This window comes from Gardnerella sp. DNF00747 (genome assembly GCF_049262675.1).
Lineage (GTDB): Bacteria > Actinomycetota > Actinomycetes > Actinomycetales > Bifidobacteriaceae > Bifidobacterium > Bifidobacterium swidsinskii.
On sequence record NZ_CP058394.1, the window covers coordinates 1326444 to 1384114 of the forward strand.

Annotated in this window: 48 protein-coding genes, 2 tRNA genes and 1 riboswitch (2 of these 51 cut by a window edge); of the genes, 12 read left to right on the top strand and 38 right to left on the bottom strand. The window is 44.0% G+C overall.

Annotated elements, in window-relative coordinates; translation table 11 throughout:
- Positions 1 to 1469: the 3' portion of an MDR family MFS transporter gene (locus tag HXT32_RS05175; protein WP_119522416.1), read on the top strand. The gene continues 160 nt to the left of window position 1, outside the view; the window shows 1469 of its 1629 coding nt (coding positions 161-1629); the start codon falls outside the window, past its left edge; it ends in the stop codon at positions 1467 to 1469.
- A 53-nt stretch (positions 1470 to 1522) separates the two neighbouring features.
- Here the strand turns inward: HXT32_RS05175 and HXT32_RS05180 are convergent, their stop codons facing one another.
- The 10 genes from HXT32_RS05180 to pgi all read right to left on the bottom strand — a co-directional run bounded on the left by HXT32_RS05180 (position 1523) and on the right by pgi (position 14348).
- Positions 1523 to 2233, bottom strand: coding sequence for an HNH endonuclease family protein (locus tag HXT32_RS05180; protein ID WP_116431905.1), 711 nt, complete (start codon positions 2231 to 2233; stop codon positions 1523 to 1525).
- Positions 2234 to 2284: 51 nt separating this feature from the next.
- Positions 2285 to 4840, bottom strand: a complete 2556-nt coding sequence (locus tag HXT32_RS05185; RefSeq protein ID WP_103013913.1) for an ABC transporter — start codon at positions 4838 to 4840, stop codon at positions 2285 to 2287.
- 270 nt (positions 4841 to 5110) lie between these two features.
- On the bottom strand, positions 5111 to 6214 hold the full coding sequence (locus tag HXT32_RS05190; protein ID WP_012913876.1) for a LacI family DNA-binding transcriptional regulator: 1104 nt from the start codon (positions 6212 to 6214) through the stop codon (positions 5111 to 5113).
- A 13-nt stretch (positions 6215 to 6227) separates the two neighbouring features.
- Positions 6228 to 6971 carry a ribonuclease HII gene (locus tag HXT32_RS05195; protein ID WP_004110301.1) on the bottom strand — a complete coding sequence of 248 codons (744 nt, stop codon included), beginning with the start codon at positions 6969 to 6971 and terminating at the stop codon, positions 6228 to 6230.
- Positions 6972 to 7037: 66 nt separating this feature from the next.
- A complete protein-coding gene (gene lepB / locus HXT32_RS05200) occupies positions 7038 to 7826 on the bottom strand; it encodes a signal peptidase I (protein WP_004110299.1) in 789 nt (262 codons plus the stop codon).
- Positions 7827 to 7854: 28 nt separating this feature from the next.
- A complete protein-coding gene (rplS, locus tag HXT32_RS05205; RefSeq protein ID WP_004105329.1) occupies positions 7855 to 8220 on the bottom strand; it encodes a 50S ribosomal protein L19 in 366 nt (121 codons plus the stop codon).
- Positions 8221 to 8467: 247 nt separating this feature from the next.
- The gene (locus tag HXT32_RS05210; RefSeq protein ID WP_116432044.1) at positions 8468 to 9982 is read right to left on the bottom strand and encodes an ATP-binding cassette domain-containing protein; all 1515 of its coding nucleotides are present in this window, start codon (positions 9980 to 9982) and stop codon (positions 8468 to 8470) included.
- Positions 9983 to 10062: 80 nt separating this feature from the next.
- Positions 10063 to 11811, bottom strand: coding sequence for an ABC transporter permease (locus HXT32_RS05215; RefSeq protein ID WP_422118939.1), 1749 nt, complete (start codon positions 11809 to 11811; stop codon positions 10063 to 10065).
- A 268-nt stretch (positions 11812 to 12079) separates the two neighbouring features.
- Positions 12080 to 12217: a hypothetical protein gene (locus HXT32_RS05220; RefSeq protein ID WP_162861117.1), complete on the bottom strand. Its 138-nt coding sequence runs from the start codon at positions 12215 to 12217 to the stop codon at positions 12080 to 12082.
- A 109-nt stretch (positions 12218 to 12326) separates the two neighbouring features.
- A riboswitch (M-box (ykoK) riboswitch) is annotated at positions 12327 to 12483 on the bottom strand.
- Between the two features lie 170 nt (positions 12484 to 12653).
- Complete coding sequence (gene pgi, locus HXT32_RS05225) at positions 12654 to 14348, bottom strand: glucose-6-phosphate isomerase (protein ID WP_116440361.1); 1695 nt, start codon at positions 14346 to 14348, stop codon at positions 12654 to 12656.
- 353 nt (positions 14349 to 14701) lie between these two features.
- Between pgi and HXT32_RS05230 the strand changes: the two genes are divergently transcribed.
- Both HXT32_RS05230 and HXT32_RS05235 read left to right on the top strand, forming a co-directional pair.
- Positions 14702 to 14774: transfer RNA gene (locus tag HXT32_RS05230), tRNA-Thr, on the top strand.
- 70 nt (positions 14775 to 14844) lie between these two features.
- A tRNA-Leu gene (locus HXT32_RS05235) sits at positions 14845 to 14925 on the top strand.
- Between the two features lie 13 nt (positions 14926 to 14938).
- On the opposite strand, the gene HXT32_RS05240 is transcribed toward HXT32_RS05235, so the two are convergent.
- The 3 genes from HXT32_RS05240 to HXT32_RS05250 all read right to left on the bottom strand — a co-directional run bounded on the left by HXT32_RS05240 (position 14939) and on the right by HXT32_RS05250 (position 18590).
- On the bottom strand, positions 14939 to 15625 hold the full coding sequence (locus HXT32_RS05240; RefSeq protein ID WP_119522414.1) for a non-canonical purine NTP pyrophosphatase: 687 nt from the start codon (positions 15623 to 15625) through the stop codon (positions 14939 to 14941).
- Between the two features lie 22 nt (positions 15626 to 15647).
- Positions 15648 to 16409, bottom strand: a complete 762-nt coding sequence (gene rph, locus HXT32_RS05245; protein WP_012913873.1) for a ribonuclease PH — start codon at positions 16407 to 16409, stop codon at positions 15648 to 15650.
- Between the two features lie 66 nt (positions 16410 to 16475).
- Positions 16476 to 18590, bottom strand: a complete 2115-nt coding sequence (locus HXT32_RS05250; protein ID WP_116994884.1) for an ABC-F family ATP-binding cassette domain-containing protein — start codon at positions 18588 to 18590, stop codon at positions 16476 to 16478.
- Between the two features lie 127 nt (positions 18591 to 18717).
- Between HXT32_RS05250 and rnc the strand changes: the two genes are divergently transcribed.
- The gene (rnc, locus tag HXT32_RS05255; RefSeq protein ID WP_116994885.1) at positions 18718 to 19548 is read left to right on the top strand and encodes a ribonuclease III; all 831 of its coding nucleotides are present in this window, start codon (positions 18718 to 18720) and stop codon (positions 19546 to 19548) included.
- 515 nt (positions 19549 to 20063) lie between these two features.
- Here the strand turns inward: rnc and rpmF are convergent.
- The 6 genes from rpmF to HXT32_RS05285 all read right to left on the bottom strand — a co-directional run bounded on the left by rpmF (position 20064) and on the right by HXT32_RS05285 (position 24761).
- The gene (gene rpmF / locus HXT32_RS05260) at positions 20064 to 20258 is read right to left on the bottom strand and encodes a 50S ribosomal protein L32 (RefSeq protein ID WP_004574042.1); all 195 of its coding nucleotides are present in this window, start codon (positions 20256 to 20258) and stop codon (positions 20064 to 20066) included.
- A gap of 184 nt (positions 20259 to 20442) precedes the next feature.
- Positions 20443 to 21129, bottom strand: coding sequence for a YceD family protein (locus tag HXT32_RS05265; protein ID WP_004110281.1), 687 nt, complete (start codon positions 21127 to 21129; stop codon positions 20443 to 20445).
- 2 nt (positions 21130 to 21131) lie between these two features.
- Positions 21132 to 22169, bottom strand: a complete 1038-nt coding sequence (locus tag HXT32_RS05270; RefSeq protein WP_102703370.1) for a hypothetical protein — start codon at positions 22167 to 22169, stop codon at positions 21132 to 21134.
- Between the two features lie 15 nt (positions 22170 to 22184).
- Positions 22185 to 22733 (bottom strand): pantetheine-phosphate adenylyltransferase, encoded by a 549-nt coding sequence (coaD, locus tag HXT32_RS05275; RefSeq protein ID WP_012913867.1) that lies wholly within the window; start codon positions 22731 to 22733, stop codon positions 22185 to 22187.
- 126 nt (positions 22734 to 22859) lie between these two features.
- Positions 22860 to 23189, bottom strand: a complete 330-nt coding sequence (locus HXT32_RS05280; RefSeq protein ID WP_012913866.1) for a DUF3039 domain-containing protein — start codon at positions 23187 to 23189, stop codon at positions 22860 to 22862.
- Positions 23190 to 23423: 234 nt separating this feature from the next.
- On the bottom strand, positions 23424 to 24761 hold the full coding sequence (locus HXT32_RS05285; RefSeq protein WP_012913865.1) for a nicotinate phosphoribosyltransferase: 1338 nt from the start codon (positions 24759 to 24761) through the stop codon (positions 23424 to 23426).
- Between the two features lie 524 nt (positions 24762 to 25285).
- Between HXT32_RS05285 and cysS the strand changes: the two genes are divergently transcribed.
- The 7 genes from cysS to trmD all read left to right on the top strand — a co-directional run bounded on the left by cysS (position 25286) and on the right by trmD (position 32204).
- Positions 25286 to 26923: a cysteine--tRNA ligase gene (gene cysS, locus HXT32_RS05290; RefSeq protein WP_033888634.1), complete on the top strand. Its 1638-nt coding sequence runs from the start codon at positions 25286 to 25288 to the stop codon at positions 26921 to 26923.
- Positions 26924 to 27029: 106 nt separating this feature from the next.
- Positions 27030 to 28700: a signal recognition particle protein gene (gene ffh, locus HXT32_RS05295; protein WP_422118940.1), complete on the top strand. Its 1671-nt coding sequence runs from the start codon at positions 27030 to 27032 to the stop codon at positions 28698 to 28700.
- Positions 28697 to 29872 carry an endonuclease/exonuclease/phosphatase family protein gene (locus HXT32_RS05300; protein WP_004110263.1) on the top strand — a complete coding sequence of 392 codons (1176 nt, stop codon included), beginning with the start codon at positions 28697 to 28699 and terminating at the stop codon, positions 29870 to 29872. The genes ffh and HXT32_RS05300 overlap by 4 nt, the downstream gene beginning before the upstream one ends.
- Before the next feature lie 116 nt (positions 29873 to 29988).
- A complete protein-coding gene (rpsP, locus tag HXT32_RS05305) occupies positions 29989 to 30459 on the top strand; it encodes a 30S ribosomal protein S16 (protein WP_033888579.1) in 471 nt (156 codons plus the stop codon).
- 2 nt (positions 30460 to 30461) lie between these two features.
- A complete protein-coding gene (locus HXT32_RS05310) occupies positions 30462 to 30695 on the top strand; it encodes an RNA-binding protein (RefSeq protein ID WP_004105376.1) in 234 nt (77 codons plus the stop codon).
- A gap of 1 nt (position 30696) precedes the next feature.
- Entirely contained in the window at positions 30697 to 31296 is a 600-nt protein-coding gene (rimM, locus tag HXT32_RS05315; RefSeq protein ID WP_033888578.1) for a ribosome maturation factor RimM, read from the top strand.
- 41 nt (positions 31297 to 31337) lie between these two features.
- The gene (trmD, locus tag HXT32_RS05320; protein WP_199172883.1) at positions 31338 to 32204 is read left to right on the top strand and encodes a tRNA (guanosine(37)-N1)-methyltransferase TrmD; all 867 of its coding nucleotides are present in this window, start codon (positions 31338 to 31340) and stop codon (positions 32202 to 32204) included.
- A 712-nt stretch (positions 32205 to 32916) separates the two neighbouring features.
- On the opposite strand, the gene rsmD is transcribed toward trmD, so the two are convergent.
- The 15 genes from rsmD to HXT32_RS05395 all read right to left on the bottom strand — a co-directional run bounded on the left by rsmD (position 32917) and on the right by HXT32_RS05395 (position 50269).
- Positions 32917 to 33501, bottom strand: coding sequence for a 16S rRNA (guanine(966)-N(2))-methyltransferase RsmD (gene rsmD, locus HXT32_RS05325; RefSeq protein ID WP_004110249.1), 585 nt, complete (start codon positions 33499 to 33501; stop codon positions 32917 to 32919).
- Between the two features lie 254 nt (positions 33502 to 33755).
- On the bottom strand, positions 33756 to 35180 hold the full coding sequence (locus tag HXT32_RS05330) for an MFS transporter (protein WP_004110247.1): 1425 nt from the start codon (positions 35178 to 35180) through the stop codon (positions 33756 to 33758).
- Between the two features lie 118 nt (positions 35181 to 35298).
- Positions 35299 to 36237 carry a nucleoside hydrolase gene (locus HXT32_RS05335; protein ID WP_033888576.1) on the bottom strand — a complete coding sequence of 313 codons (939 nt, stop codon included), beginning with the start codon at positions 36235 to 36237 and terminating at the stop codon, positions 35299 to 35301.
- Positions 36238 to 36557: 320 nt separating this feature from the next.
- On the bottom strand, positions 36558 to 37706 hold the full coding sequence (locus tag HXT32_RS05340) for a PfkB family carbohydrate kinase (RefSeq protein ID WP_033888575.1): 1149 nt from the start codon (positions 37704 to 37706) through the stop codon (positions 36558 to 36560).
- Positions 37707 to 37995: 289 nt separating this feature from the next.
- The gene (locus tag HXT32_RS05345) at positions 37996 to 40407 is read right to left on the bottom strand and encodes an ATP-dependent DNA helicase RecG (protein WP_103013809.1); all 2412 of its coding nucleotides are present in this window, start codon (positions 40405 to 40407) and stop codon (positions 37996 to 37998) included.
- A 103-nt stretch (positions 40408 to 40510) separates the two neighbouring features.
- Positions 40511 to 40705: a 50S ribosomal protein L28 gene (gene rpmB / locus HXT32_RS05350; RefSeq protein ID WP_012913853.1), complete on the bottom strand. Its 195-nt coding sequence runs from the start codon at positions 40703 to 40705 to the stop codon at positions 40511 to 40513.
- 128 nt (positions 40706 to 40833) lie between these two features.
- Positions 40834 to 43173, bottom strand: coding sequence for a type 2 isopentenyl-diphosphate Delta-isomerase (gene fni / locus HXT32_RS05355; RefSeq protein ID WP_415693577.1), 2340 nt, complete (start codon positions 43171 to 43173; stop codon positions 40834 to 40836).
- 9 nt (positions 43174 to 43182) lie between these two features.
- Positions 43183 to 44280 (bottom strand): diphosphomevalonate decarboxylase, encoded by a 1098-nt coding sequence (mvaD, locus tag HXT32_RS05360; protein ID WP_103013808.1) that lies wholly within the window; start codon positions 44278 to 44280, stop codon positions 43183 to 43185.
- A 135-nt stretch (positions 44281 to 44415) separates the two neighbouring features.
- Positions 44416 to 45672 (bottom strand): mevalonate kinase, encoded by a 1257-nt coding sequence (mvk, locus tag HXT32_RS05365; protein WP_174182668.1) that lies wholly within the window; start codon positions 45670 to 45672, stop codon positions 44416 to 44418.
- Between the two features lie 295 nt (positions 45673 to 45967).
- Positions 45968 to 46414: a 50S ribosomal protein L9 gene (gene rplI / locus HXT32_RS05370; protein WP_004110231.1), complete on the bottom strand. Its 447-nt coding sequence runs from the start codon at positions 46412 to 46414 to the stop codon at positions 45968 to 45970.
- A 16-nt stretch (positions 46415 to 46430) separates the two neighbouring features.
- Positions 46431 to 46679 carry a 30S ribosomal protein S18 gene (rpsR, locus tag HXT32_RS05375; RefSeq protein ID WP_004105399.1) on the bottom strand — a complete coding sequence of 83 codons (249 nt, stop codon included), beginning with the start codon at positions 46677 to 46679 and terminating at the stop codon, positions 46431 to 46433.
- Positions 46680 to 46814: 135 nt separating this feature from the next.
- Positions 46815 to 47396, bottom strand: coding sequence for a single-stranded DNA-binding protein (locus HXT32_RS05380; RefSeq protein ID WP_119504582.1), 582 nt, complete (start codon positions 47394 to 47396; stop codon positions 46815 to 46817).
- Positions 47397 to 47546: 150 nt separating this feature from the next.
- Positions 47547 to 47843 (bottom strand): 30S ribosomal protein S6, encoded by a 297-nt coding sequence (gene rpsF / locus HXT32_RS05385; RefSeq protein WP_004574062.1) that lies wholly within the window; start codon positions 47841 to 47843, stop codon positions 47547 to 47549.
- 412 nt (positions 47844 to 48255) lie between these two features.
- Positions 48256 to 48882, bottom strand: a complete 627-nt coding sequence (locus HXT32_RS05390) for a peptidase (RefSeq protein WP_422119859.1) — start codon at positions 48880 to 48882, stop codon at positions 48256 to 48258.
- A 529-nt stretch (positions 48883 to 49411) separates the two neighbouring features.
- Positions 49412 to 50269: a DeoR/GlpR family DNA-binding transcription regulator gene (locus HXT32_RS05395; protein ID WP_064621441.1), complete on the bottom strand. Its 858-nt coding sequence runs from the start codon at positions 50267 to 50269 to the stop codon at positions 49412 to 49414.
- 203 nt (positions 50270 to 50472) lie between these two features.
- Between HXT32_RS05395 and HXT32_RS05400 the strand changes: the two genes are divergently transcribed.
- Positions 50473 to 51627, top strand: a complete 1155-nt coding sequence (locus HXT32_RS05400) for a quinone-dependent dihydroorotate dehydrogenase (protein WP_103013805.1) — start codon at positions 50473 to 50475, stop codon at positions 51625 to 51627.
- 143 nt (positions 51628 to 51770) lie between these two features.
- On the opposite strand, the gene HXT32_RS05405 is transcribed toward HXT32_RS05400, so the two are convergent.
- The 4 genes from HXT32_RS05405 to HXT32_RS05420 form a co-directional block, all read right to left on the bottom strand.
- On the bottom strand, positions 51771 to 54092 hold the full coding sequence (locus HXT32_RS05405; RefSeq protein ID WP_421777231.1) for a transglycosylase domain-containing protein: 2322 nt from the start codon (positions 54090 to 54092) through the stop codon (positions 51771 to 51773).
- A gap of 58 nt (positions 54093 to 54150) precedes the next feature.
- Positions 54151 to 54861, bottom strand: a complete 711-nt coding sequence (locus tag HXT32_RS05410) for a Crp/Fnr family transcriptional regulator (protein ID WP_004110206.1) — start codon at positions 54859 to 54861, stop codon at positions 54151 to 54153.
- 169 nt (positions 54862 to 55030) lie between these two features.
- Complete coding sequence (locus tag HXT32_RS05415; protein WP_422118942.1) at positions 55031 to 57511, bottom strand: S9 family peptidase; 2481 nt, start codon at positions 57509 to 57511, stop codon at positions 55031 to 55033.
- A gap of 90 nt (positions 57512 to 57601) precedes the next feature.
- Positions 57602 to 57671, bottom strand: partial view of an App1 family protein gene (locus HXT32_RS05420; protein WP_415692895.1) — the final stretch only. The gene runs 1415 nt beyond the window's last position; 70 of the gene's 1485 nt are visible here — the last part of the coding sequence; its start codon lies off the right edge, out of view — the gene reads right to left on this strand; it ends in the stop codon at positions 57602 to 57604.

The following is a 57671-nucleotide window of genomic DNA, read 5'->3' on the forward strand; positions in this document are numbered from 1 at the left end:
CATTTATCGGCAATTTCGCACAATTACAACTTACTGCAGCATTGCCAACAATAGTTCAAGAATTTGGTATAAGCGTCACAACTGGTCAGTGGCTTACTTCTATTTTCCAGCTGATTATGGCAATTATGGTTCCACTTACAGCATTTTTAACAAGACGCTTTTCTACTCGCCAAATTGTTATTACTTCCATGTCGCTTTTTACTTTTGGATCCGTACTTGCATGGCTTAGTAACGACTTTATGATGGCACTGGTTGGTCGAACTCTTGAAGCTATTGGCACTGGCGTAATGTGGCCTGTTTTACAAATTACCGTATTCTCCGTCTACCCTGTTACTCGCAGAGGTATGGCAATGGGAAGCGTTGGCATGGCTATGAGTATTGCTCCAGCAATCGGTCCTACTATTGGCGGTTTGCAAACTGATATTAATGGATGGCGTTCTATTTTCTGCTCTCTTACTATTATCGGAGCAATATCCGTCGTTTTGGCAGTATTTTTCTTGCATAATTTTGGAGAACACGATCTTAACGCGCATGCTGATTTCTTCTCGGTTGGCCTTTCGGTTATTGGCTTCGGCGGGCTCATGTTTGGATTCACTAATATTGAAGGATGCGGAATTTCACACCCATTATCTTGGGCTCCTATGATTATTGGCACTTTTGGAATTGCTTGGTTTGTTATAAGGCAGTTGCGAGCGCAAAAACGCGGTCACACTCCTCTTCTTGGTCTTAATGTGCTTAAAAACCGCTACTTTATGGTAGGTACTATTTGCGCTTGCCTTACATTTTTTGCTTTCAGCTCAATTATGGTGCTTATTCCGCTTTATATTCAGTCTGATCGTGGTTTTTCAGCAACTATGAGCGGCTTAATTCTGCTTCCTGGAGCGTTCGGCATGGCTATTTCGCAGTATTTTGGCGGTCGTATGCTAGATTGCTTTGGAGTGCGCCCAGTTGCTATGGCAGGCTCTATTATTCTGTTTTTTGGCACTGTAATGATGAGTCTTATTGACATGGATACATGGATTTGGTGGATTTCCATTTGGCAGTTTACTCGCCAAATTGGCATGGGATTCTTGCTTATGCCAATAACTACGTGGTCGCTTAATTGTTTGCGTAAGGAAGAACTTGGCGATGGTTCGGCTGTAACTAATACTATGCGTCAGCTTTGGGGAGCTATTGGAGCACCTGTTTTAGTAGTTACAATGACAGTATTGACAACTCTTCACCATTCTGGCACAGGTCACGCTGCCGATGTTGCTGCTAGTATTTTCGGAGTTCAATGGACTTTGCGCATTAGTGCTATTATTACAGGAATTATGGCTCTTATCGTTATTTTTGGAGTCAAGGGCGAAGGCACGGGTTCTGCTCACAATCTTGCGCGTAGAGCTATTGATCGCATGCGCGTGTTGCATATTCCTCATTCAGCAGAGCATCACGACGTAATGCACGATCACACTCATAATCATTACTAAACGCTTATTAAACGCTTACTAAGTCGCTTTACGAATACCAAACTGAGAAATCCTTACTTTGGTAATTTTTGTGCAGAACAGTTATGCAATACGCTTTCCATACTCTGCTTTTCTTCGCGAGTTACAGTTAAACCATATTTATACTTAACAGCTATTTGCCTAGCAACATATTCGCACCTGAAGGTTTTGTTTGAAGGAAGCCAGTAAGCTGCGGACGCGGAACCTTTTTCTTGATTAGCAGCTCCCTCAACCGCGAGTAGGTTCATCATATCGTTGCCAAATTTTAATCGTTTTGCACGATTCCATTTCCACGCTCCAGATTCCCACGCATTTTGTAATGCAACAACATGATCTATTTGAACTAATGCACTGGTTTTTCGCCCACGCACGAAGTGAATATCTTTGCCAGTATACGGATCATGCAACAAGCCGAAACGCACTTGGCAGGATCCTGCGTACTTGTATTTCACATTTTGTAAATCACGCGCTAAAACGTCTTCCCTAACGTCACATCCGTTACCGTCATCGTCAGTAGTACGATATCCAAATACTTGACGCTCGTACCCGTAACGATAAGGCTTAGATATACGCAATTTTCCCAATGCTTGTGCAGCTTCTCCGCTTGCTTCATATTCTCCTGTAATCTTCCCAACGCTACTGTTTATTTTAGGAAGCAACAAGCCAATAACAATCCCACATAAAACAGCAAACAGCAGCATCCAGAACAGCGCAAGAAACTGCCTCTTGTTACAACGATTACGCATGCTCAGTCCCCCAACTCAACTTATGCATATTCAATATTTTTTAAATTAAAGTTAGTTACTGCTCTTAACTCTCATAACAGACGGTATTCTTTGTAAAACAACATCTACAACTTGCTGAATCATAATTACCAGCAAAACCATTGCCATAACAGCATAAACCGTACTCCATGCTGGAATATTAGCTGGCACCGGATGAATGGTGTGAGAAACCACTAGTGCGGCTACAGAAATGCTAATTAACGATATAGCAAGAACAAGTGCCGACATGCCTCCACTTTTACGAGCCAGACGCATTCTTTGTTGAGAAACTTTATGCATTGAAGTAACCATTCGATTAACGCAATGCTCACCTTGCCTAAATGCAAGTACTTCATCGATACCAAGCTCAATATCACTTACTTCATTCTCAACTTCATGTTGTTCAATGCGCACTTTATTTGCAATATGCTTGGAGCGTATAAGTAAGTATCGAGGAACAATAAACATAATAAACACGCATGAAACAATAGCTACATAAGACAAATTCGCATCGAAATAGTACAAAACAACCATAAGAGGTACAACTGCAAATATCATTCCAACATTCATGCTGATATGAGCTTTATGCCAATGTTCGTGATGCATATCTACACCTGCAAATGTTGTAACAAGAGTTAATGCACGAACTGCCATACAAGCAACAGCAACAAGCACGCACTGTTGCATTACAAAACCAAATATTGGACGTCCTGCAACAGCAAACATCGCTGAAACAATAGCAACAGGAATACATACTGCAGAAACAAGATTGAGAGCAGTACTAAACATTGATATAAAAGCAAAAATAGCACGTTTGAACTTTGAGATTGTTCTCACTTCATAAGTATAAGCAATACTTGCAATAGAAGAAATATGCTTGTTTTTATTAGGATCTTGCTGAGCTTGCTCAACATTATGCGAGTTTTGCGAGTTTTGAGATTCGTTTAATTGATTTAGTTGCGTAATATTTTTAGAACTATCATTAGCAACATGACGATACGATTCTACAGTTGCTATTTCGTCCGTTGAGCTAATGCCATCATCATTTGGCATTAATACTATTACATTTGCATAACGCGCTATGCGACGCAATATTTTAACAATTTCTTCAGCCTCATGATTGCTAATATCACATTGGGAATAATCAAAAACGTACACTTTAGTGTGTCTTAAAATTGCTCTAGCAAGAATAACGCGACGCTTTAAATCTTCAGAATTATAGGATGCTTCAGGATTATTAAAAAGTCTATCTATTGGCATATCTAGACCGTCGTAATCGGCATAAACAACACCATCTATTCGCACAGCTCGCAATGCATCCCACATCGCAGTAGTCGTAGCTGTTGGAGCAGCCAAAAGTAAGTTTTCTCGCAATGTTGTGGAAAATAGATGACTTCGCTCGCTAACTATAGTAACAATATCTGCTAAAGCTGCAGAACTTGCATCGTTCAACGACAAGTAAGATGCACTATCGTTTGCGTCAAATACTTCAGAAACTACAAATGGAGAAACGTCGTCTTCATGAATATCATAACGGTCGCTATAAGAAAGCAATATGTCAGCAGATTTATTAAAACCTGTTCCAGAAAGTATTTTCTCACGCATAACATGATGATATTTACTTGGAATAACTTGCAATTCACCAGATTTTGCAATTATCGATAAACGTTGAGCTTCATTAGTATTCGCATTATTTTCCGAAATATTGCATCGCATACGCAAAGCAATATTGGTTGAGCCATCAGGCAAAGATAATGTTGAACCGTCGTCACTAAATGCTATTGGAGCAGGAGAATCAGTAACCATTTGCAACAATGCTTCAACATGATTCAAACCATTAACAGCATGTTTAACTACATGCATATTCTTACCAACAATTCTCAGTGGCTGGACGCTTAACATTAACAAAGGCATTGTCAACAGAGCTGCAGCAAGACCTACACCTTTAACGGAAGATAACCAAACAGTTGCAACAATTGCGAGTCCAGCAATAACATAGGCAAATAATGCACTTACACAACGCCACGATACTGGGCTTAGTGCCAACGAGAATATAAGAGAAGCAACATTAAACAACGCAGCTAATGCGCAAATCCCAGCTATAGCAGGGTTAACTGTAAATAGTGCTGCAGAAACGACTACAGGAACAGGAATAGATGCAATAATTTGTGGAACTAAAGAAGCAACAAAACTTTGTATTGCAAAAATATCTTCATTTACGCGCAAAGAAGTAATGTCATGAGAATCTTCAATATCTACAGAGCGTAGAGATAACATTGCGCGCAACATTTTAGGGCGCAAACGCATAGCTATTCGCGACTCAATTTCTGCACAAACAGTACACGACCAGTAAAAAACTGCATATTTCAGCAAAATAATAGCAGCTAAAACAATAATGTAAGACGTAAATTCAACAGAACTCATTAAAGAAGTTCCAGTAGAACGAACAGGTCTTAATACTGGAGACAACATCCCAACGCAAACGTAGACAAAAGCTATGTTTACAAGATAAGAAATCGCAAGACACGCCGACCTTAAAACAACTAGATGCTTAATTCCTGGCACGAACGCAAAGCAGCGATTTATCATCTCCTGATCCTTTTTCTTTATTCCATATTTATTCAAAAACCACACACTCCCAACAGATGTTAAGATTACGCTTCACACACACCATCAACACGCCGACAGCCGCGTAATTATGCTGATTTTAAGCCATTTTGCCAGATATTAGCATTAAGAAAATAAAGTTGTTTCACAACTGTTTCACGCAATATTTAAATAATCAAAAAAATAATTAAAAATACCATTTTTAATTCTATTCTCAATAATTTTTTAATACAATTTTTGACGATCGCAAAATTATCTCAATACTGCACCAATAGAAGAACGCAATTTTAAGCTAGCAGGTATTTGTCCAACTCCATGAGACATATCTGGGAATGCTGGTTCAGGCCCATGATTCATTAATCTCAAAGCTTCACGCACTGCCAACGACCCTAATTGCTGCATATCGAGACTCACAGTTGTAAGAGGTGGGAAAAAATCACTTATTGCCGGAATATCGCCGAAACCAACAACACTAATATCACTCGGAATTTTCAAACCGTGCTCATACAAGGAACGCACAACTCCTACTGCCTGCTCATCGCTTGAAGCAACAATAACAGTCGGCAATGCAATGCCATCTATACCAAATTTCTCAATCATATGATTCATTCGCGCGTAACTTTCAGAAGACTTCCACGAAGTACATTGCACAATATGCGAATGAATACCTTGAGCAGTTGAAAGTGAACGCCATGCAATGAGTCGCGTTGCAGCACCTCTCCATTGTGAAGGACCTGCTATATAAATGGCATTTCGATGTCCATAATGCGCAATAAGTGACACAATATCGTTCATTGCGCGAGATTGATTAATCCCAATCATTGAATACTCAACGTTGCTATGAGAACGCAACATATTCATGCCTTCATGCGCGCTTATCGCACCATGAGTAGCAGTAACACATACGCACGGCTTAAGAATACGCGTACGACACAGTGACGTAAATATTGCGTCTGTTGGAGCGTCAATTATTAATCCGTCGACATTTTGCTCTTCAAAACTCTCGCATAAATCTTGAATATCACTTTGTTCACATAACGTTTCGTTGACCATGCTAATAGAAAGAAAAAGACCACGAGATTTTGCTTGCGCTTCTATAGGAGCAATAATGTTTCGAGATGTTCTATTTTCTGCACCAACGATAAGCCCTAAAGTACGCGACCTCTTAGTCGCTAATGCGCGCGCTGAATTGCTTGGATAATACCCAAGTTGCTCAATAACTCGCAGAACTTTAATTCGCGTGTTAGCAGAAACATCAGGAGAATTATTAATAACGCGAGAAACAGTTTGATGACTTACGCCAGCAGCATGCGCAACATCGATCATTGACACGCGTTTTGCTTCATTTTCTGCCATATATACCCCTCGCTTATAGATGCCAAGACAGTCTATGCAAATCGCTAGGTCCTACTTTTTTAATGGCATTGCGATGAGCTAAAGAGCCGTAACCCTTATTACTTGCCCAATCGTAGGCTGCATATTTCGGATTTTTAGCAAGAGATACCATAAGATTATCCCTAGTAACTTTTGCCAAAACTGCAGCTGCAGCTACGCTCGCACACTGTCTGTCTGCTTTTACTAAAGTATGGACTTTTACAGGCTCAGGAATGTAAGGAGCGTCAAAAGTATTTGCGACTTTGTCAATATAATCGCAAGGTCCATCCAATATTGCTGCAATACGAAAGTTTGAATTCTCACGCGTATTCTCACGCGTATTCGCATTTACGCTAAAACTTAGCTTTTTAATATCTTCCTCAACTTTAGAAATTGCTTTTAATGCAGCAACACCAAGAGCATAGCTAATACCCCACTCATCAATTTCTGTGTTAGTGCAAGACCCGACTGCCCAAGTTGTACACCATTTTTGCAACGGTTCATAAAGCTCTTCTCGACGCTTTTCACTCAGCAATTTAGAATCAGCTAAGCCTTCAGGCATATAGTTTTCTTTTACTTGTTTAATTCCAATAACTGCAGCTCCTACCATCACAGGACCTGCAAGAGAGCCTCTTCCTACTTCATCAAGACCAATAACCCAATCATAGCCTTCGCAAAGCAGATCTTGCTCATATTTAAATGATGGAACAAGCGGTATATTGGATGATTTATTTGACATAATTAAAATCAGTAGATACAAGTCGCGCTAACACAATTTCGTTAATACTCATTGCGTTAATACTTTTTATTTTGCAGGACGATCAGGCACATCTTTAAAATCATCATGGTGTTCGTCTAAAAGACCAATTCGATCAAGCGGCCACGATCTAAACACAGCAACGCCCTCGATTTTGGAAATCGGAACTAAGCCATCATCGCCATCATTGCGATGATATCGTGAATCCGCAGAATTAGAACGATTATCGCCCAAAACAAACACGTGACCAGCTTTAACTTTTACTTTAAACGGAAAAGCACTCGGGTCAACACCAGGACGAATATAGGAAGATTCTCGTATTGGAACACCGTTTACAACAATAGGCTGCCCAGCGCCTTTACACTCAACAGTATCCCCAGGCAAACCAATAAGACGCTTAATTAAATCCTTGCCAACAACACCGGAAGAATTTTCACCACTCAACCAATGTGCAGGATCCTCAAAAACAACAATATCTCCACGCTTTAATGGGAATAAGCGCGGAGTTAGCTTAGTCGTAATAACATAATCACCAATATGAATAGTATCTAGCATAGAGCCAGAAGGAATTGTGTAAGCTCCAAATAGGAACACACGAATAAGTATCACTACTAATACTGGAATACCGAACCATGTTATAGCATCGCGCAAAGTTAGGCGGTCATTTTTAGCACGCTTAGAATGTGCAAAATGCTTACCTTTTCTATTTTTGCGCTTAAACATGCGAGAGCCGGAAGGTAAATCTCCTTCCGGCTCTGGTGGAACCGGTGAAGGATCTATACCATGACCCGCTACTGAAACGATATGAGTATCGCTAATTTGCGTGTCATCAGTCATAACAAATACCCTTCACATAAGTTCTATTTTACTTAGCAGAGTTATCGCGACGCTCAGCAATACGAGCAGCCTTACCACGCAAAGCGCGCAAGTAGTACAGCTTAGCGCGACGAACGCGACCGCTACGAACCAGCTTAATCGAATCGATAGCTGGAGAATGAAGTGGGAAACGACGCTCAACACCAGTGCCGAAGCTCACCTTACGAACAACGAAAGTTTCACGCACGCCAGCACCCTTACGAGCAATCACAACGCCGGTGAAAGTCTGAATACGAGTGTTGTTGCCTTCCTGAATCTTAACGTTGACGTCAACGGTATCGCCAGGACGGAAAGCTGGAATTTCTTCAGCAGCCTTAAGATGCTTAGCATCAAATGCTTCTACAGCATTTACCATAATATTCCTCCATCGCCGCCGCATATCGACGCATAGTAAGCGTTAGCAACAAATGTGCTACGCAAATCTTTCCCCAAAAAGTTCGCTTTTTAGGGGACTTCCGATCCGCGCAATCTTAAATAAGAAGCGACTAGACCTAAAAGATAAAAGAACTATGCGGCATCCCTTTATCGAAAGCATACAAGTACCAAATTTATGCTCAATAATGGACATTATTGAGCATAATTCCGCACTATTCCGCACTATTTCAGCGCACAACTCCATCGAGAGGAGCAGTTTCAACTGTACGAGTCAACTCGTCATCATCAGCGTCATAATCAAACAACTCGCCGTAACGACCCCAGCTAATTGCAATATCAAACTGCTGACGCGCCAAAGCATCCGTGTGCTTACTGCGCAACAAATCCAAAATCAGCTCGCCACGAAGCTTTCCGTTACGATTCCTACTCAAAGCTTGATCAATTGCGTGCACAAGAGACGCATGTTCAATCGCAAGACGAGCAAAAACTTGCTTACTGTGCAAAATATCGGCATTATGCCACTCTTCACCCTCAGAAGTGATAGTAATATGACCATTTTCTGCAGTAAGCAAATTAAGCATCGTGCCAGCATCAACAAGTGGGAACAAATCATCAATCTCAAACGACAAATCAGCTGCCAAATCAGCCAAATCAATGCCATCTGGGCTTTCAGAAATCACGTCAAGCAAACCAGCCATACCACCTGGTGTAGCGTTTGGAAGCAAACGAACAGCCACAGGCTCTGTCTTTGTCTCACCTGCTTCAGCTTCATCCTCACTTTGCTTATCTTCATCTTCATCGTCATGGTGGCGCTGAATAAGCATATCTGCAATTGCTGCAGCTTCGTTATCTTCAGCATCTTCATTAGTTGCATTATTTGCTTGATCTTGAGAATCAGCATCTTCGGAAGCGTCTTGCTCTGCAGTGCTTTCTGGAGCAGAACCAGTCAAAATAGCATACAAATTATCAACCATCGCTTCAAATTCAGCACTGTGCTTATCTCGAGGACGAGGCAAATCAACATTCACATCAGCAATTAAGTGACCTGGATGAGATCCAAGAACCACAACGCGATCAGCCATTTGCACAGCTTCTTCAATATTGTGCGTCACAATAAGCACAGACTTAATATCTCGCTCCTCGCTAGACCACAACTTAAGAACTTCCTGACGCAAGTTTTCAGCAGTAAGCACATCGAGAGCAGAGAACGGCTCGTCCATAAACAATGCATCTGGTCTCAGCACCAACGCGCGCGCAATACCAACTCGCTGACGCATACCGCCGGAAAGTTCCTTAGGATACGCTGTTTCAAAGCCATCCAAACCGATTGCATCAATTGCAGCTAAAGCAAGCTCAGTACGCTTTTCTTTACTAACACCTCTAGCACGCAAGCCAAGTTCCACATTGTCTTGTACTGTAAGCCACGGCATAAGAGCGAAGGTTTGAAATACGATTGCAACTCCTGGGTTTGGGCCTGTCAGCTCGCGTCCGCGATATGTTACTGTGCCTTCTGTTGGCTGCACAAGACCAGCCATTGTGCGTAGAAAAGTTGATTTTCCAGCACCAGAACGTCCCAATATTGCCACGATTTCACCCTCGCGAAGAGTGAAAGAAATATCGTGCAAAACGTGCTGAGTAGTGCCACTGTCAGAAGTGAAGCTTTGACTGATGTGCTTTGCGTCGATAATATCGCTTGTAATTGAGGATTGCACCTTTTTTGCATTGCTCTTTAAAGTATTCATAATTTTGCCAATCTTTTCCATAAAATTTTGTTATTTTAAGCGATTTATTAGTAAATTTATTAGTCGATTTGTTAGTCAATCTAATTCAATACGTAACGTTTTTCGGAAATACGTTGCATTGGCGACCAGAATAATCGGTTGCTTAAAACAACAATCAAGCTCATAACAGTTACGCCAACTAAAGTGCGCGCAGAATCTCCTAAAGTAGTTGCATTAGTAATATATGCACCCAAACCCTGAGTTTCCATGTGGTTCTTTCCATATTCCACAATCTCAGACACAATCGAAGCATTCCAAGCACCGCCTGCAGCTGTAATACCGCCAGTGCACCATGAACCGAAAATAGACGGCAAAATAAGCGTCTTCCATCGCAAAGTACGATCCAAGCGGAAGCTGCGCGTCATTTCACGCAAATCATCCGGAATAGCACTAGCACCTGCAATAACATTGAACAGAATGTACCATTGCGTACCAAGAGCCATCAAAATAATACTTCCCCAACCAAGATCAATATGCCAAGACATAAACCAAGCCATAGCAAACGGGAAGATGAAGTTTGCTGGGAAGCTAGCAAGAATTTGCACTATAGGCTGCATAATACGCGAAATCTTAGGATTCATGCCGATTACAACACCAACAGGAACCCAAATAAGCGAGCTTATTAAAATCAACGCAGCAACGCGCATAAAAGTGATGCCACCAAGCATGCCTGCAGTAATGAACTCATGCAAACCTGCAGTTGTATACACAAAGTAAAGCATATGGGCGGCGCCAGCAGCCACAATAATTAGCATAATAACGTTGAATACCCAATCACCAAGCTTATGCTGAGCAGCCTTATGAGGCCACTTGGAGCCTGTGCGACCGAATGGGCGCGTTACTTTTTCAAGCCACTCGCGAATTGGCAAAAACAGCTTACTAATAACTTCATCTGCATGAGAGTGACGAATAAGAGTCAAAATAGCACTGTGACGCTCATTATCAGATGCGCTTTGCGTAATGCGGAAACGCTCAGCCCAAGCTGTAAGCGGTTTCCACAAGAAGAAGTCAAGTGCCAAAACAACAATCACCATCGACACAATAGCCCACCAAATAAGACCAAGCTTATTTTCGGCAGCAGCTTGTGCCACAAAACTACCGATGCCAGGAAGAGTGTAAGTGTGATTATTTACGGAAATCATTTCCGAAGCTGTAAGGAAGAACCATCCGCCTCCAACAGACATCATGCAATTCCAAAGCAGCGGAATCATTGCGTTAGGCATGTCTAGCACCCAGAAACGTTGCCAATGCGTGAGTTGCAAACTACGAACTGCCTCATCCAGTTCCTTTGGCTCGCTGAGCAGCGAACGGTGGAACGAAAAAGTCATATTCCATGCTTGACTCGTAAAAATAGCAAAAATCGAAGCGGCTTCAACACCAAGCATCGATCCAGGAAAAATTACCAACCAAATAGTGACAGTTGCCGAAAGGAAGCCAAGAATTGGAACTGATTGCAAAATATCTAGAAGAGGAATAAGCACCTTGCCAAGCCTACGACTGCGAGCTGCAAGAGAGCCATAAACAATAGTAAATATAAGAGATGCAACTAATGCGATCAGCATGCGAAATACTGAGCGCAAAGTGTAGTAAGGCAGATTGATTAAGTCCGTGGATACCTTAGATGGTATGCCACTTGGACCAATCGGCTGATTTATGCGCTGAATAAGGAAGGCAGTTACGCCAAAAACGGCAATAATGCCAACGCACACAATAATATCCGACCAGAAACGAGTGTTCTCGTCGACTTGCGCACCTGCGCTTTCTTTGCGCGAAGTTGTAAATACGGTCATAATAAAGTCCTCGAATAGGCAATAAGTGGGTTCACCTTCATGTATTTTTTATTTCTATTCATTTATTACGCAGATATCTATTGAGATTTCTATGCGGATTTCTATTTAGATTTTCGTAAATTCTTGCGTAAAGATCTGCGTAACTTTTCTTGTGTAAATTCTTGCGTAGCCGTATCACCATTGATTACGTTACAGGCGCAAATAACTAGAACTCACGTTTTAACTTCGTAAATTATATTTCGCAAGTTGTATTCGTAAGTTATATATTTCACAAGTTTTGCAACCTAAATTCGGTGATTGCCGGCTTCATATATTCAGGAGGAACATCCGAACTACTACTGCCAATAGTGTCGGAGCCTTCATCAGTACGAGTACTAGAATTATGGCTTTTACTGTCATGTTTCACGGCAAATCACCTCCTTAAGTTAGTGCGCTGCCGGCGCAAATCTTCATCATTGAATCGGAGGTTTACAAGAGAACAGAGACGCACCAAAACACACAAATGCATGTTAAGCGTGCCACGTCGTTCAAGCTTCAGCTTCGCAGGGCGGTGGCGTTGCATTAGTCGAAGCCTTAAATTCGACAACGACTGTTAACCAGCGTGCAGTGTCTCCACTGTGTTGCGGCAGCAACCCTTATCCCCGTGGTAGCCTTACCTACCGACCGTGCTTATTATAAATTATTGTTGCAGTTGTGTCAACATGCAGCAAAACACATTGCAATGCACTTGAGACCTATAAAACTCAGCGACAGATGCTAAACAAAAAGTCTCTTGACGAATTAACGCCAAGAGACTTATAAACCAACAATCACTAAAAACGATTGCTTATATGACTACTATCTTACTTGCGATGAGCGCGATAGAAGCGAATCAAGCTCTGCGTAGAAGCATCCTGAGCTGCCAAAGCGTCATCATCCTGAGAAATTGCAGGAGTAATCTGCTTTGCAAGCTGCTTGCCAAGCTCCACGCCCCACTGATCGTAAGAATCCAAGCCCCAAACAGTGCCTTCAACGAAGGTGATGTGCTCGTAGAGAGCAATCAATTCACCCAAAGCGAATGGGGTCAAAGCTTCGCCGAAGATGGAAGTGGTTGGACGGTTGCCGCTGAATACGCGAGCTGGAACGATCTCTTCTGCAGTGCCTTCTGCGCGAACTTCGTCAGCAGTCTTACCGAATGCAAGAGCCTTGGTCTGTGCAAGATAGTTACCCAAGAAGAGCTCGTGAACGTCCTGATCACCATCCTTAGTAGGATTTGGCGTGTTCACAAATGCAATGAAATCAGCTGGAATAAGCTGAGTGCCCTGGTGAATCAACTGGTAGAAAGCGTGCTGACCGTTGGTGCCTGGCTCGCCCCAGAAGATTTCGCCGGTTTCGCTTGTTACAGGAGTACCATCCCAGCGAACAGACTTACCGTTGGATTCCATAGTGAGCTGCTGCAAATAAGCTGGGAAGCGGTGCAAGTACTGATCGTATGGAAGCACAGCGTGGGAAGCAACCTTGTAGAAGTTGCGGTACCAAACGTTGAGCATACCAAGAAGAACCACAACATTCTTCTCGAATGGGGTTTCAGCAAAGTAAGTATCGATTGCGTGGAAGCCCTTCAAGAACTCCTCAAAGCGCTCTGGGCCGAGAACAACGGCCAAAGAAGTACCAACAGCGGAGTCCACGGAGTAACGACCGCCAACCCAGTTCCAGAAGCCAAAGGCGTTGGTTGGGTTAATGCCGAACTCTGCAACCTTTTCAAGGTTGGTGGAAACAGCTACGAAGTGCTTAGCAACAGCTTCAGCCTTCTTTGCGTCGCTGCCGTCAATAGCGCCGCACTCCTGAAGCTTATTAAGCAACCAGGTACGAGCGGTACGAGCGTTGGTCAAAGTCTCCAAGGTGGTGAAAGTCTTGGAAACAATGATGAACAAAGTGGTTTCTGGATCCAAATCCTTGGTCTTTTCGGCCATGTCGTTTGGATCAATGTTAGAAACGTAGCGAGCGCTAATACCAGCGTCAGCGTATGGCTTCAAAGCTTCGTAAACCATGACCGGACCCAAGTCGGAACCGCCGATACCAATGTTTACAACAGTCTTAATGTTCTTGCCGGTAACGCCCTTCCAAGCGCCGGAGCGAACTTCGTTAGCGAAATCGTAAATGCGACCCAACACTTCACGAACATCTGCAACAGTATCCTGGCCGTCAACAATGAACTTGCCAGCATCCTCTGCAGGACGACGCAAAGCAGTATGCAAAACTGCACGATCTTCAGTATTGTTAATGTGCACGCCGGTGTACATTGCCTTAGTGCGCTCGTCAAGCTTAACTGCCTTTGCAAGATCTGCGAAAAGCTTCAGAGTTTCAGGCTTAATTAAATTCTTAGAAAGATCGAAGTGGAGATCTCCAGCTTCGAAGCTCAACTTATCCACGCGATTTGCATCCTCTGCAAACCACTTCTTCAGGCAAACGCCTTCTGATTGCAACTCGTCGTAATGCTTCTGCAATGCAGCCCACTCTGGGGTTTTTACGGCGTCAACTGGCGGATTGATGGCCATTGTAAGGTCCTTTCATTTCTTCAACTGACGTGACAGCAACCGTCACTATAGTCCAATTCACAAGATACTCACAAAAGCAGACAGAAACACGCGAAGCTTAACACAAAAATGAACACAATCACACTGATAATTTACACATAAAAATTTGTAGTTTGAGGATGTGCAGTGCTCCAAACGCGCGCAACCTACCCTGCATTTGGAGGGTTATCTGTGGTTTATCACTCCAAACGCGAGGAAATTATCTCACATTTGGAGCATTATCTGTTGCACGACGCGCCAAATTGGACAAATTCAAAAATATGATATATAGTGTTTGATTTGTGCGCGAGTCGCGAATGCGTCTCGGGCAACATGCCACTTTAGCTCAGTCGGTAGAGCGTCTCCCTCGTAATGAGAAGGTCGACAGTTCGATTCTGTCAAGTGGCTCTCTGACTCACTCGAGTGTATTAATACTTTTGATTTGTTTTTATTCGCTCGATTGTTTATATGAGTCTATGCGCGAGTGGCGGAATGGTAGACGCGCAGGATTTAGGTTCCTGTGTCTTACGACGTGTGGGTTCAAGTCCCATCTCGCGCACGAAATTTTTCGCTTATTCAGTAATAAATAATGCCTGCAACTCCGGCAAAAGCGCGCGCAAAGCATTACCTCTGTGCGAAATAGCATTCTTTTCTTCTTGAGTCAGCTCTGCACTAGTCAAACCTTTCATTTGCACACCATCGCGAATAGGCTGAAGATCTGGCACAAACAGCGGATCATAGCCGAAACCATTAATTCCGCGCGCCTCGCACAACAAGTGACCAACCATTTCTCCGACTCGAACAGTCTCAAAGCCATGAGAATGCGACATAACACTGCCTTCAGGAACCTCACTGCACCCATCCGGAATAGCAAGAGCTGCAGCACAACGAAAACGAGCAGTACGACATTGATCTGGGATATCAGAAAGTTGGCGCAAAAGAAGCTCATTATTAGCTTTATCATCTCCATGCACACCACTCCACCTAGCAGAAAGAATACCAGGGGCAGCACCAAGCACATCAACGATAAGACCCGAATCGTCTGCAATAGCGGGATAACCTGTTCTTGCAGCAACATCACGCGCTTTGAGCAAAGCATTCTGTTCAAAAGTCACGCCAGTTTCCACAGGATCAGGCAAGCCAAGAGAACCTGCAGTTACTAACTCGAAACTGTCTGCAAGTTTCGACAATTGCTCCTCTAAAATTTGCTTGATTTCAACGAGTTTTCCCTCATTATGTGTTGCCACAATAAGCTTCACGCCCGTTCTCCTTCAATCTCTTCTATTTTGCTAAAGCGGCTTTTTGAGCAGCTTGCAATTCACGATTACCTTTAGTTGCCAAATCAAGTAACGTATTTAATTCGTCGCGATTAAATGGACGATGTTCTGCAGTGCCCTGAATTTCAATGAAAGTACCGGAACCTGTCATAGCTACATTCATATCTGTCATAGCTTGACTGTCCTCAACATAAGGCAAATCCAGCATAGGAGTGCCGTTAATAACGCCTACAGAGACAGCGGAAATAGAATCCTTAATAACATTTGCAGCAGAGCGAATATGACCATTCTTTTCTGCCCAATGAAGCGCATCTACCAAAGCTACATAAGCTCCAGTTACGGAAGCAGTACGAGTTCCACCATCCGCTTGCAACACGTCGCAATCAATTTGAATCTGGCACTCACCCATCGCTTTCATATCGACTACACCGCGCAAGCAGCGACCAATAAGACGACTAATTTCGTGAGTGCGACCACCAATTTTTCCACGCACAGATTCGCGATCAGTTCGCTCAGCTGTTGCTCTAGGAAGCATAGAATATTCGGCAGTTACCCAACCCAAACCGGAATCTCTACGCCAACGAGGCACACCAACCGTAAAAGTTGCGGTACACATTACGCGCGTATTGCCACACTCAATAAGCACAGAGCCTTCAGGAACATCAGTAAATTTACGTGTTATGTGCACAGGTCGGAGCTCGTCAACATCACGACCGTCAACGCGAATTGGTTTTACAGATTCCAACATATCCTTGATTTGAGTCATACCTCACAAATTTAGCACGTGGCTGTTATCTTCTATTTCATCTTCTTAGCACGCAGCAATTTTGTACTAAAGCTGCTCAGAAAGCTCCATCCACTCATCCTCAAGAGCACTTGCTTCTTGCTCGTTTTTTTGGAGATCTTCGTTAAGAGATTGAAGTCCAACAAAGTCACTTGGGTTATGCGCAGCCATTTGCGCTTCAATTTGCGACTTTTCTTCTTCAAGCTTTGTAAGTTTTCGCTCGATTGCTGAAACTCGCCTTGCAGCATCGTGATAGGCTTTGCCGGTAAGTTTGGGCTCAATTACTGTACTTTCTGAACTTTCTTTAGTTGTAGAATTTGCAGCACTCGAAGCATTCGCAGTACTTGAAGCGCCAACAGTACCAGTAGTACCACTACTATTTTCGTGATCGCGTTGCAGCTTTTCTACAATTTGCAAATACTCATCTACACCGCCTGGAAGGTGACGAATTTTGCCGTCAATAAGCGCAAATTGCTGATCTGTTACGCGCTCAAGCAAGTAGCGATCGTGCGAAACAACAATCAAAGTGCCAGGCCAAGTATCGAGCAAATCTTCCATAACTGCAAGCATGTCAGTATCGAGATCGTTTCCAGGCTCATCCATAATCAGCACGTTTGGTTCGTTTAGCAAAATCAGCAGCAGCTGCATACGTCGCTTTTGACCGCCCGAAAGATCCGCAATTGGTGTCATAAGCTGCTCGGGCTTAAAACCAAGCCTTTCCATAAGCTGACCTGGGGTCACTTCTTTGCCATCAATAATATAGCTAGGCTTATAGCGACTTAAAACTTCTTTTACTTTATATTTTCCAAGCTTTTCAAGCTCTTCTAGCCGCTGCGAAAGCACGGCAAATTTTACAGTCTTGCCAATATTTACGTGTCCAAGCGTAGGCTTTAGAGATCCGTCAATAATGTTTAATAATGTTGATTTTCCTGCTCCATTCGCACCCACAATTCCAAAACGATCGCCTGGACCTATAAGCCAAGTTGCATCGTCTAAAATCATGCGTCCAGTAATAGTTTTGCGCGATGCAGCTGAAGTTTCTGCAATGTTTTCTACGCTCGTAGCAGTATTTTCCGAAGTATTTTCCGCAGAATTTTCAAGAGAATTTTCTTGATTTTCGTCAACGGCAATAGTAACGCTTCCCACGTGAGTTGGTTGCGCAAAAGCAGATTCTACGATATCGACTTTATTTGATTTTTCTGCATTATCTTCACCTAAAGATGCGTTTTCTGCAATATCCGGATCGATATTTTTTAACTGCTGAGCGCTATCGAAAATTTGCGTAACGTCAATTAAATCAACAACTTGCTTACCAAGACGCGAAGTTGCCATTTTCTTCAATTCAAGAGTGTCTCTTAGCGGCGGCACATCTGCAATAAGCTCGCGCGCTTGCTTTACGTGGAACTTTTGCTTAGTAGAACGCGCACGAGCACCCCTGGAAAGCCAAGCTAACTCTTTTCTCGCCAAATTCCTGCGACGCTCTTCGCGCACATCCGCTTGGCGTTCGCGCTCTACACGTTGCATCATATAAGCGCTGTAACCACCCTCGAAAGGATCAATTACGCCGTCGTGCACTTCCCACATCGAAGTGCAAACCTCGTCCAAGAACCAGCGGTCGTGCGTCACAATCAAAAGCGCACCTTGACCGTCCTGCCAACGGTGAAGAAGATGCTCTGCAAGCCAATGAATCGTCACAACGTCCAAATGATTCGTAGGCTCATCCAAAGCCAAAATATCCCAGTCGTGCAACAATAATCTTGCTAAATCTGCGCGCCTGCGCTGACCTCCAGAAAGCGTTCCAACTTTCGCTTCCAAATTTATGCCGCCAAGAAGCGCTTCTACAATTTCGCGCGAACGCTGATCTGCAGCCCACTCGTAATCTTCGCGATTTTCAAGAGCAGCCTCGCGCACAGTTGCGTTATCGTCCAATGGATCGCGCTGGTCCAACATGCCAAAAGTAAGCCCTCCGCGCTTCGTAACGCGACCAGAATCAGGCTGCATTTTACCGGCAAGTAGTCGAAGTAGCGTTGACTTTCCGTCGCCATTTTTTCCAACAATACCGATTCTGTCACCTTCAAAAACTCCAATAGTAACGTCTTTAAAAATCGTTTTTGTAGCAAATTCTAGCGAAACTCGTTCTAATCCCAAATCATACGTAGGCATAATCCACAAATATAGCTGAACACTTATACGAAAGGATATAGAAGGAATATGGAAAAATGCAATCGCAAATGCGAACGCGAAGCTTAAAAGCGCTTGTGTTGGTAGTAGGACTATAATAATACGTGCTATGAAAACTCAGAACAATCAACAGAATATGCAGAATATGCAGAGCAAACACAATCAAAATAATCAAAACAACTCGCATGTGCAACACAACGAAGATGGAGTTTTGAGATTAGATGGCGGTGAAACACGTCCTGGAGACCCAACACAGGAACTTTTAAACGCTTTAGGCACAACTATTTCGCCGGATCTTTTGGTAGAAGCACTCACCCACCGCTCGTTCTCGCACGAGCATCCTGGCACACGAAATTATGAGCGACTTGAGTTTTTGGGCGATGCTGTGCTTGAGTTAGTTTCTACAGAAACGCTGTTTTCTGCACACCCAGACATGACTGAAGGTCAGCTTGCGAAGATGCGAGCGAAAGCTGTGTCTGAATGGGCGCTTTCTGCTGTTGCGCGCGAAAAGCTGCATGTTGGCGCGTATATTCTTCTCGGTCGCGGAGAAATGGAGCAGGGCGGAAATAATAAAGATTCAATTTTGTGCGATATTGTTGAAGCACTTATTGGTGCAACTTTTGTTGAACATGGAATTGATGAAGCTCGCAGAGTTGTGCATCGTTTGATTGACGACACTTTGGCGGAAGTGCTAACTGAAGGACCAGCTCTCGATTGGAAGACTTCGCTTACTGTCAAAGCTCACGATATGGGTTTGGAAGATCCAGAGTATCGAATGGCTGTTTCTGGGCCAGAATACGCTCCAGTATTTGAAGCTCGCGCGGTTTTGGCACATAAGGATGGCGACGAAGTGTTGGGAGTCGGAAGTGGCTCTAGCAAACGAAAAGCGCAACTCGCAGCCGCCGAAATCGCTTGGCACGCACTCGACGCGCGTAAGTAACTACGAACTTTACCTGATTTGCGAACTTTGTCATCGATACTTCGAATACGATAAGCGACTATCAATCAAAGAACGCTAGCAGTATTGCTCTGCCATCACTACAGCAAAAATAACTACCGCACCACAAAAAACACTAACTATTTTCTGAGTAGTGAGGGGTGGGTGTTGCTTGGTCGAGCAATATAAAAGCGGAGCGATAGCAATATCTTTTTGATAAATAACTATTTTTGAAAGAAAGTAACTAAAAAACTAAACTTAACTATGCAACCGCTAAGTCCAAATAAGGTATAAGAGCGTAGCGCTGTCCTCACGGCTAATTGCCGCTCGGCTGAGCTTGCGTGGAAAGTCCACTGGACTTTCCATCTGAGCAAGCTCACGCTCCGAGTTGCTTTCGCGAGCACAATGCTGCGCGAAAGCAGGTCGTCGCGCAAGCAACCCCACCCCTCACAGCCACAATACGCAAGAAAAAGAAAAACCCTGCCACCCGTCGATGGCAGGGTTTCTATTAATAAAACCTACTTGGTGTGCTCGGAGCGAATAGCTTCACGATAAACACGACCACGGAAGGTTCCGCAAGATGGGCAAGCCATGTGTGGGAATGCCTGAGAACCGCAGTTCGGGCAAGTCACAGTCTGCACGGCAGACGCCTTCCAATTAGCGCGACGCGAATGCGTATTAGCACGCGAGGTCTTGTACTTAGGCAGTGCCATAATTCTTTCCTCTATTTCATTCAATCGATTGAGCTTAAGCGTTCTGTATATTACAGCAAGCGCCGTACAAATTGCTAATTTACGTGAACTTGAGTGAGATTTAAGCGAAATCTGTTTTGCGCAAAAGCTCGCGCTCTAAGCGCTCGCTACGAAACTCGCGTTGGAAGTCCACTGGACTTCCAACCTAAGCGAGTTTCCGCTCCGAGTTGCCTTCGCGCGCTAAATCGCAGCGCTCAGGCAGGTCGTCGCGCTTTTCATTCTGCTCAAGCTGAGCTTTCAAATCCTCTAAAGCAGCAAAACGAATATCCGTAACGTCATGATGATGATCTGGATGCTCGTTTAAGTTTTCGCCACACTGAGAGCAAAGTCCGCGACAATCCGGCTCACACAACGGTTGCAACGGCAGCTCACTTACCATCGTGTCGCGAATAAGAGCCTCAATATCCGCAAAATCACCACCCGCAACTAGAGGATACACATTGCCTGACTCGTCATTTTCATCCCAAATTTGCGATTCAGCTTCATCCGCATCGCCACGAGTATTGCGATTATCCGAACGATTAGAACGCGAGTCAGCATATGGAAAGAATACGCACACATCCACTTTCCAATCGCGACGAAGCGGCATCAAGCATCGAGTACATTCTGCATGCACCGGGGCAGTAATACTGCCCTGAAACATTAAGCCGTCAACCACAGCATCAAAATCGCCATCAACCATAACATCACTGCCTGGCTTTACGCCAATAACGTAATCTCCAATACCTTCCGGCGCCGGAAATACGCGATGCAACGACATGCTACTACCAGCGCGCGCAGCCATTTGCGCTACTGGAACAGCCCATGGTGATTGGGATGGATGCGAAGCCATTACTAATTCCTTTCCTCTTCATCATCGTCATACAATGATGAGCTAATGTCATTTTGTACGTGCGCTGCAGCTCGACGACGATCTTCCAACACTCGCTGACCCGCTTGCACATCTTGTTCTAATTTATCTAGCTGCTGCTTTAAGCCTTCCATAACAGTCGCGCAATACTGATCCGCACCTTGCGTAAGCTTGTCTGATTTTGCTTGCGCAGTAGCGAGAATATCGCGAGCTTTCTGTTTTGCTAAAGCCGTTACGTTTTCTTGACCTGCTAAAAATTGAGCACGCTCTTGCGCTTCTTCAATTATTTCTGCAGATTGAGATTGCGCTGAAGAAACAATAGAGCTTGCTTGTGCTTGCGCTGTACGCAAACGTCGCTCTGCTTCTCGCATTAACGCAGAAGCTCGCTCCAATTGCACAGGAAGCATATCTTTCAAACGCGCTAACTGGTCAACGAACTCATCGCGATCAATTTTTACCATTCCTGCAGCAAACAAAACATTCTTGGCTTCCGAAAGAGTTGCTTCCATTGCGTCAATAATGTCGTAAACTGTAGTAAATTCAGCGCGGCTCTTTGAACGCGCTTCATCGCTTATTGTTTCTGCAGCTACTTTTGAAGTTTCAGATTCATTTTCCTCAAAGTCGATAACGCCACCATCTTCTCGCTCTCGTAAATCTGGAAGAGGGAAAGGAGAAAATGATGCTGGCGAAGAAGCTGCTTTGCTATTTTTCTTGTTCTTATTTGTACTATCAGCACCATTATCCTGCACATCTTCCGCAGCAGAAACACTTCCAACTGCCGCAACAGATGACGTTTCTGTGTTGTCAGCATCTGTATCAACTAATAGGTCGCCTTCATGCGCACTTCGTACGTCGGATTGCGTTTTATTTACAACGCCATCTTGAGCATCTTCTTCATCTGCGAGAACCGGATGCAATGGCAGCTTTTGATTGCGATCAACTTGCACTTCGCGCTCCATCGTGTCGTCTCCTTCACTAGATAATCCAGAAGTTGCGTCAGTAAGTTCATTTTTATTTGTCATCTTCTACTCTCCTGTTCAATTGTTCAGCATAGATGAATTATTATCTACGCCTAATGATTGCTCACTAAAAAGCTTTTTTAATAAGGGTATTACGTTATCTGGAACCATGCCAGTAACATTTCCCCCATGACGAGCAACATCTTTAACCACAGAGCTTGAAACATGCTCAAGCACAGGATCAGCAGGCAGGAAAAGCGTTTCGATACCTGCTAATTTGCGGTTCACTAGTGCCATTCCAAGTTCTGCCTCATAATCACCGTTTTGACGTAAGCCTTTTACGATTACTGTAGCACCAACTTTTGTACAGTAGTCAGTAATCAAACCAGCTGTTGAAGTTACTACTATTTTGCAATCGCGATTGAAGCTATTTTGAGATTGCGGCAAATTATTTATTGCTTCTTGAATAATTTTTACGCGCTCAGATTCAGAAAATAACGGAGTCTTTGCAGCATTTACCGCAACTAGCACATGTACTTCATCAAATAGATGCGTACAACGTTGTATTACGTCTAAATGGCCGGCAGTGACTGGATCATACGAGCCGGGGCACACAGCTATAGTCATGCTTTTAGATTATCACCCATTGCGCTCAGAACAAAAATATATTAAAAAATAGCGTTACTTTTATCGTTAAAGATAGAAGTAACGCTAATACGCAATATAAACTACTTAAATACGCAACATAATTACTTAAAAATTAAACTTTCCTAATTCCTCGTATATGCGCTTACATTCAGGGCAAACTGGGTAGTCATTTGCTTCGTGTCGAGGAATCCACACTTTACCGCATAAAGCTACTACTGGTCGACCAGTTAAGCGCGACTCATCAATTTTGTCTTTTGACACATAGTGCGCAAAACGATCTGCATTACCACCATCATCTAGACGAGCATCTTCGTCAACTTCTGGACGTTCTAGAACAGAAGTGCTTGTGCCGGAACCAGAATCTGGATTTGCGGATTGCGAACCAGATTCCATAACAGCATCTAACGCATTATCTGCTTCTAAAGATGAAAACATATCGCATCCTTTCGTAACGCATTGTGTAACGAATTTCGTAGCGCACTAAAATTTAATTGAATTTTATTAGCAAAATCAAGCATAAAGCATTATCGCAACAAACGCTCAAAAAAGCTGTCAGAAACGCTAGTCTTTACGCATGAATTATTCGCTAATTATTCGCGAAAATTATTTGCGAATCTTATTTAGTTATTTAGTAAAGTTTAGTTTTAAAAAGATTAATTTATAGTACTTTTATAGTACTTGAATTTCTGTTGGTATTGCAGGGTCTCCGCGCATCAAACTTTGCGCAGCCAAAGGCAGTCGACGCAAAGCAGAAGCGCAATAATCCTGGGCACGTATAATCGCATCGTGACCCATAAACTGTTCGTCAGCTTCACCATCGACCATGTAATCAACTAGCAGATTTTCCCACGAATCCTTAGGCTTAAACTGAGCGAGCGCAACTTCCGAACCGGAAATCACGCGTTCGCAATCAGCTACACCGCAAGAATCGTTGCTGTAATCGTATGAACGATACGCCAACTTACGTCCAGGCACAGTCGCTTTATTCTTAGAACGCTTAGCAACAGGCTGCATTACACCATCTGCACCCTCACGCTCAGTAAGCTTATAAACCATTGCACAAGTTGGAGCACCGGAGCCGGTTACAAGCATTGTGCCGATGCCGTAAGAATCCACAGGCGCATTTTGTAAGGAAGCAAGAGCATACTCGTCCAAATCGTTAGTAACTGTAATCTTTGTGTTTTTAGCACCCAACTCGTCGAGCTGATTCCTAACGCGACGAGCCAGAGCGCACAAATCTCCAGAATCAATACGAATTCCGCCAAGATCTGGACCTGCAACTTCCACGGCTGTCTTTACAGCTTCCTCAATATTATAAGTGTCAACAAGAAGCGTAGTGCCTTTGCCAAGAGCTGCAATTTGAGAAGTGAAAGCGTCACGCTCGGTGTCGTGAACAAGAGTGAAGCAGTGAGCTGCGGTTCCGATTGCCTTCAATCCGTAAAGTTTTGCAGCCAACAGATTTGCAGTACCTTTAAAACCGCCAATAACCGCTGCGCGAGATGCAGCAACTGCAGAATATTCGTTTGTGCGACGGCCGCCCATATCCATGCAAGGACGACCTGCGGAGGCTGAAACCATACGTGCTGCGGCAGAGGCAACCGCGCAATCGTAATTAAGCACAGAAAGAAGCACAGTTTCAAGCAAAGTGCACTCACCAAAAGTGCCTTCTACCTGCAAAATTGGCGAATTCGGGAAGAACATCTCCCCCTCGCGATAACCGGAAATTTTACCGTGGAATCGGAAATTTTCCAGCCATTCAATGGTTTCTGCGCTAACAATTTTACGATCACTTAAGAAACACAAATCATCTTCCGAAAGATGGAATTTTTGCAGCTCTTCCAAAATGCGGCCCATGCCAGCAACAACTCCGTAACGACGACCTTGAGGCAAGTGGCGCGTAAAAATTTCAAAAACGCACTTGCGATTTGCAGTGCCGTCTTTAAGAGCAGCGTCGAGCATAGTGTATTCATACATGTCCGTCATAAGAGCAGATGAAATCTCAGCCATGATATTCCTTTCGTAACGAACAAAATAAAAACTAGTTACTAATTACCAATTCTTTGGGAGTGGCGTAGTACGCGCGAGTAGTTAATAAGTATTCACAACGTAACACTGGAATCATATTAGCTCTATCTACTGAGCTTGTTACTTGGCTGATACTTGGGCTGTGTGGGAAACAGCGAGCGCGACGATATACCTGAGCACTGCGCAACGGATAACGCTCCAAACGCGAGATAAGTTCCCCACATTTGGAGCGTATAACGACGATAAACGCTCCAAATGCGAGATAAGTTCCCCACATTTGGAGTGCCAAACCACAAGCTCGCACTATAAGCGCTCGCTTACGAAACTCGCGTTGGAAGTCCACTGGACTTCCAACCTAAGCGAGTTTCCGCTCCGAGTTGCTTTCGCGCGCGCTGTGCTACGCTCAAGCAGGCCGTCGCGCCAACGCGAGAAAAGTTGCGCACGTTTGGAGTAATAGACAAAGCAATGCCAAATCGCAGTATAAAGAAGCATTTATAATAGCAATTATGCTTAATAAGAGTTTGAACGAAGAGACTGCAAAAGTTACTAAAGCCGCAGAAAACCTGCACTTATACAACACGGCTTCACATTCAACGAACACTTTCGTACCTAAAAAGCATGGTCAAGTAGGCATGTACGTGTGCGGCGCAACAGTGCAAAGTTCTCCGCATATTGGTCATATTCGCGCAGCGATCGCATTCGATATAATCCGTCGCTGGATGCTGCGTTTAGGATACAAAGTCACGTTTGTTAGAAACGTCACAGATATTGACGACAAAATTATGAAAAAAGCCAACGAATCAGGGCAAAATTGGTGGGAACGAGCATATATTTACGAGCGCGAATTTACAAAATCCTACAATACTTTAGGAGTGCTTGCGCCAACAGTTGAGCCACGCGCAACAGGTCATATTACAGACATGGTTGAGCTGATTGAACGCTTAATCGAACGCGGTCACGCATATGTTATTAAAGACAATGACGGAAATCCTACTGGAAATGTCTATTTTGACGTGCCAAGTTGGGAGCATTACGGCGAATTAACGCACCAAAATCAGAACCAAAATGAAACTTGCGCAGATGAAGCCGCAGCTATCGCAGACGCGAAAGGTCCAAGCGTAGACGCTGCCGAAAACGATATTTACAATCCAACAGATCCTGCAGATGCTTCACCAGACAAACACGATCCTAGGGATTTCGCACTTTGGAAAGCACCTTGCGATTTCGATCAGCCGGATGCGCGCTGGAAAACTCCTTTTGGCGAGGGACGCCCTGGTTGGCATATTGAATGCTCTGCTATGAGCCATCGTTATCTTGGAAATGATTTCGATATTCACGGAGGCGGCCTGGATTTGCGTTTCCCTCACCACGAAAACGAAATGGCACAAACGCGTGCTGCTGGATGGGAAAGCGCCAATGTGTGGATGCATTCAGCATGGGTTACCGCCAAAGGTGAAAAAATGTCAAAATCGTTGGGAAATGGTCTTTCCGTACCAGTAGTTTTGGCAAATAATTCGGCTTGGGTTGTGCGATATGCTTTGGGAGCAGTGCAATATCGCGCAATGTTGGAGTGGTCTGACCAAGCTTTGGTGGAGTCAAAATCGGCTTATGATCGCATTATGAACTTCCTCGAGAGAGCTGACAGATTGCTTGACAAGAAGCCAACTTGCGAAGAAGTGCGCTCTGTTAACGCAGACGAGCTTCCGGAAGATTTCACTCGCGCTATGAACGATGACATTAACGTTTCTGGCGCAATCGCAGAAATATTTACTACAATTCGTCAAGGAAATACTCTTATTGACGACTGCAGCAAAGATTCTTCACAAGCACAAAGCGAAAGCGTACAAAAGCTCATATATCTCGCTGTTTTGCAAGTGCGAGCTATGTTAGATACTTTGGGCTTGGATCCTTACGCACAAACGTGGGCTTCGAACGATAATCAATCGCCTGCAGAAGGCTCAAACGGCAAGGAAAACAAAGAACACTCAGCTTTGGACTCTTTAATTACTTTGCAACTTAAAGCTAGAGCAGATGCTAGAAAAGCAAAGGATTTTGCTACTGCAGATGCTATTCGCGACGCGTTAAATAACGCAGGAATTGTAATTGTCGATACTTCGCAAGAATCATCTTGGCATTTGCAATAAACGAAAGTAACGCAAAAGCAAAAGAAAACGCGAAAGTATTAATTAGCAAATCAAGTTAGCAATTGCACTAAAGTTACGTTAGCAACAACAGGTAGAATGGAAAACTATGGCAGCATTTAGTTCGTTAACAGACCGCCTTTCCAATGCTTTTAAGCATTTGCGCAGCAAAGGCAAGCTATCAGAATCCGATATTGACGGCACAATTCGCGAGATTCGCCGCGCACTTCTCGACGCAGACGTTGCGTTGGAAGTAGTCCGCTCATTCACTGCTCGAATTCGCGAGCGCGCTCTTGGTGAGGAAGTTTCGCACGCTTTAAACCCAGCTCAGCAAGTTGTGAAAATTGTAAACAACGAGCTTACGCAAGTATTGGGCGCAGGTGTAGATAGGCAGCTTAATTTTGCGAAGTATCCTCCAACTGTAATTATGCTTGCAGGTTTGCAAGGTGCGGGTAAAACTACGCTTGCTGGAAAGCTAGGCTACTGGCTGAAGGATGCAGGCCATACTCCTTTGCTTGTAGCAGCAGATTTGCAACGACCTAATGCAGTCACGCAGCTGCAAGTTGTTGGCGAGCGCGCAGGAGTTCCTGTATTTGCTCCAGAAAAGGGCGTACAAACAGGCGGAAGTGCGATTTCTTTGCCATGGTTCACTAAAGGCGACCCGGTTAAGGTTGCGCGCGATTCTATTAATTATGCGCGCGAAAAAATGTATGACACTGTGATTATTGATACCGCAGGTCGTTTGGGTGTTGACGAAGAGCTCATGAAGCAGGCACGCAATATTCGCGATGCCGTGCAACCGCAAGAAGTGCTGTTTGTTATTGACGCAATGATTGGTCAAGATGCTGTTCGCACTGCTCAAGCTTTTAACGATGGCGTAAACTTTACCGGCGTTGTGCTTTCTAAGCTTGATGGCGACGCTCGAGGCGGTGCTGCACTTTCGGTTGCAAGCGTTACTGGAAAACCGATTTTGTTTGCCTCTACAGGTGAAGGTTTGAAGGATTTTGAAATCTTCCATCCTGATCGAATGGCTTCACGCATACTCGATATGGGCGATATTTTGACGCTTATTGAGCACGCACAGAAGCAGTTCGACGAAGAAGAATCACGCAAGGCTGCTGCAAAAATAGCTGAAGGCAGCTTTGGTTTGGATGATTTTTTGGAGCAGCTTCAGCAAGTTCGTAAGCTTGGCTCAATGAAGAAGCTTTTGGGTATGATGCCTGGAATGGCTGCCCACCGTCAAGAGCTTGAGCAGTTTGACGATAAGGAAATTGACCGCACTGAGGCGATTATTCGCTCTATGACTCCTCAAGAGCGTAGAAATACAAAGATTATTGACGGATCTCGCCGCGCGAGAATTGCTGCCGGATCAGGTGTGAGCGTTTCGCAAGTTAATGCACTTTTGCAACGTTTCGAACAGGCTGCAAAAATGATGAAGCGAATGAGCGGTGGAGCTGGAATGCCTGGTATGGGCGGCATTCCTGGATTCGGTGGAGCCGGCAGTAAGTCGAAGCGCAAAGACAAGAAAGGCAAGAAGAAGGTCGGAAAGTCCGGAAATCCAATGCGCAGGGAAGCTGAAGAGCGCGCGTTGCGTGAGCGTCTTTCTGGCGAATCTACTAGCGACGATGTTGCAGGTTCTGCTTTTGCAAAGCCACAGCAACCAAATCTTCAGAATCTTCCTGAAGGACTTAAGGAACTTATGAATTCCGAAGACGCAAATCAAGATAATCAACTGCCACCTAACTTTGGCGGCGGATTAGCTGGCTTATTCGGTCGATGATTTTAGTATTGGCGTTTTTGTGGGTTATATTTGTGCCGCTTCTTTTGTGGCAGCTGATGCGTTGGCTGCCAGCAGGTGCGGATAAATATAACCCACTTCCGTATGTTATTGCGTTGCTTCCACTTGCAACTTACGTTGTGGGAGCACTGTTTTTGTGTAATTTTGGCGCTTTTTTGCTGTATACATGCTGCGCAGAGAAAGTAACGAAATCGCTTAATTTAGCACAATCTTACGCGAAATCTTACGGATATTTATGCGTTGCTTACGCTGCGCTATTTTTGATTTCGCTTAAGTCGCATACGCCGTACTGGTTTGAAAGATTGCGTAGGTTGCACGAAAGCAAATCGTCGCGCAAAAGCTGCAAGGAACGGCATCAAGAAATACGCGTGATGACTCTTAACTGCAGATACGGAAAAGCGAGTGCATCCGAAATAATAGAAATAACGAAAAAATATCACGTAAATACGTTACTTTTACAAGAATTAAGCGAGTCTTTAGTAAAAAATCTTGAAAAACTTGGAATATACGAAATTTTTCCAACTTCGTGCGTAGGTGCGCAAAGTGAGCATAATAACGGCGGATTCAACGCTATTTTTACGCAATATTCCGCGATTTCTACTTGCAATAATTCCGTAAAAATTGAAGCTGCAAGCGTACCAAGCGTTACAACTTGCTTAGATTTTGGTGCAAATGAAAAAGTTTTGGTGAAATTTGCTTCTGCACATCCAAAGTCACCGATGCGTGGGTGTGCTGCTTGGAGTAATGGAATTCGCGCACTTGCGACTATTGATTCTACTACTGATTCTTTCGCCGATTGCACTAACGAATGCGCTGACGAATCTACTTCGAAAACTTGCGATTTAGCAACTCTTACTATTGTTACTGGCGATCTTAATTCCACAGTCGACCACCCAAGCTTTCGCTCGCTTTTGAAATACGGATTTACAGACGTTGCGCTTTCGCTTGGAAAGCGTCTACGCACATGGCCTACATGGCTTAAGTGGCCAAATCTTACACTTGACCATGTGCTATTTTGCGCAAAAAACTGTAAATCTAACGCACTATGGCAAAAGAATGTAGTTGTCGACGGCACTGATCACTTAGCATACATCGCAGCAATCGGCCTACAATCACTAGATAAAAACGTCCAAGCGCGCAGGCATAATAGATAAGTTATTCGCGTGAATCGGCGCCCTCTTCCCGACCACGTGAGGAACATGTGGAAGCTCGCAAGGAGTGCCCCACACCCGAACGAAATTCCACGACTCTAGTTATAAGGAGAGCCATTTTGGCAACCAAGATTCGTCTTAAGCGATTGGGCAAGAAGTTCTATGCCTTCTACCGTGTAGTCATTTCTGATTCACGCAACAAGCGCAACGGTCAGTCCATCGAAGAGATCGGCGTTTACGATCCAAACAAGCAGCCATCTATGATTCAGATTGATTCTGAGCGCGCACAGTACTGGCTTGGCGTTGGCGCACAGCCAACCGAACCAGTGTTGAAACTCTTGAAGATCACTGGTGACTGGCAGAAGTTCAAGGGTCTCGACGGTGCCGAAGGCACGTTGAAGACTTCTGAAGCTGGTCCAGACGCACAGGCTCGCGTTGAAGCTGTTGAAGCTGAAGCTCAGAAGCTGAAGGCCGCTAAGTCTGAAGCCGCTGCTAAGGCTCAGGCTGCAGCTGAAGCCGCTGCAAACGAAGCCGAAGAAGCCCCAGCTGAAGCTGCGGAAGCTGCCGAAGCCGAGGAAAAGGCTGAGTAATCATGCTGGCTCAAGCTGTTGAACATCTCATTAAGAACATCGTGGATTTTCCAGATGACGTGTCGGTACGTTCTCACGAAAATGCTCGCGGCGAATTGCTTCGAGTACGCGTGAATCCTGAAGATATTGGTCGCGTTATTGGACGCAATGGTCGTACCGCTAATGCAATTCGCATTGTTGTGCAAGCTTTGAGCAACCACAATGTGCGCGTTGACATTATGGACGTACGTAAGTGAGATGAACGTGGCATTAGACCAACAATCTTTTGACAACCCTCAGCAAAGTCGTAATGACCTGCTGAGGGTTTGTCGTATCGGTAAAGCCCAAGGTTTAAAAGGCGAAGTTACTGTACAAATTTTTACAGATGAGCCTTACGAACGTTTTGAGCCAGGAAATGTATTGTGCACTGCAGACGGCGAGCGCGAGTTCGTTATTGAGAACGCAAGAACATTCAAAAATCGTTGGATTTTACTATTCGAAGAATCACAAAATCGCAACGATGCGGAAGCACTTAATGGCACTGAATTGTATGTGCATGCGGAAGATGCGCAAGAACTTGCTGCCGAAAATGCTTGGTATATTAAGGATTTGGTCGGTTTGCAAGCGCGTTTGTGCGAAGAAAATCAGCTTGGGCTTACTCCTAAAATTATTGGAAAAGTCGTGGATGTGCTCGACGGCGCGCAATCGTTACTGAAAATCCGTTTAGATCATCCGGTTGACGAAGAACATAAAACAGCGCTCGTGCCATTTGTTGAAGCTATTGTGCCGGAAGTTGACGTTGCAAACGGGTATTTGACTATTAATCCTCCTGGCGGTTTAATTCCGGGGCTTTCGTAGTTTTCATAGTTTTATCAGTTTTCGTAGTAGAGTGCCTTATGATGGACATCGATATTATTTCCGTATTCCCAGAATATTTTCGCATGCTAGACCTAAGTTTGTTAGGCAAAGCGCAAAATAATGGTTTATTGCAAATTCGCGCATACAATTTACGCAAATGGACTCACGATGTGCATCAATCTGTTGATGACACGCCGGTTGGCGGTGGTGCTGGCATGGTTATGAAACCTGAGGTTTGGGCGGAATGCTTAGACGAGCTGCTTAGCTTGCCAAAATCTGAAGTAAAAAATACGTGCGATACGTGCGATAGTTGCGAAGAAGCAAAAATCGCGACTAATAAAATAGACTCAACTAAACCAATTCTTATATTCCCGAACCCTTCTGCCCCACTATTTACGCAAAAAGACGCAACAGAATTAAGCAACGCAAATCATTTAGTATTTGGATGCGGCAGATACGAAGGCTACGACGCTAGGATTCCAGAATATTACCGAGCGCAAGGAATTGACGTACGCGAGTATTCAATTGGCGATTACGTGCTAAATGGCGGAGAAGTTGCAGTAAGCGTTATGCTTGAGGCAATTACACGCTTAATCCCGGGGTTTATGGGAAATCCTGAGTCGATTGTTGAAGAGTCGTACACAGGCTCGGACGCACTTTTGGAACACCATCAATACACGCGTCCAACTACTTGGCGCGGTATAAGCGTTCCGGAAATACTCACTTCCGGAAATCACGCCAAAGTTGATCGTTTTCGTCGAGATGAAGCTATATCTCGTACAAGCGAAATTCGACCTGACTTGATTAAAAAATTGGACTGCCACAAGCTAGATAAATCGGATCGAAAAACGCTTATGTCGCTCGGATGGGAAGTTTCCGGCGAACATCCGCGCAAAAACTCGCGCTAGCAGCAAAAGCCGGAAATACTCCGACAACAGTATTGCTATGCTAGCGTTAATTACTTGTTGATTAGAGAACACTAACATTATTTCTGCCGCACGCACAACACAAAATCTCTCCACCATAACACCACCACCTGTTTAGTACGCTAACTTCAATGTACTAATATTCGTGTGGTAGAGATTTGAGATTTTTCGCACTGAGCGCGGCGAACGTCAGAGCCGCAGGCTGCTGATTCGCCAAGCGAAGAAGAAAAATCGAAAAATCTCTGCGATAAGGCACGGTTATTAACGATTAAACACGCAGAGTTTGGGGGATTTCTCTACGAGCACTAAAAGAGGACTGGGCGCATTGACTTGCCGGAGCGCTTAAAGCGTAGCGCGCGGAGGCACTTCAATGCGGAAACTCGCTTAAGTTGGAAGTCCAGTGGACTTCCAACGCGAGTTTCGCAAGCGAGCGTAATAAAACGCGAGCGTATCGTTAAAAAACGTTTAAGAATAAAGCGCCCGAAGGAACGCTCGCGCGGTCTAGGTGCGCTCGCTACTGAGCTTGCGTTGAAAGCACACCGTGCTTTCAACTTGAGCAAGCTCACGCTCCGAGTTGCTTTCGCGCGCGCAATGCTGTGTGAAAGCAGGTCGTCGCGCATGCGAGGAAAGAAATCCCCCGAAACTCGCGCCACATCCTGAGTACAAAAACAGATTGTAACGAAGCCGAATCAGATCAATCGCGCTTAGACTGAATAAACAACACAGAAGTTTCTCCGTAATTACGCGTATCAAACAGCTCCCAGCCCTCAGGCATAGTCGGCAAAACACTTCGCGCGCTACGCTCCAACACAATCAACGTATCCGCAGAAACGCTCGCAACTCCGCTCGCAATCATCGAAGCCAATAAACTTTCGCAATCCGCAGTTTCGTAAGCATAAGGCGGATCAATAAAAACCAAGTCAAACGCTTCCCCACTATAATCCGCAACGAACTGCTCCGCGCGCTTTCGAAGAACCCTCATAGAAAGCGCAGAATCCCAAGCCTTTGAACTCTGCAACGCTTTCGACGTACGAAGTATCAGCGCAGCCGCTTGCGAATTTGCTTCAACAGAAACAAGCTCACGCGCGCCACGAGATAGCGCCTCAACTCCTAACGCACCTGTGCCGGCGAATAAATCAAGAACGCGAGCATTGTGCATAACATCCCACGAATCGAGCCTAGAAAATATCGCTTCTTTCGTGCGATCTGTAGTAGGTCTTGTACACGACTGCGCTGAAGTAAGCGGCAAAGATTTAAAACGTCCAGCAATAATGTGCATTCTTCTAGCTTATCCTCCCCCTCCCGACAGTCATTGTTACTCAATGCGATTTTGTGATTATTTAGTATTGTCTATGAGTTTTAAACACATTTGTTGGAGAATTTACTGGCATTTGTTTTCGGTTTCGATACTCGCTTTACAGCTGTGTAAAGGAAGTGTCGCGCGCAGAAAGCAAAAAGCGGCAAAGCATAGGAAATCCTAGCTTTACCGCTTAATTTTATTCACTTAAGATTACGCAAACTCACGCGTCAATCTTACTTATTTACTTCTTCAGGATTCGGGATTAAGAAGGAGCAAGCAAACGCAAGCGCAAGTAACACAATGCCCGCAACCATCGAAGCCATGTATCCGCCTGTTGCACCATTAGTTCCTGCAACATTCGTCATCACAGCGTAAAGAATTGCAAAGCTTAAGCCAGCACCCAAGTTAAAAGCACCAGCGTTCATGCCTGGCAAGTATCCTGGATTATCCTTTGGAGAAAGCACAATACCAAGTCCGTTAAGCATAATGTTTGCAACACCTGCGTAGCTTACGCCCAAAGCCAGCGAAAGCGCAACCAAAGACCACACCGATGGATTATTAGCAACATACATACCAAACACAACGCCAATCACACTGACAATAATGCCAGCACGAAGTACCAAACGGTAACCAAACTTGGCAGCCAGCATACCAGCCACAGGCCCAAACAAGAAGCCAATAATTGCGTAAGGCGTCAACGTTGCAAAGCTCACCACGTCAGCACCCAAGCCAGCACCAAACTTAGCATCCTGAGCAAGCTGCGGCACTACACCATTCATCAAAGCAAAAACACCAGTCATGGTAAGCAGCGTGCAAGAAAGCAAGCCCCACGTGCGACGCTGCTTCATGTAATGCGTCGAAACCAAAGGAGCAGCAATCTTTCCTTCAATTCTCCAGAAAATCGCGAAGAAGATTACAGCCACTACCACAAGGCCTGCAACCATAGTCAAGTTAGCATTTGCAAGCTTATCAATTTCATTAATAGCAAGATATGCTGCAAGGAACGCAATACCAAGCGTCACAACGCCCAACCAATCCATCTTTGAAGTTTCCTCCGCATAAGATTCTTCAGCAGCAACAATCACCATAATCACTGCCGCTACAGCAATACCTGCCATAGTCCAGAACACCGAACGGAAACCAAACTTTCCAGCAAGCCAACCGCCAAGCAACGCATCAACGCCAGCAATACCACCGTTTACAGATGTCAAAATTGCCATTAGCTTTGCGTAACGCTTTTCTTCAGTTACGCGCACGCGAAGCATAATCAAGCACATCGGCACTACAGGACCAGAAGCACCCTGCAAAATACGTCCAAGCATCAAAATATTCACATCTGGAGCAAGCGCAGACACTACGCAGCCCGCAATCGTTGAAATCAAAATGCCAATAAGCACCTTCTTACGACCGACTAAATCAGATAAGCGCGGCAAAAACAGTGAGAATAAAGCAGCAGCAGTAAAGAACACTGTTTGAGTTAAGCCGATTTGCGTATCGGTTGCGTGAAGCTCTTTTGTCATTGTTGCTAATGCTGGAGAAAGCATTGAAGCGTTGAGCTGGAAAGCAAAAATAGCAACGAGTAGCGCCGTCATTAACGCAACAATTGATCGCCCACCCTTGTCTAGCATGGAAGGCGTTGGAGATGAAACTTCAGTCATAATAGCCTCATATCAAATTTCGTATAAATTTTATTTTCGCGCAACTTTGCCGCTTTATTTTCTTTCGGTAAATTTGCAGTATTGTTGCGCAAAATATCGTGAATAATTCTAGTACAAATCAGCCGATACGCTTCAGCGCGTCAATAATCAAATCCCAGAATTTATCGAAATCAAGTTTGGTTGCAACTTGCGTATGGCATTCTTCTGCGGATGGTTCTGGTCCGCGCAAATCTGCAACGGTCATACCAACTGTTAATTCGCCCTTAATTTCAACGTCTACAGGGCAGCGACGAGTAGCCACCACACTGTGGTCAATCAAATAAGCAATCGTGCAAGGATCATGAACTGGCGGATCAATAAAGTCTTGATTATCCTTATACGCTTTACGGAAGAAGTCCATCAAACCGCTAGCAAACGCAGAAAGAGGCGTGCCAATAGCATTAATCTTTGCTTGCACTTCAGGAGTGCAAAGTGCCTGATGTGTCAAATCAAGACCGACCATAGTAATAGGCCAATCCTCATTAAACACAACATGCGCAGATTCTGGATCAACCTTAATATTAAACTCAGCAACCGCGCTCCAATTACCAACGTGATATCCGCCGCCCATGAGCACAACTTCCTTCACACGTCTTACGATTCGTGGCTCAAGGCGCACTGCCATAGCAATATTGGTGAGCGGACCAGTTGGTACAAGCGTAATCGTGCCAGGTTCGTTGCTCATAATCGTATCAATAATCCAATTTACAGCGTGGCCTTCGTCCAATGGTCGCGTTGGTTCTGGAAGCGTTACGCCGTCTAAGCCGCTTTCGCCGTGCACGGAAGCCGCAACTTCCAGAGGGCGGACCATTGGTCGGTCGCAGCCTGCGTGAACTGGAATGTGAGTTGCACGAGCCATTTCGAGAGTTGCACGCGCATTATACGTGACTTTTTCAAGGCTTTGGTTGCCGCCAACTGTAGTTACGCCGAGCAACTCAATATTTGGGTTACCAAGTGCCAACAGAATAGCCATGGCGTCATCATGGCCAGGATCGCAATCTAGGATGATTGAAGTCATCATTACTCCTTCGTAGATAACTAACTTCTTGTTAATAACTTACGTAAATAGTTTTCAGTTATTTTTGCTATTACGTTTGCTACTAACTGCTGTTAATTTATGCGTAAATTGCTCTATGATCCATGCTCGTACGCCACTACGCATTTCGCTGCACATACGCTCCATTGCATCATACAACACTAATTACCTAACATTTGTTTATATAACTAAACAAATGACTAATAACAAGTATAGCAGACCTACTATTGTATGCAAGAAAAATTTACAAGATTAATTCGTAAATTAAATAAAAGAAATAAAATCAGCGCAAAAAGCACTAATTAAATGCGCTCATGAATATTCGTCATGCGTTGAGAAATAAGTTCTGGATTAAACAACTCATGTACAGGCTGCATAGATTCAGTATTCAAAGCTGCAGCAGCAACCGCAAATCTGCCAGTTTTTGAAGAATCAAATTCGTTATATCGCGCGTAAATAAGCGCCGCAGTAGCAGCATCGCTAGAACCGTTGTCGTTGCCGACTGCTTCAACACCAACATTGCTATTTCCGCGAGTTAGCATCATTCTCTGGACGCGCTTAACTGGGACAGGATAGAACGACACTCCCTCATCTGCAACACCATAAGCAACTCCTGCGCGACCGGCATTTACAAATACACGTTTTACTCCACGCTTGAGAAGCACATTCGCACAGCGAATTGCAGAACGCTCGTCAACAGCATTAACGCCAGTTAAAGCCTGCGATTCAGCAGTATCTAAAATAAGAGTGTCAATACGAGACAATCTAGAAAGCACTCGAGGAGCTTTTGCATCCGTAATTGCACGAACAACAATAGGACGGCGATAACGGTCACATAGCCACTCAATTGACTTTTGCGGAATATTAGTATCCAACACCAAAATATCAGCATTTTCAATAATGGACATGCGCTCACGCAAAAAATCAGGAGTCATATGGTCGTAAATACTCATATCGTCTAAAGCAAGCAAACGCTGACCAGAAGCGTCACCAACATACATGTACGAAGCAGTCATCGACTCAGGAAGTTGCTTCGCATAACCAATATCTAAGCCGTTTGCAGCAGCATCAATGCGGAAAAGCTCTCCGTTGTGATCGCCACCGTAGACAGAAACCATGCTTGTGCGAATATTAAGACGTTCCAACGCGACTGCAATATTCCTTCCAACACCGCCTAGCATATAGCGCACACGGGAAGCATTAGACGTGTAATCCATCAAATCTCCGCAAGCAATGCCAAGAACATCCATGCTAATTCCGCCAACAACAGTCACATAACTTGGAGGAGTAACAATATATCCCTTACCTCGTAAATATCCTTTGCGAATTAAATTGGAAATATGAGCAGCCACACCTGAACGAGTAATTCCTGCGAGATTTGCAAGTTCCTGTTGGCTAATCATCGGGTTTTGTTGAATCCAAGTCAAGATTTGTTGTTCGCGTTCGGTCATTGTCGCCTCATCTCTATTGTGATTACAAATGATGCCTACTATCTAGGATATTCACAATTCTCATAATATGCACGTAAATTTATGTAATTTTGTTGTTTTTTTATATTATATCCAACAAAAGTTGATATTAATTATCAATTAAAAATAGTTTCTTACCGTATTTTTTACTAAATTAAGTGCATAAATATGCAATAATTTTTTCTTTATACTTTTTTTATAGGATAATTTATTCATACAATATTGTAATCTTTATAAGATATTTTGCGCGCAAATTCAGAACTTTAGAATTTTAATTGCTTACGATTTGCGCACTTCCACCTCTCGTAAAATCAAGCACTGCACCTGCAAGATACGGCAACGAAACAAGATGAGTGTCTTTTTGCAAAGTCTCCAACGCATCTTCACGAGCCATAGCGATAATCTTTGCATCCTTAACAACTCGCAAAATCTTCAAACTCGAGCGACCACCCGACTGCTTATCGCCAAGAACATCGCCAACATTGCGCAATTCCAAATCTTTCTTAGCAATTACGGCACCATCTAGCGAATTTTCAACAACTTGCAAACGTTCTTGAGCAAGACTTCCATCCTCAGTTTGCGCAACCAAAAATGCCCAAGAATTCGTGCCACCACGCCCAACACGTCCACGCAACTGATGCAATTGCGCAAGACCAAAACGATCCGCGTCAAAAATCACAATGCAACTCGCTTGAGGCACATCAACACCGACCTCAATAACCGTTGTAGCTACAAGAACTTGCACATCTCCGCGCGCAAAACGTTCCATCGTTTCGCGTTTCGTAGCATCATCGTCGCGACCAGTAAGCTTAGCAAAAGTAACGCCTTTAAATTGCGGCAAAGCTGAAAGCCGCTTCAAAATGCCGTTAACTGTATGAAGTTTGCGCAAAGAATCTGCGTTATTTTCTTCAGATTGATTAGATTGCACAGATTGCGAAACATCTTCAAAACCTTCAGATTCATCGCTATCAAAATCCCTACCAAAATTACTAACAGAAGCACTACCAGAATCCCTACCAGAATCCTCATTAAAATCATCATCAATATGCGCGCAAACAACATACGCACGCTCACCTGCATCAATGCGAGCACGAATATGCGCAAACATTCTCGCCATAGTATTCGCATCCGATTCTTGCACAACAAAAGTGCGAATAGGTTTTCTACCTCCAGGCAGTTCAGTTAAATACGAAGCATCCAAATCACCGAACCACGTCATAGCAGCAGAGCGCGGAATAGGCGTTGCAGTCATTACTAAAAGATGCGGTGTAAAAGACTTTTCAGCACTATTATGCGAATCTACGCTCATTTTGCGCAACAAAACATCGCGCTGCTCAACACCAAAACGATGTTGCTCGTCAATAATTACCAAAGCTAAATTAGTCGGCTTAAAAGTCGACGAGAACGCTGCATGAGTTGCAACAATAAGCGAAGGCTCTCCACTTGCCACACTCGCTAGCGCACGTCTGCGATCCGCAAGTCTCATGCCGCCAGTTACGACGATTACAGGCACTTTTAGATTCGCGCGCGCAATCATTTGGCGCAAATTTTCGGCATGTTGAGACGCCAGAACTTGAGTAGGAGCCACAAGCACAGCCTGATAGCCTGATCCAACTGCCTCGAGCATTGCAGCGAGCGCAACAACTGTTTTTCCGGAACCAACTTCACCTTGAAGCAAGCGACGCATCGGATGGTGCTCACGCATGTCACGTACAATCTCATCAATTACATCTTTTTGACCTGCAGTAAGCTCAAACGGCAAACTTTCCACAAATTCATTTCTTATAAGAGAATTATTACAAGATTTTGCTTGATTATCTTTAGAATCTTCACGAGATCGCAATACAGCTACTTGGGAAATAAAAGCTTCTTCATAGCGCAACGAGTCAACAGCTTTATAAAATTCGTCAACTGATTGCGGATTATGAATTGAGTATATTGCTGACGCTCTAGTCATGAGGTTACGTTTTTTTAGCACTGATTCAGGCGTAATATTTGGGATTTGCAGGGATTCAGTAGCGCAAGCTGCGGAAGATGCGGAAGATGCAGAATCTTCAGAAAGTGCAGACAGCATAGAAAGTATTGTTTCGTGAATATGCTCACTAGAGATTCGCGAATTTGCATGATACACGGGCATAGGAGCGCTCATACGCGCCAAACCATCTTCCACGCTTCTTACAGTATCGCGAGATTGATGCAAGCTATCGCTTTCTTCTGCAGCAGATACAGTAAGAATTTGAGGATGCGTAAATTGCAATTTACCATTAAAAGCGCTAGACATGCCGCCAACAACAACCATTTCGCCAACATGCATCTTTGCGGAAAGCCACTGAGCGTATTGACGATTTTTAGAAAAATAAATAAGCTGAGCTACCACTTGCATATCTTGCAAAACGTTAATTTCGATTCTAAAACCGCGACGAGCGTTCATAGGCACAACGTTAATTGACTGAACTTGCGCATAGAAAGCCACTTCTTCGCCAATTTTTACATCTTTTAAGTTCGCAATTCTCAGTGGACTTGTGACTCTAAATGGGTAGTAAGTTAGCGCGTCTTTGACTGTGACTATGCCCAAAGATTTTAATGCAGAAACGCGTCGCTTATTGCTGATTATTGCACAAAGCGAAGTATGCATTTTGGCTGAGTTCGTGGGCGTATTTAGCATATTTCGATTATAAATCATTCGCAATCAGGAATATAACGTGCGCACGAAAAAATATGCAAATACAAAAAAGCCCCGAGCAACACTCAGGGCCTTACAATTTAAACGCAATACAATGCGCGAATCACGCCTCAACGCGCTGAACCTTGCCAGCCTTAATGCATTTCACGCACACACGAAGGCGAACGTTCTCGCCATCAATGGTGGTGCGAACCGGCTGAAGGTTCGGGCGGAAGGTGCGCTTATTGCGGATATGCGAATGTGAAACAGTGAAACCAGTCTGAGGTCCCTTGCCACATACTGCGCAACGAGCTGCCATAATTGGACTCCTATTTTCTTTGACTTGCAAGTCTTGCGTCATTCAAACACACGAACTACTTACGCAAATTACTTACGCACATTGCATAAACAAATAAGCACGCTTGAACGCACAACTACACAAGTATATCACTTACCAAGACAATCCGCGCGCACGAACTCAGTCTTTTCTTGTAAATCCTTGACTGTCTTGCATCCAAGAAGAGCCATAATCACCCTAATTTGCTTCTGCCAGTTATCAATTTGCAAAGAAAGCGCATCCTCACCTTCATGCATAAGCGTATGCAAAAACTCGCCAGCGACACCAACTGCAGAAGCACCCAAAGCCAACGCACGCACAACATCCAAAGGCGTGCGAACTCCTCCACTTGCGAAAACTTCCATATTTTTTAACGAATCACACTTGCGTATGTCAACCAGCGACTCAACAGTAGTAAGACCCCAATCAGCCAAATAATCACAGTCGCCTAAGTTCCTGCGAGCATTCTCTATTGTTACAAAATTAGTTCCGCCACGACCAGAAACATCTACAGTGCGCACTCCAACATCTTTAAGACGATGAACATCTTTAGCAGAAATTCCGCATCCAGTTTCCTTCACAATCACAGGCACGCTTAGTGCTTCGCACGCACTGACAATAGACTCAATATTGCACAACCAATTTCGAAAATCGCGATCGCCTTCTTGCATAACCAACTCTTGTGCAGCATTTAAATGCACTTGTAACGCATTCGCATGAATCATGTTTACAGCACGCAATGCATCAGACGCACTAGTTCCAGCGCTAACATTTGCCATCACAAATCCATGTGGATTTTCGCTTCTTATGACACTGAAAGTGCTGAGTAAAGTTTCGTCTCGAAGAGCAGCACTCAAAGATCCACTCGCCATAGCAACAGAATTTTTTGCAGCAACTCTAGCAAGACTTGCATTCACTTTTTTAGCAGCATCACTTCCGCCGGTCATTGCGTTAATATATATCGGCGAGCACCAATGCACAGAATCGCATACTTCGCTTCCTAGCACGTTCACGCTAGCGTCAATTTCTTCAAGCGCAACTTGCGGCAAAGCATTCGGCACAAAACGCACTTTGTCAAAATCTGAATCTGCACGAGTTTTATACTGCTTGTCCGCAAGCGCAATATGCGCGTCTTTGCGGTTTTGTATTGTGCAAGATTGAGCAGATTGTGCATTAGGTTCGCGACTCTTAACAAACGCGTCTAATACAATATTTTCAGAAGGCTTACCAGTTCCAAAAATTTCCGTAACATCAATATTCAATGGCTTTATTCCATTGGCTTCCCAAGTAGATTTCATAGTTTCAATCACATTATTGTCATAAATTGTCGACAGCGCAATTGCACAATCTCCCCCGCCTGCGCCGCTAGTTTTTGCAGGAATACCGGCACAAGTCGCAATTTCAATAAATTTTGTAAGTTCATGTGTTTCGATAACAGTTCCAGTAAGAGCACTTAATTTTTGTAACAACGCACGATTTTGAGCAAAACCGCTAGAAATTTCGCTTATTTCAAACTTTTCAATTGCGCGCGCAAGTTTTTGCACGCAAATCTCACTTTGTTTGCAAAAATCTTCGTAAGTAAAAAGTTGATTTTTATTGTCAAAAGCACTAGTTTCGACGCTACTTTCCGTACTACCTTCAGCACTAGTTTTAACGCTACTTTCTACGCTACTTACTAGCTTTGCGCTAGACGCAGGAGAACCAGTCCACCCGACTAAAAGTTTTAGCGACTTATCTACATTTAAACGCTTAACTTCCAGTCGTGGCCACTTTTTGTACAACAACTCACCGAAATCAGAGCATCCGGATTTTACTAGCGTCAGCTCAGCTTCAAGCCACTCTCGGTTATACGCGCGATACATAATCCAACCGCCATAAGAGCTGGCAGCAACATCTCCACCGCTTCCGGATTTTTTAACACTCGACGACGCAATCAATGCTAGCTTGCAAATTTCTGGAGTCGAAAGATTCAAATCATACCATTTGCACAACGCGCGGATAACTGCAACAGTTACTGCAGCAGAAGATCCAAGACCGTATTTTCTACCAGTTTTTACATCATCAAGTTCGCTAAAAATATGCACATTGTAACTTTTTCGGTTAATATTTGGCGCACATTTCTCACTAGCATAAGCGTCGACTACGCCCATTGCAGCGAGCACATAAGCATATTTTCCGTCGTTTTGTATTTCAATACTTCCGTCGGATGCACGCGCCCAAAGAAGCGGTTTATATTTTTCAGCATCTGACGTAATCACACCACAATAATTTCTGCTACTAGGCGCATTTTTCTGCAAATTTTCGCGTAACTCTTCGTTTAAGGTTTCATCACTTATGCTAACTGTTACATAACGATTAACAGCAGCAACAATTGCAGCACAGCCGTCAACAACAGCATACTCGCCAGCAATATAAAGCTTTCCTGGGGCACTAGAGCGCACTTGAGTCATATTATCCGCCTATTTTAAACTCGTACTCACCGTCACAGCGTCACCTGGCAGCGCAATCGCAAATTTCGGCTCGCAATATTCTGTATTACAAAAAACGCTAGAATTACGTAAACCATCCTCAACTCGCGAGCGCAACTGACACATCGCACGATAAGCATCATCTCCAGAAGTAAGCACCTTCACATTTGGACCAGCATCCATCGTAGACCACACCAGCCAACCATCTTTTCGCATATTTTTAACCGCTTCAAGCACAATATGCGTGCTGCTAGTTAAATAATTCACCGACGGAACAGCATTATGCATAGTTTCGTGCATTCCAAAAGCATTGCGTTCAACAACCTCACCCAATTGCTCAATATCTGCTCGCTTAATTGCGTTTTTAGCAATTTCAAGATCGTCTTTCGACTGCTCAACCCATTGCATATACGTTGGCGAAGTTTCAACCGTTCTGCGCATCGCTTCTCGGCTAGAAATCGGCTTTTTGCTATCGTCCAAAGTAACAACAATCATAGCAAGGTTTAAATTTTTAAGCGCAACTTGTGCGTTTTCAATAGGCTCTGCGTAAGATGTTTCGTCGTCGCAACCTGCATGCCAAATTGAAAGTCCTCCAAAAATCGAACGACAAGCTGAACCAGAACCACATCTTGCAAGTCTAGAAAGTTCTCGTGGAGTTAGGTTTAATCCAGCAGCGTACGAGGCAGCAGACGCAAGAGCTGCAAAACCAGACGCGCTCGATGCAAGACCGGCAGCAGTTGGCACAATATTATGCGAAATAACGCTTGCTTTCGTTGAAATTCCTGCAATTTCACGCACCAAATCGAGCATAGCGACTACGCGACGAAAAGGTTTTGCAGACGGCGAAATCTTTTCATTATCTAAAGTAAAAGTATCTTGTTCAAGATTATTCGCAAAACTTACGCTTGTAGTTGTAAACAAATCCGAAAGGGTGAGCGAAAGCGAGGAAGTATAAGGCAAAATCAGCTTTTCATCGCGCTTACCCCAATACTTAATCAGCGCAATATTCGCGTTTGCTTTAGCAAAAGCTGAGTTGGGTGAAAGACTAGCGTCAAACGTTATTTTTGGCTGAATTTCAACATTTTGCATACTGTTCCTTTTGCGGCAGATACGTAATTCTCGTTTGTTAATGTGCTAGTCAATGTTTTAGCAAAACAGTGCGCACAAGCTTCTTTTCTTTAAATAACTGTAAAGTTTATGCTACATTTCAAGTAAAAATAAGATTCAATTTATTGCAGAATCACCTATATTCACAATCCACGTATCGCAAGCTCCTGCATTTTTAAAAGCTTCACTCACTCGCTTAGCAGCATCCTCACTATCAGCCAGCGCAATGACACATCCTCCACCACCTCCGCCAGTAAGTTTTGCACCCAACGCGCCATGTTTGCAAGCAGCATCTACCAAAGTGTCAAGTTTCGCAGTACTTACGCCCAAATCCGCCAAAATACGGTGTGCGAAAGTCATTTGCTTACCCATATTTTCAATACGACCAAACGCCAAATCATCTTCTGCAACAGCCGCAATCTCCCCCAATTTATTGAGCTGCGCTCCAACTTCAACAGGATTCGATTCTAAACGAGAACGCAAAGCTTCAACTGTTTCGCGAGTCATTCCTTTGCATCCAGAATCCGCCAAAACAAGCCACGCACGCATGTTAATTTCCATGCGATCAAAACAGCCACGACTAAAACGCACAGGCCAGGAAGCAGCGGTTGCAGTGGCATCCAAGCCTGAAGAACGTCCGTGAGCCACGCACTCAGCAGTCTGCGTCAACTTAAAAATCTCATCATCGCTAGCTGAAACGCCATAATAGTCAAGAATCGCACGAATTATAGCACCAGCAGCAGCCGCAGACGAGCCAAGACCTCGTTCTGCTGGAAAATCAGACTCGGTAAAAATGTGCAAATTCTCACCGCTCCACCCTGCAAACTCTAGCGACGCGCGAATTGCTGTTCGTATGCTATTAAAGCGCGTAGGAATTTCGGAAAGTTTGCCAGTAAAGTCAAGGCACGAAAGAGTTATATGTGAATCGAGATTCGTCGTAGATGCTAAAGATTCGCGTGATGCAGATGCTAAAGATTCGCGTGATGCAGATGCTAAAGATTCACACGAAGCAGAAGATAAAGATTTACACGATACAGGTACTAAAGATTCATTGCAATTAGTTACGACAGCGCGCATACGCAAGTTTTTAAGCGGCAAAGCTATTGCAGAATGACCATAAACCACGGAATGTTCGCCAAAAAGAATAACCTTCGCGCAAGTTTCGCCGTATCCTTTGTGATTGCTGTATTTTATTGCGTTTTCAAGATTTGCGCTTACGGAAGGTACGCTTGCAAGATTTTCGTTTTCAAGATTTGCGCTTACGGAATTTTTACAAGCATACTCTTCGTCATTGCGAATAGCAGATATGCTGGCATCTTGCGCTTTTGCGTTCATACTAAGCTCGTCGGCCAGTTCATATTTGCTTTCCAGCACAGTTTGCATCTCCTTTATGATTTCGCAATTTTCCAACTGTTCTAATTTAGTCGAGTAGAACTTAAAAAACTACGTTACGCACGTGACACTTACAACACATTCACATTTTCAAAATATTGCAGCATAAAAAAACTCTGCGCAGCATCGCAATGAGAAAACTCAATACAACGCAAACGCAGAGCTAATGCTTAAGTTCAATCCACATGTATTACAAGCAGAAAACCACTAAAAGCAAAAACCACTAAAAGCAAGAATCTGCTCGCTGCAACATGTTTTGTAAAATTCACAAAGCTACTTACTCAGCCACAACCTTAACAGTGAAGGAAGCGGTGATTTCCGGATGCAACGTTACTGTTGCTGGGAACTCACCAGTGGTCTTAATAGTAGCAACCTTAATTGCGCGAGCCTCAACTTGAGCCTTGGAAGCCAAAGCGGCAGCAATCTTCTCGGCAGAAATGCCACCGAAAAGCTTGCCGGATTCGGAAACCTTAGCAGAAAGCTCCACAACGGTGCCTTCAATCTGAGCCTTAGCTGCAACTGCCTCTTCACGAGTGGCAACAGCCTTGGCAAGACGAGCGCGACGCATTGCTTCAATCTGGGAAGCAGCACCCTTGTTCCATGCAAAAGCAAGACCCTGAGGAATCAGGTAGTTGCGAGCATAGCCAGCCTTAACTTCAACAACGTCACCAGAGTGACCGAGGTTGGCAACAGTCTTGGTAAGAATAACCTTGGTTTCAGCCATATTCCTATCCTCTCAATCAGCGACCGGTAGTGGCGTAAGGAAGCAAAGCCATTTCGCGAGCATTCTTCACTGCCTTCGCGATCTTGCGCTGTTCCTGCACGGTTACGCCGGTGATACGACGGGAACGAATCTTGCCGCGGTCAGAAACGAACTTGCGCAGCAAAGCAACGTCTTTATAATCAATTTCAGTAATCTTGGCAGCCTTCAAAGGATTTGGCTTCTTCTTGAAAGGCTTGACCGGTGGTTGCGGCCTTTTGCGTGACATAAGATGTCCTCTCTCAAATCCGTTATGCTTTTTGCATAACATGTAACTGATGATGTATTTATAAGGATTAAGTAAGCGCGTAAATAAGTGCATAAATAAACAAATAAATACGCTATCTATAGCTCAACTAAAACGCTAGAACTCGGGTTCTTCAGAATCGCCGCCAAAATCAGAATTGGCACCGAAAGTTGAAAAACTATCGTTTGTTGGCGCAGCAGCACTCCACGGATCAGCCGCTGAAGAACTTGCAGCATGCTGAGAAGCAGCCTGGCTAGCAGCATAATTTGCTCCGCCAGCATAACCTGCGCCAGCAGCATTTGATGCGCGCGAGCCACCAGCAAAACCTGTTGAAGAGCTTTGGCGGTTAACTTGCGCAGTTGCATAACGCAAAGATGGACCAATTTCGTCAACCGTAAGTTCAACAACTGTGCGATTCGAGCCGTCTTGCGCTTGATACGAACGCTGCGACAACCTGCCTTGAGCAATCACGCGCGTGCCTTTAGAAAGGCTGTTTGCACAATGTTCTGCCAAGTCTCTCCACGCTGAGCAACGCATAAATAACGCAGGCCCATCCTCGAACTGATTCGTATTACGATTAAACGTTCTAGGTGTGGATGCAATGGTAAAGCTCGCAACAGAAGCACCGTTGGAAAGTGCCCTTAATTCAGGATCCGAAGTGAGATTTCCCACGACGGTAATAATCGTTTCACCTGCCATATCGTGCCTTTTCTTTCTCGCTTTACTCGTAATCACATATCAGTGATTACTGGCAATTTTGTGCGCAACTTATGCGCGGTTGTTTACGTATTTATTTAGCTTAACTAGTTTTTATTTAATTCACTAGAGCTTACTTAGTTTTGCTAGTTTTTACTTAGCGTCCTTGCGAAGAATCTTCGTGCGGATTACAGATTCATTAAGGTTCAAAACACGGTCAAGTTCGTCACTTACAGATGGCTCGGCAGTGTAGTTCACCACAACGTAGTTACCTTCGGTTTTGCCTTCAATTTCGTAGGCAAACTTGCGGCGACCCCAGTAATCGGTGCCGTCAACGGAACCGCCCTCGTTGGTGACAAGCTCAAGATACTGCTCGGTCAACTTCTTAAGACCGTGCTCATCCAGCTCAGGATTTGCAATGAACATCAGTTCATACTTATGTGCAGACATCACCCACCTCCTTCGGACTATCGGCTGTGGACCTTCCACAGCAGGAGTGTGTTTGCAAAATATGCGCGATATGTTTGATGATAAGCACCAAAACCGCACACAACTTTGCTATTTTACAGCACGCTCATGACGACGAGAGTTACGCGCTTAAACGATGGTGTCAGGCGGCAGAAACTTTACAGCAGCGTAAAGAAAAAGCCGCGAAACCAGCAAATAACGACAGAAACTTTACAGTTGCGTAAAAAGAGGACGAAGACGTGAACACGAGCGTGCAGAGCACAAAATTGTCATAAAAAAACTTAGTCTAGCGCACCTTTCAGCACACTAGACTAAGTAATTCACAGAAAAACCGACTCAACAATCAACCAATAAGCTAAAGCCCAAATGATTCATCACTGAATCAGATTTCAGCTTAGTGACGGATCTTGCAAAGAGCAGCACCCATACCAGCAAGCACAGAAGCAGCAACAGCAGCCAAAGCTACAGCAGCACCGGTCTTAGCCAATGGAGCAGCCTTCTTAGCTTCAGACTTCTTATCAGACTTCTTGTCGTTAGCCTTGTCATCAACCTTCTGACCATGACGCTTGAGGTAGTCAGCGACAGCCTTGCACTCGAGAGAATCCTTACCGTAAAGCTTCACACACTTTGCGTAATCCATGTCCTTATTGCCAAATGGAGAATGCTCATACTTATCATTCTCGTCTTCAGCCTTAGCCTTAGCTTCCTTATCAGCCTTCTCCTTAGCCAAACGAGCATCAAGCTCTCCAGCGTCTTCAGTCTTATAGAATGACTTATTATAAGTAGGTTCAGCAGGAGCAGCAGGAGCAGCAGGAGCTGCAGGAGCTGCAGGAGCAGCAGGAGCAGCAGGAGCAGCAGGAGCAGCAGGAGCAGCAGGAGCAGCAGGAGCAGCAGGAGCAGCAGGAGCTGCAGGAGCAGCAGGAGCAGCAGGAGCCTCAGCCATTGCTGGGACAGCAAAAGCGAAACCAGAGAGGAGGGTGGCGCCAGCAGCGAATGCGGCGATAGCCTTCTTATTCAACATAATATTTTCCTTTCTTCTTCTCCTTCGCACTAGGGTATGCGAAGAAAAATTTGCCATTTGCGGTTTCCCGCTCGTACCAGTGAACTAGGGATTCAACCGGTAACTGAGTTAAAACTTACCGCAAGCTCTCAGAAAACTCAACACTAAAATTCAGGTTTCTCAGCATCAAAAATACAAAAAATCTTGATAAATATTCGTTATATTCATTAAAAAGCAGAAATATTTACGGCATTTTTCTGTATTTTTTGATAAAAATTACACGACACGCCATATACTGGATTTTTTTAACATTTTTTCAGCTTTCTTTAAGGTTTGAGTTTTGTGATTTCTCTAACAGCCTTATAAAACAACAAAAACGCAATATTTAACCATCGGCACGCTTTATTTAAACATAGCAAAATTTGTTTAAACATCGGCACACTTGAAACCAAACCAAACAGCAAGAACAAAATGCCCGAGTAAATAACTCACTCGGGCATTAAAATCATCAGCGCGCAAAATCAAACTTTGCAAAAATACTTGCAAAATACTAATCAAGCAAATCGTCAGAATCTTCAGAATTCGCTAAATCGTCACCATTAGATGCATCAAGAACATCTCGCTCGTCAATAACAGGTGCCAAAACCAAATCCTTTACAAGCTCACGCGTGCGAAGCTGAGAATCAGCATCCAAACCATCGTCGGTAATAACAGTATCAACCTGATCAAAACGAGCAAATAGCGAAAGCGACGTACAACTCCATTTAGTATGATCCGTCAAAATAATCGTGCGATCCGCAATATCCATTAACGCCATATCAGTAGCAGCTTCCAAAGAATTTGGCATAAGGAATCCGCGAGGAAGAGACACAGAATGCGTGCCAAGAAAAACGGTATTCACACGAAGAGAAGCAACAACTTTATCTGCAATAGGCCCAACAAGCGAATTGGAACGCGTAATCACGCCGCCGGTAACAATAACCTCGACATCCTTCGACTCTAAAGCTTGCACAAGCTCCGCAACAGGAATCGAATTAGTCAAAATCGTAATGCCAGAAGCCCTGCGAGACTCGAGCAAATGCTGCGCAAACACATAAGCAGTGGTACCGCCGCCAATAGCAATCACATCCCCAGGAGAAACATAGTCCACAGCCAAACGCGCAATCGCATCCTTCAAACCAATGTCCATTTGCGACTTTACAGAAAACAGCGGCTCCGAAAGCAGAGTATTAGTCGTTACAGCACCGCCGTGAACGCGCTTTAAAAGCCCACGATCCGAAAGCTCTGCGATATCCCTGCGAACCGTCATAGCAGAAACGTTCAGTTCTTTAGAAAGCGCAGTAATGCGAACAGCACCGCGCGTACGGAGACGACTTAAAATCAAATGTTGACGCTGTGAAGAAATCATACGAACATTATCGCACACGTAAACGCAAAAAACAAACGTAATTGAGCGTTTCAGGGCATTAAAACGAAAAGAACGCACATTTTGTTGTCAAGTAAAGCAGGTTTTGTGAAAAATCGCACAAAAACGAACGCGTACTAAGGAAGAAAACGCACAAAATACACTAAGGAATGGCGTATATAACAATAATGCCCTACTATATAAATATGTATTACGTTTCTGAACACTCATTACACAATGTCGTCAATAAAACAACGACAGACCTTTTTACATTCTCATACAAACACATTATTAAACCGCATTTCGTTTTTAACATTCCTCCAGACGAAGCGCATGATCGCATGATTAATTTTTGCAAATTTAGCGAGCGCACTCCTGGGTTAATGTGGCTTCTTCGCGAAATGCTTAACTACACAGACCCGGTGCTAGAAACTAACGTTATGGGTGTGAATTTTGCAAACCCGTTTGGCTTAAGTGCAGGACTAGATAAAAATTGCCAAATGGCAACCGTGCTAGACAACGCCGGCTTTGGATTTGAAACAGTTGGCTCTACCACAAGCCGACCATGCGAAGGAAATCAAAAACCTTGGTATCATCGCCTTCCAGAATATGACTCTATTCTTGTACACGCAGGACTAGCAAACGATGGCAGCGAAGCCGTTGTTGCACGAGCCGAGAAAGCTTGGACGCACGCAACATCTATGAATATGTCTATTTCTATTGCGCGCACAAACGACGACTTAGTTGGCGACTTGGAAGAAGGAATTGAAGACTACCATATTTCTATGGAACGTGCAGCCGGAAAAAGCTCAATAATTGAAGTAAATATTTCATGCCCGAACACGCGTGTGGGTGAACCATTTAGTCAGCCGGAAGCACTTGACAAATTATTCACTGATCTTGACACTATTAAGCGACCTCAGCCAACGTTAGTTAAGATGCCGCTTAATTTACACGGCGGTTGGGAACAGTTCAAATCTCTGCTTGACGTACTTGCCGAACATAAAGTTGACGGAGTAAGTATTGCAAACTTGCAAAAGAATCGCGCAGGACTTGATGTTCCGGAAGATTGGCAAGGAGCACTTTCTGGAGGTCCTACCTACAGCGCAAGCAACGATCTTATTCGACGCACGCGCAAAGCTTTTGGTGAACGTTTTGCTATTGCAGGCATTGGCGGAGTATTTACGCCAAAGCAAGCATATGAGAAGATTCGCTCAGGCGCTGACTTGGTTATGTTTATTACGTCACTTATGTACAGAGGACCGCAACAAATTACGACGCTGAAACGCGGACTTGCGGATCTTTTGAAGCGCGACGGCTTTGAGCATGTTGCAGACGCAGTTGGTGCGGATTTGAACTAGCACAGTGCGTATTTGCGCTAAAAATGACCCTTACTTTGCTCACAATCAAGTAGCATAAGTAAGGGTTTATTTGTATAAGGAACAGCACAAAACAACTTAGTATTTAGTAAGTTAACTAGCAATTACGAGTTAACAAATACCATTTAGTAATTATCAGTTTCTGAATCACCATAGTCGTCGCGGCGAGCAGTGCCGTACTGATCTTGCGTGTTCTTTTGCGTCTTAGCTTCTTCCTGCTGTTCTTGTGCTGCCTGCTTTCTGGCGTCTTCATCTCGCTTCTGCTGATCAGTTTTAACAGTATTTTTAGGCGTGCCGGGCAGAGTTCCACCGGCAGTATACTTTGGATCAGGCTTGCCATAATCGTTGTCAACAGGAATGTTAGCAGCTTTCAAATAGTCGTTCATAAACTGTTTCCACGCTGGGGTTGCAATATACATACCGTACCAAGCTGCCATTGTGCGACCGTTAATAGTCATGCCATTAAAGCTTTTCTGTGATTCAGCGTTACCAACTGCCACAAACGAAGCAACTTGATACGGCACAAAACCAGCTGTAGTCATGTAGTACTGCTCGTTAGTACCAGTTTTTGCGAAAGTCTTGCGACCGCCATCAAGTTGTGTAGTTGAAGCCTCGCCACCAGGTTGCACAACACCCTGATTCAGCGCATAAGCAGCAGTTTGAGCGATTCCCTTTGGAATTGCTTGATGGCAATGCGCACTAGGAACTTTCAAACGCTTACCGTTTTTGTCAACAACTCGCTTAATAGCAATAGGATCACATGCCACGCCATCAGCACCAATAGTTGCATACACATTCGCCACAGTTAAAGGCGAAGCTTGCACAGAACCAATCGTCATAGGCGGATTAAGCGAGTTAGCAGAATACACGCTTTCCTGACCAAGAGGCGAATTGTGGTAGCCAAGTATGCGAGCAGCATCCGCGATTGAACACAGCTTAATTTGCTGAGCCATAGAAGCCTGAGTGGTGTTATGCGAGCGCACAAGACCTTGCAAAGGAGTTTCCGGATTAGTTGTGCCACCACCAGAGTTTTGAACTGACCAACTACCAACTCCGCGGAATTTGCTGCAATTAAAATCAGCATTATTATAAAGCATAGAAGTGCGAAGAGGCTGATTAATTGACTTTCCAGCAAGCATCCACGCAACCATATTAATTGGCTTCCAAGTAGAACCAATTTGCCAACCGAGACCGCCACCATCTCGTTCATCGACAGCGTAGTTCAAAGCCGTATGCGTAGGATCTGATTTTGCAGCATCCGTAGCATCATAAATACGATTGCTACCAAACGCCAAAACTTCACCAGTTCCAGGCTTAATTGCCGCAATTGAAACCTCAAAACCGCTCTTATCATTTACAGGAATCGTATCCCTAGCAGCTTTCATAGCAGCCTTACTAGCACGCAAATCCATAGTTGTGTAAATATCAAGACCACCCTCAGTAAGCAACTTCTCGCGCATGGCAGCAGTTTTACCAAACTCGCGAGAGTGCAAAATTTTCTTCGTCACATAATCGCAGAAGAATGCTGCGTCGCCTGCAGCTTGACATCCAATTTTAGAAACTTCCCTCTGTATGTTAAGAGTGCTTTTAAGAGGAATAGCAACAGCGGAATCATGCTCGCTCTTAGTAATAAAACCTTGACGAAGCATTAAATCAAGTACAATATTGCGCTGCTTTTGCGCTTCAGGCTGATTTGTTTCAATAGAAGGATCATAACGCGAAGGATTCTTTGTAATTGCAGCAATAGTTGCTGATTGCACAAGATTAAGTTTTGCAGCGCTCGTATTGAAGTAGCGATGAGCTGCAGTTTCTACGCCGTAAATATTATTGCTACCGAACTGCGCAATATTTAAATATCCCTGCAAAATCTCAAGTTTAGAGTATTTTTTCTCCATTTGAATTGCAATAAGCATTTCGCGTAATTTACGTGCAATAGTGCCTTCAGAAGCGTGATACTCAGCTAAAGAATCGTTATTTTCGCGAGCCTTAATCATAAGCACATTTTTTACATATTGCTGAGTTAGGGAAGAGCCACCTTGCATATCTCCCTTTTTAACGAATGTTTGCACGAATGCGCGAATAACACCTTGCATATCTACGCCGGAATGCTCAAAGAATCGACGGTCTTCACGAGCAACCATTGCTCGCTGCATATATTGCGATATGCGTCGAAGCGGCACTACAGTGCGATTTTGAGCATAAAAAGTTGCAATAATAGTTTTGCCATCAGAAGCGTAAAGTCGCGATTTTTGCGGCAACGCGGTAACATCAAAATCGATGCCGTCAACGCGAAGTGAAGGCACTACTGTTTTCACTACACTATTCACGCTCATTACGCCAGGAACAAACATAATACTTGCTGCAATACCTCCTGCAACACACAAAGTGATGTAGGTAAGGAACAGCGCTAACACACGGCGAACAGTCAGTGAATTCTTTTTCGGCATGCGTACTATTTTAAAGGTTTGCCTCTACTTGAAAACTAGCATCATAAACATTCGCATTTTAACGTTCAGCTCGACGAATAAGCATGCCAGGCTTATAGATAATAATTGACCTGCCTTGGCGCATAATCCAACCCCTGTTTGCAAAATCCATAAGCGCTTTGTTAACTGTTTCGCGTGACGAGCCAACAAGTTGCGCAAGCTCTTCTTGCGTTAAATCATGCGGCACAAGCAAGCCATCGCTCATAGGCTCACCAAATCTTGAAGCTAAATTCAGCAAAGTCTTTGCTAAACGAGCAGGAACATCCATAAAAACTAAATCGGAAATTCGCTCATTATTTGCTCGCATGCGCGCTGCAAGCACTTGAAGCATATCTACTGCAACACTAGGGTGATTGTTTAACCAATGGAATAACACGTCATTTTCTAGCCATAAAACTCTAGTATTGTTGGTAATAGATATTGCTGAAGCTGTACGAGGACCGCCGCTAGGGTCAAAAACGGGAATTTCGCCTAGAATTTCGCCAGGAGTGTGAATACTTAACAATTGCACACGATTGTCGTTTGAATGACGAACTAATTTTACTCTTCCACGCTCAAGCAAGTACATTCGATGGTCAGTATCGCCTTCATTAAAAATTGCAGAACCTTTTTTAAATGTTGATTCTTGTAAATACTGCATCAATTCTTTTACTTGATCAGCTGGAACTTGCTTAAACAATGCGGTATGTTGCAGTGAAAATTCATCGCTGTCAACGTTGAGTGTTGCCATTGCTGCTCTACCCCTTCATTAAGCAATAAGTAGATATCTCCATTGAACTACCTGTATGTAAATGAGCGCAAACGCAAGCGAAAAACGCACATCACTTGACCCATGATATCACGAAAGGCGTGGAAACGACATTTACTTTACAACGCAGTAAAGTTTCTGCCGCTTCCAACTAACTGTTTATACCCATAACATGCAGGCACCATGCGTTTTCATAAGCTAACTCCTGCCATTGCCTGTACCTGCCAGAAGTGCCACCGTGACCACCGTCAGTTTCAATACGAGCAATTGCGTCAACTCCAGAAGCTTGCAATTTAGCGAGCCATTTTAAAGGTTCCGTAACAAGCACGCGCGTGTCGTGAATAGAGGACGTGATTAAGATTTTCGGAAAATCAGCTAACTTTTTGCGACCATCTTCCATTTTTACGCAAGGCACATTTTCGTAAGGAGTATACGATTTCATATAAGCATAAGCTTCAGGATCATCGAGTGGATTGCCCCACTCATCCCACTCTGTTACAGTAAGCGGCAAAGAAGAGTCGAGCATAGACGTAAGGGCATCTACAAAAGGCACGTCTGCTTCAATTCCTGCATAACATTCCGGAGCCATATTTGCTATAGCACCCATAAGCAAGCCTCCTGCTGAACCACCGTTTGCAACAGTATGACAAGCGGAAGCAAAACCAGCATTTTGCAAAGCACGCGTGGCATCAGCAAAATCTTCAAAAGTATGCTTTTTATTGACGCGCCTACCCTGTTCATACCACGCACGACCCATTTCGCCGCCGCCTCGCACATGCACTTGCGCATATAACACGCCGCGATCCAGCAAACTCAAGCGACCGACAGAAAAAGTAGGGTCTGAACTAACTTCATACGCTCCATAACCAGTAATAAACATTGAGTCAGTTTGAGAAATTTTATCCGGACGCCACACAAGAGACACTGGCACACGCTCACCATCTCGAGCAGTAATCCAAACGCGCTTTTCAGCATAATTGCGCTCATTAAATTCACCTAAAATTTTACCTTGCTTGAGCAACACATCTTCGCCTGTTAAAGGATCCAACTCGCGAAGTTGACCTAAAGTCGCATAACTACCAAAAGCGTAACGCATACGCGGAGCTTCGTACGAAGGATTTCCAGTCATAGAAATACTCAATAGGCGATTATTGTTGATTTCTTCTTGTGAAATATTTGCGAGCGCAGCACGTGATTCGGCTTGCGCTTGATCCACAAGTTGAGAAGAAAGTTGATCCGTAAATTGATTCGCAAGCTGGGAAGAAAGCGGTCGCACTTCGCAAAAACGCCACGGTTTTGCTTGCAAAAAATCTTCAACAGCGCGCTTCTTGCTCATTACAGCCAAATGCGGCAAACCTTGAGAACGATAAGCTAGTGCCACATAATTTTTGTACATTGACAATCCGCTTATGCCCAATCCAACTGCATTTTGCAATATTTCAGGATTTTGAGGCGAATTATAAGGCTTTGTAATAGGCTCACTTCCAGCACCTTGTTGCCAAGCATCTCCCTGCTCGCAACCATAAGGAGAACCCGACGCAACACATACTCCATCCGAAAGCTTATACGTTATATGCTCATCAAACTTGCCGGAATTTCCTCTCATATCAATAATGTCAATTTCAAAATTAGGATTTTTAGCGTTATGGCACACAATCGCAATTGGAATATCTTCACCATTTTCGCCAGCATTCTCAAAGCAAGCGAAAGAAATATCGTATTCCACCCCCTCAACCGGCTCAATAACCATACGGAATTCGCCTTCAGGATTGCTCAAAGGAAGCATAAGCACGCGCGACGTAGTCTTTGAACTACTGCTGATCATCATGTATCGTTCGTCAAAACTTTCATACACGTCAACAAAAAATCGCTCGTCAGTTTCTTCAAAAACTTTTACATCATTAGAAACGCTAGTGCCAACCTTATGCCTCCAAACTTGATAAGGACGCCAAGCATCATCAAGCTTTACATAAAACACCCATTTTCCATCTGGAGAAAGTGAAGCAGAAGCAAGATTTTCCCACGATTCTTCTAACTGCAACCAAGAACATGTTTTTGTAGAAAAGTCACGAATAAAATAGTTAAAGCGTTCATCGCCTTGAGTGTCGACACCGTACAGCATTCTCAAACCATCGGTGCTCAAATCCATTCCACCGACTCTAAAGAACTTGCCACCAGAGTGCTCAGACTCAAAGTTTGCATCAAATAAAATCTCTTCACCATCAGTTGTGCCAGGTTTTGCAGAATTGTCGATAATTGGCGGATTCCAATCGTCACTATTTTTGACTTTCATACGGCATTGCACAGCGTATTGTTTGCCTTTTTCAGTACGCACGTAATACCAATAATTATTCATGCGCACAGGAACAGACATGTCTGTTTCTTGAACTCTTGAACGCAACTCGTCAAACAATGTAGAACGCAAGTTTTCTAAGTGCTTTACACGCTGTTCAGTATAAGCGTTTTGACTATTGACGTATTCCATAAGCTTAGGATTATTGCGATCTTTCATCCAAGCATATTCGTCTATATAAGTGTCGCCATGGAATTCACGTGCCGACGGTATGCGTTCTGCTGCTTTTGGCTTTGCGAAATCTTGATTACTCATAGCTACACCTCTTTTAATTTTCATTAAGTATTTTCTTCAGCTTTTATATATTAGTAACGAAATATTTTCTGCAATTCTTTAATATTACAAAATTATTTTACAATTATTTTTATACTATTTCGCGATTGCTTCCTCTATAAACGGAAGCATTACTTTAGCTAAATCTTTGCCTTGAGGAGCTGCA

What these genes read in the sequence shown, in the direction of transcription:
- HXT32_RS05300 (WP_004110263.1), top strand. Translation starts at nt 28,697, where the DNA reads ATGATTTTAGTATTGGCGTTTTTGTGGGTTATATTTGTGCCGCTTCTT.
- HXT32_RS05210 (WP_116432044.1), bottom strand. Translation starts at nt 9,982, where the DNA reads ATGAATACTTTAAAGAGCAATGCAAAAAAGGTGCAATCCTCAATTACA.
- HXT32_RS05400 (WP_103013805.1), top strand. Translation starts at nt 50,473, where the DNA reads ATGTATTACGTTTCTGAACACTCATTACACAATGTCGTCAATAAAACA.
- HXT32_RS05190 (WP_012913876.1), bottom strand. Translation starts at nt 6,214, where the DNA reads ATGGCAGAAAATGAAGCAAAACGCGTGTCAATGATCGATGTTGCGCAT.
- HXT32_RS05330 (WP_004110247.1), bottom strand. Translation starts at nt 35,180, where the DNA reads ATGACTGAAGTTTCATCTCCAACGCCTTCCATGCTAGACAAGGGTGGG.
- HXT32_RS05310 (WP_004105376.1), top strand. Translation starts at nt 30,462, where the DNA reads ATGCTGGCTCAAGCTGTTGAACATCTCATTAAGAACATCGTGGATTTT.
- HXT32_RS05415 (WP_422118942.1), bottom strand. Translation starts at nt 57,511, where the DNA reads ATGAAAATTAAAAGAGGTGTAGCTATGAGTAATCAAGATTTCGCAAAG.
- HXT32_RS05215 (WP_422118939.1), bottom strand. Translation starts at nt 11,811, where the DNA reads ATGACCGTATTTACAACTTCGCGCAAAGAAAGCGCAGGTGCGCAAGTC.
- HXT32_RS05410 (WP_004110206.1), bottom strand. Translation starts at nt 54,861, where the DNA reads ATGGCAACACTCAACGTTGACAGCGATGAATTTTCACTGCAACATACC.
- coaD (WP_012913867.1), bottom strand. Translation starts at nt 22,733, where the DNA reads ATGACTATAGCTGTGTGCCCCGGCTCGTATGATCCAGTCACTGCCGGC.
- fni (WP_415693577.1), bottom strand. Translation starts at nt 43,173, where the DNA reads ATGACTCAAGTGCGCTCTAGTGCCCCAGGAAAGCTTTATATTGCTGGC.
- ffh (WP_422118940.1), top strand. Translation starts at nt 27,030, where the DNA reads ATGGCAGCATTTAGTTCGTTAACAGACCGCCTTTCCAATGCTTTTAAG.
- lepB (WP_004110299.1), bottom strand. Translation starts at nt 7,826, where the DNA reads ATGACTGATGACACGCAAATTAGCGATACTCATATCGTTTCAGTAGCG.
- pgi (WP_116440361.1), bottom strand. Translation starts at nt 14,348, where the DNA reads ATGGCCATCAATCCGCCAGTTGACGCCGTAAAAACCCCAGAGTGGGCT.
- rsmD (WP_004110249.1), bottom strand. Translation starts at nt 33,501, where the DNA reads ATGCACATTATTGCTGGACGTTTTAAATCTTTGCCGCTTACTTCAGCG.
- rpmB (WP_012913853.1), bottom strand. Translation starts at nt 40,705, where the DNA reads ATGGCAGCTCGTTGCGCAGTATGTGGCAAGGGACCTCAGACTGGTTTC.
- cysS (WP_033888634.1), top strand. Translation starts at nt 25,286, where the DNA reads ATGCTTAATAAGAGTTTGAACGAAGAGACTGCAAAAGTTACTAAAGCC.
- HXT32_RS05280 (WP_012913866.1), bottom strand. Translation starts at nt 23,189, where the DNA reads ATGTTTTCATCTTTAGAAGCAGATAATGCGTTAGATGCTGTTATGGAA.
- HXT32_RS05265 (WP_004110281.1), bottom strand. Translation starts at nt 21,129, where the DNA reads ATGGCTTCGCATCCATCCCAATCACCATGGGCTGTTCCAGTAGCGCAA.
- rpmF (WP_004574042.1), bottom strand. Translation starts at nt 20,258, where the DNA reads ATGGCACTGCCTAAGTACAAGACCTCGCGTGCTAATACGCATTCGCGT.
- HXT32_RS05195 (WP_004110301.1), bottom strand. Translation starts at nt 6,971, where the DNA reads ATGTCAAATAAATCATCCAATATACCGCTTGTTCCATCATTTAAATAT.
- rph (WP_012913873.1), bottom strand. Translation starts at nt 16,409, where the DNA reads ATGACTCAAATCAAGGATATGTTGGAATCTGTAAAACCAATTCGCGTT.
- rplI (WP_004110231.1), bottom strand. Translation starts at nt 46,414, where the DNA reads ATGGCTGAAACCAAGGTTATTCTTACCAAGACTGTTGCCAACCTCGGT.
- HXT32_RS05335 (WP_033888576.1), bottom strand. Translation starts at nt 36,237, where the DNA reads ATGACTTCAATCATCCTAGATTGCGATCCTGGCCATGATGACGCCATG.
- HXT32_RS05395 (WP_064621441.1), bottom strand. Translation starts at nt 50,269, where the DNA reads ATGATTTCTTCACAGCGTCAACATTTGATTTTAAGTCGTCTCCGTACG.
- HXT32_RS05340 (WP_033888575.1), bottom strand. Translation starts at nt 37,706, where the DNA reads ATGACCGAACGCGAACAACAAATCTTGACTTGGATTCAACAAAACCCG.
- HXT32_RS05285 (WP_012913865.1), bottom strand. Translation starts at nt 24,761, where the DNA reads ATGGCTGAGATTTCATCTGCTCTTATGACGGACATGTATGAATACACT.
- HXT32_RS05180 (WP_116431905.1), bottom strand. Translation starts at nt 2,233, where the DNA reads ATGCGTAATCGTTGTAACAAGAGGCAGTTTCTTGCGCTGTTCTGGATG.
- mvaD (WP_103013808.1), bottom strand. Translation starts at nt 44,280, where the DNA reads ATGCAAAATGTTGAAATTCAGCCAAAAATAACGTTTGACGCTAGTCTT.
- rplS (WP_004105329.1), bottom strand. Translation starts at nt 8,220, where the DNA reads ATGGTAAATGCTGTAGAAGCATTTGATGCTAAGCATCTTAAGGCTGCT.
- HXT32_RS05270 (WP_102703370.1), bottom strand. Translation starts at nt 22,169, where the DNA reads ATGACAAATAAAAATGAACTTACTGACGCAACTTCTGGATTATCTAGT.
- HXT32_RS05405 (WP_421777231.1), bottom strand. Translation starts at nt 54,092, where the DNA reads ATGCCGAAAAAGAATTCACTGACTGTTCGCCGTGTGTTAGCGCTGTTC.
- rpsR (WP_004105399.1), bottom strand. Translation starts at nt 46,679, where the DNA reads ATGTCACGCAAAAGGCCGCAACCACCGGTCAAGCCTTTCAAGAAGAAG.
- HXT32_RS05185 (WP_103013913.1), bottom strand. Translation starts at nt 4,840, where the DNA reads ATGATAAATCGCTGCTTTGCGTTCGTGCCAGGAATTAAGCATCTAGTT.
- HXT32_RS05250 (WP_116994884.1), bottom strand. Translation starts at nt 18,590, where the DNA reads ATGCCTACGTATGATTTGGGATTAGAACGAGTTTCGCTAGAATTTGCT.
- HXT32_RS05380 (WP_119504582.1), bottom strand. Translation starts at nt 47,396, where the DNA reads ATGGCAGGTGAAACGATTATTACCGTCGTGGGAAATCTCACTTCGGAT.
- rnc (WP_116994885.1), top strand. Translation starts at nt 18,718, where the DNA reads ATGAAAACTCAGAACAATCAACAGAATATGCAGAATATGCAGAGCAAA.
- HXT32_RS05345 (WP_103013809.1), bottom strand. Translation starts at nt 40,407, where the DNA reads ATGATTTATAATCGAAATATGCTAAATACGCCCACGAACTCAGCCAAA.
- rimM (WP_033888578.1), top strand. Translation starts at nt 30,697, where the DNA reads ATGAACGTGGCATTAGACCAACAATCTTTTGACAACCCTCAGCAAAGT.
- rpsF (WP_004574062.1), bottom strand. Translation starts at nt 47,843, where the DNA reads ATGTCTGCACATAAGTATGAACTGATGTTCATTGCAAATCCTGAGCTG.
- HXT32_RS05390 (WP_422119859.1), bottom strand. Translation starts at nt 48,882, where the DNA reads ATGTTGAATAAGAAGGCTATCGCCGCATTCGCTGCTGGCGCCACCCTC.
- trmD (WP_199172883.1), top strand. Translation starts at nt 31,338, where the DNA reads ATGGACATCGATATTATTTCCGTATTCCCAGAATATTTTCGCATGCTA.